Origin of the sequence: Nocardioides sp. JS614 (assembly GCF_000015265.1) — a bacterium.
Classification (GTDB): domain Bacteria; phylum Actinomycetota; class Actinomycetes; order Propionibacteriales; family Nocardioidaceae; genus Nocardioides.
Window position 1 is genome coordinate 1,982,419 of the sequence record NC_008699.1, and the last position, 56,108, is coordinate 2,038,526.

A 56,108-nucleotide genomic window follows, 5' to 3' on the forward strand; every position below is an offset into this window, starting at 1 on the left:
GGCAACCTCGGCCAGGCCAACTACGCGGCCGCCAAGGCCGGGATCATCGGCTTCACCAAGACCGCGGCCAAGGAGCTCGCCGGCTTCGGTGTCACGGTGAACGCGATCTCGCCGAATGCGGAGACCCGGATGATCGCCTCGATCCCGGACGAGCGGAAGGCGGAGATCGCCGCCACGATCCCGCTCGGCCGGTTCGCCGACCCGAGCGAGATGTCGGCCGCGGTCTGCTTCCTCGCGTCGCAGGACGCCGGGTACATCACCGGCACGGTGCTGCCGGTCGACGGCGGCATCGCGATGTGAGCAAGCGAACCTCGCGCTGGGCGCTGGCGGCTTTCGCGGTCGTCGGCTTCATCTGGGGCAGCAACTTCTTGTTCATGAAGTGGGCGGCCGAGGAGATCTCGCCGCGTCAGATAGCGCTCCTGCGGGTCGCCTTCGGACTTCTCCCGGTGCTCGCGCTCGGCCTGGCGAGACGGGAGTTCCGCCGCTGGCACCTGCGGCACACGGTCCACTTCGCGGTGATGGGCGTGCTCGCCACGAGCCTGTACTACGTGCTCTACGCGGCCGGTACCGAGCGGCTCCCCTCAGGGCTGGCGGGCGCTCTGAGCGGCGCCATCCCGCTGTTCGCGTTCATGGTCGGCGCGGTCGCCCTGCCGACCGAGCCGATGACGCCGCGCCGGGTCCTCGGGGCCTTCCTGGGACTCGCCGGCGTGGTGATGATGGCCCGCCCGTGGAACGTGCACGGGAGCGTCGATCCCGTGGGGGTCCTGCTGATGGTCACCGGCTCCGCCTGCGTCGGCGCCTCCTTCGTCTACACCCGGCGCTTCATCACCGGCCTCGACATCCCGCCGACCGCCCTCACGACGTACCAGATGGCGCTCGGCCTGGTCGCGCTCCTGCCCCTCACCGACCTCCACGGGATCGGAGCGATCCGTGGCGACCACCGCGCGCTCGTGGGTCTCGTCCTCGGCCTCGGGCTGGTCGGCACAGGCCTGTCCTACGTAATCTTCTACTACCTCATCGCCGAGCTCGGTGCAGCAACTGCGTCCGCGGCCTCGTACCTGCCCCCGGTGGTCGCGCTAGCGATCGGGTGGATCGGCCTCGGCGAGCCGCTGCGCCACGCCGACCTTGCCGCGGTGGCGCTGATCCTGCTAGGCGTGGCGATCATCCGGGCCGGCGCCCGCACGTACCGGGCCGAGCGCGGAACCCAGTGATGATCGTCCGCCGAATCTGGCCACACCCCGACGACCCGCGAAGGAGCTGGACCTGCGTATCGGAGTCCTGAAGGAAGCTCGACTGGGTGAGACCAGGGTGGCGGCCACGCCTGCGTCGGTTGCCCAGCTCTGCCAGCTCGGCTACGACGTGGTCGAGCCGGGGGCCGGGGCGCGCTCGGAGGTCCCCGATGCGGCGTACGTCGGGGCGGGAGCAATCGTGGGCGATCCGCTGGTGGCCGAGATCGTGCTCGGGGTGAATCCGCCGTCGACCGAGCAGCTCGACAGGCTGGCCCAGGGTGCCACCCTGATCAGCCTCCTCGCCAGCGCTCGACGCGGCGCTGGTCGGTGACCTCGCCACGAGGCCGATCACGGCGTTGGCGATGGACGCGGTGCCCGGAACTCGCGCGCCCAGTCGCTCGACGTGCTCCCCTCGATGGCCAACATTGCCGGCTACCGGGTGGTGGAGGCGGCCCGCGTGTTCGGTCGATTCTTCACCGGCCAGGTGACCGCAGCCGGCAAGGTGTCGCCCGCCAAGGTGTTGGTGGCTGGCGCGGGCGTCGCCGGGCTGGCTGCGATCGGCGCGGCCGGCAGCCTCGGCGCGGTGGTGCCGGCCACGGACCCGCGACCGGAGGTCGCAGACCAGGTGCGCAGTCTGGGCGGGGATTACCTCTCGGTGCGGGCCGAGGACGAGGTCGCTGAGGCTTCGGCGACGGGCTACGGCAAGGAGATGGGCGCGGACTACCAGGCCCGCGAGGCGGCGTTGTACGCCGAGCAGGCCGCCGACGTCGACATCATCATCACCACCGCACTGATCCCCGGACGCCCGGCGCCGCGGCTGATCACCGCGGAGATGGTCGCCTCCATGCGGCCGGGCAGCGTGATCGTGGACATGGCCGCGGCCGACGGCGGCAACGTCGTTGGCACGGTCAAGGACCAGGCGATCGTCACCGACAACCGCGTCACGATCATCGGCTACACCGATCTGGCCGGCCGGCTGGCGACACAAGCCAGTCAACTCTACGTCACCAACCTGGTCAACTTGATGAAGCTGATGACCCCGGGCAAGGACGGCGTCATCGTGCCCGACTTTGATGACGTGGTGCAGCGGTCAATGACCGTGGTGCGCGACGGCGAGCTTCCGAGCCGACCTCGCCCTGCTCAATGCAGGCGGCGACCTTCTGGAACCAGAACACGCGGTCAACATCGCTCGATGGACAACCTCCGGAAGGCCCGCTCCTTGGCACGCTCGACGGGGGGGTCCGACCCGACTTCTTCCTGTTCGGTTCCGGGAGCCGCTCCGCCTTGCCCGCCGACCACAACCGGACCCGCCGGTACGGCCCGGACGCGCGGATGCGAGGGTGTGCCCGCCGAGAACCCGATCCCGAGGAGGCCCCCATGAGCGAGCACACCGTGCGCCAGGTCCTGCTGTCGACCGACGACTTGGACGAGTCGATCAAGTTCTACGAGGGCCTCGGCTTCGCGCTGAAGTTCCGTGACGGCACGCACTACGCGGCGCTCGACGGCGGCTCGGTCACCATCGCCCTGGCCACCGCCCTCGACCACCCGTTGCCCGGCAAGGTCGTCGTCGGCATCAGGACCGACGACGTCGACGGTGCGGCGGCGGCGATCGAGGCGAGTGGTGGCGCGATCGTCAAGGCGCCGTACGACGACGCCCACGAGCGGCGCGCCGTGGTCTACGACAACCAGGGCAACGGCCTGGTGTTCTACAAGGCCCACTGACCAGCCAGGCGCCGGTTCACGAGCCCGGGTGCGCGGTCGGGCGCGCCCCCGAGCTGAGCCAGCTGTGGAAGCCCGCGGTGTCGCGGGTCTCCAGCTCGTCCAGGTAGGCCTGCCGGACGTTGACGATCTCGAGCTGCTCGGCCGGCGTGTGCGCCCGCCGCAGCACGAGGCAGCTCTCGGACCAGGCGGCCCAGAGCCGCGCGTCGTCGAAGGTGCGCAGGTCGGCCTCCGCAGCGCGGTCGCGTCGGTAGGCACGGAGGAGCGCCGCGACGACTGCCGGCGACGTCGCGCCCACGAGCGCGGCGACCCCGAGCGCGGCGGGGCCGAGCCAGCCCAGCATCGCGGCCCCGGCGACCGCCGCGAGCCCGGTCCCGACGCACTGCGCTGCGGTCGACCCGGCGATCACCGCCCGGCACGCGGCGATCAGGACCGCCGCGCAGACGAGGGCGACCGGCGGCGCCACGAGCAGTCCGAAGAAGACCGGCACAGCCCCGACCGCCAGCCAGCCCACCGCCCAGCCCCATCGGTAGATCTCCACGGCAACCGGTACCCACCAGCGGCTCCGAGCACGCCCGGCCCCGCAGGCGAGGCCCGGCTCGACCAGACGGTGGTCGCTGTGCCGACCGCGCGGGTCGGGTCCCGAGGGAACTGGTCAGCCGGCGTGGATGTGCGGCCGGCGCGCCCGCTGCGGCTCCGCCCGGCGGAGCACCTCGCGCGTGATCGGGGCAACCTCACCGGCGCCGAAGAGCAGGAAGCGGAGCAGGTGGGCGACCGGGTTCCCCTCCGTCCACTCGAAGTAGATGTGCGGGCGCACCCCGGTGCGGTCGCGGATGTCGAGCAGGAGCGCCGCCAGGGTGTTGGGCACCGTGGCGCCCGTGACCGTGAGCACGCGGTAGTGGTCATGGCGGATCTCCCCGCGGACGTCGATGCGGCTCTCGAAGTCCGAGTAGTCGCCGACGGTGACCTCGATGAAGATGATGTCGCCGGCGTTCGGCAGATCGTGGTCGTCGATGATCTGCTGGATCTTCGCGCGATATTCCTCGGGACCGTGCGCGCCCGGCTCGTTGGCGACCAGCCGGATCGAGCGGCGTGCACAGTCGCGCAGGAAGGCGTCCGCGCGGGTGTCGTAGGAGATCTCGGTCGTCCGGAGCTCGAAGGCCCGCGCCACCCGGGAGAGCAGCGAGACCAGGATGATGGCGGCGATGAAGCAGGCGCCGATCTTGATGCCGTCGGGCCGCTCACGCACGTTGTCCGCCGTCGTGTAGGCCAGGACCAGGCCGATCAGCGCGAACGCGACCGTGAGCTTGCGTTGACCTGCTCGTCGCGCAGCCAGGGTGACCGCGACCGCTGCGGACGTCATCAGCACGAGAACACCGGTGGCGTAGGCCCCGCCCTGGGCGTCCACGTCGGCATCGAAGATCCAGGTGATGAGGAACGCCGTGCCCGTGAGCACCAGCACGAGGGGGCGCACGGCGCCGGCCCACTCGGGAGACATGCCGTAGCGCGGCAGGTACCTCGGGATCAGGTTCAGCATGCCGGCCATGGCGGATGCACCCGCGAACCACAGGATGAGGATCGTCGAGACGTCGTACGCCGTCCCGAACGCCCCTCCGAGGTAGAGGTGTGCCAGGTAGGCCAGCGCCCTGCCGTTGGCGCTGCCGCCCTGCTCGAACTCGGACGGCGGGATGAGCAGGGTCGTGACCAGGCTGGAGCTGATCAGGTACACGCTCATGATGCAGGCGGCCGTGGTCAGGAGCCGCTTGGTGTGGCGGATCCGGCCGGCCGGGCGTTCGGTGTCGTCGTCCGGCTCGCCCTTGACGTGGCTCATCACGGCGACGCCGGTCTCGAAGCCCGACATCCCCAGTGCCAGCTTGGGGAAGAGCGTGAGTGAGACCGCGACCATGAGGGCGACGTTGCCGTGCTCGGCGGTGAGCGCGGCGGTCCAGTCGGTGACGCGGCTGGCGTCTCGGAGGACGTGCACGGCGGACACTGCGATCACCACCGCGTTGAGCGTCAGGTACGTCGTCACGAGGGCGACCGCGACACCGATCGCCTCGGTGAACCCCTTCAGGAAGACGGCGCCGAGGAGCGCGACCAGGCCCAGCGTGACCCAGAGCTCCTGGCCGTGCAGGAACTCGACGTGCGGGTTCTCGACGAGGTGGGCGGTGGCGTCGGCCGCGGAGAGCGTGATCGTGATGATGAAGTCCGTCAGGGCGAACCCGAGGAGGGCGAGCACGAAGAGCTTGCCGCGCCAGAACGGCAGAAGGCGCTCCAGCATGGCGATCGACCCTTGGCCGTGCGGGCTCTCCGCGGCGACCCGCCGATAGACCGGGAGCGCACCGAAGAGCGTGAGCAGCACGAGGATGATCGTGGCGAGCGGGCTCAGCAGCCCGGCGGCCAGGAACGCGATGCCCGGCTGGTACCCGAGCGTCGAGAAGTAGTCCACGCCGGTCAGACACATCACCTTCCACCAGGGCTGTGGTGCGCCGTCGGCGTGTTGGGTGGCGTGCGGGCCGACGTGCTGTGCGGCGTCGGGGCGGTGGAACAGCCACTCCCGGAGCCGCCCGGCAGGCGCCTCCTGGGGCTCGAGGTCGAGTCTCACTTCGCCCATCCAACCCGCGTCTGCGCCGATCCAGGCCCTGCCTAACGAGTCCCTAACAGTTCGACTTCCGGGCGTGTCAGCGTCGCGCAAGGACCGGTGGTCGGAGTGTCAGGATCCTGTGAGGGTCGAGACCGCGTCGCTCCGCCGGGTCTTGACTCGGGCCATGGCACAGCGCGTGATGACCGACCAGGTAGGGGTTCGTTTCGGGATCGGAGGCGGCGTGCTGCTCGTCCTGACGGGTGTGGCCGTGGGCTGCGGCCTGTCGGGGGCGTACGGCGTCTCGCTCCTCCTCGTGGCCACCACGGTGCTCGCCGCAACGGTGGACGCACCACATGCGCTGCTCCTCGGCCTCGCCGGGTGGGCCTTCGCCACCGGCTTCACGGTCAACACGCTCGGTGTGCTGACGTTCGCGCCGTTCGACCTGCTGCGCCTGGTCGTCTTTGTGACGGCAGCGGCGCTCACCGGCGGCATCGGTGAGCCGACATGACCCCAGGGGGCCCTGGCCAGCGGAGCACAATGGTTCGACGCGCGTCCACCGGTGTCGAGATGGCGGGAGGAACGATGGTCCGCGGCAGCCTGAGCCTCGAGCGCCGGGTCGTCGGCTATGTGCTGGCGGCGGTGGGGTCTGCCGGCCTCCTCGCCCTGCTGGTCCCGCTGCGCGTTCACCTCGACCTAGCCAGTGAGGCGCTGCTCTTCCTCCTGCTGGTCGTCACCACCGCGATCGTCGGCGGTCTTGGCCCGGCGCTCCTCGCGTGCGTGCTGTGCTCGGCGATCCTGAACTTCTTCTTCACCGCTCCGTTCCACACCTTCCGCATCCACGAGGCCAGCGACATCGTGGCGGTGCTCGTGTTCGCGATGGTTGCTGTGATGGTCAGCTGGGTCGTCGATCTCGCTGCCCGGCGAGCGTCCGCGGTACGAGAAGCGGCCGAGCTCGAGGCCGGCAACCGGCTCCGCACCGCGCTCCTCGCCGCGGTCGGCCACGACCTGCGCACTCCGCTGGCGACTGCGAAGGCCGTCGTCTCCGGACTCCGTAGCCGCGAGGTGACGCTCGCTGAGGACGACCGCCACGAGCTCCTCGAGACCGCTGACGACGCACTCGACCGGTTGGCCGACCTGATCGACGACCTCCTCGACCTCAGCCGGCTGCAGGCCGGGGCGCTGCCGGTCCGCACCCGGGCGGTGCCGGTCGAGGACATTGTCGCCCGGGCGCTCGACGACCTGGGCGTGGTGCCTCGCGCCGTCGTCCTGGACCTGCCGGAGCAGGTGCCGGAGGTCCTGGTCGACCCCGCCCTGCTGGAGCGGGTGATCGTCAACGTCGTGGCCAACGCCCAACGCTACGCACCTGGTCCGCCGCTGATCACTGCGGCCGCCGTCGGGGATCGACTGGAGCTGCGCGTCATCGATCGCGGCCCGGGGATCCCGACTGCCGATCGGGACCGGGTGTTCGTCCCCTTCCAGCGGCTGGGTGACACCGGCCCGGCGGGCCTGGGACTGGGCCTGGCCCTCTCCCGGGGCCTGGTCGAGGCCATGGGGGGCCGCCTGGTGCTCGAGGAGACGGCCGGTGGCGGGCTGACGCTGGTCATCTCGTTGCCGACGGCATCGACCGCACCCCCCGTGCAGGTGACCCCATGAGCCGCGTCCTCGTGGTCGACGACGAGCCCCAGATCGTCCGGGCCCTTGCGATCAACCTGCGCGCGAGGGGGTACGAGGTGGTCGCCGCCGGGGACGGTGGCGAGGCGCTTGAGCTTGCGGCCGCGCACCCGCCCGATGTGGTCATCCTCGATCTCGGCCTGCCCGACCTCGATGGCGTCGACGTGATCGCCGGGCTCCGGGGCTGGACCGCCGTGCCGATCCTCGTGCTGTCGGGGCGCAGCGACAGCACCGACAAGGTCGATGCCCTCGACGCGGGTGCCGACGACTACGTCACGAAGCCGTTCGGGATGGATGAGCTGATGGCGCGGCTGCGAGCCATGCTGCGCCGCAACCAAGCGGTCGACCCGACACCCGCGGTGGCCTTTGGCGACGTCGTCGTCGACCTCACCGCCACCCGGGTGACGGTGCGGGGGCAGGAGATCCGGCTCACTCCGACCGAGTGGCACCTGCTCGAGGTCCTGGTCCGGCACCCCGGCAAGCTGATCAGCCAGCGGCAGCTTCTGCTCGACGTGTGGGGGCCGGGGTACGAGACCGCGCAGGGGAACCTGCGGCTCTATGTCGCCCAGCTGCGCCGCAAGCTCGAGCCGGATCCGTCCCGTCCCAGGTACTTCAGGACCGAGCCCGGCATGGGCTACCGGTTCGAACCCTGATGCGCAGGTAGGCCCACTCACGACCCGGGAGGTCGCTCCAGCCCAGCGCGGTCCCATCCACCGGTGGTCGCGGCCGCCTCGTAGGTGCGCTGCAGGAAGTCGAGCAGCACGGCATCGGGGTCGGCCGCGATGCGCACCGCGGTGTAGGGCAGCACGAACTCCCCGAGCTCGTCGTCGAACCGGGTGCCCTCCGGACCGCCCGCCAGGCTGCGGTAGCCGGGCGCCTCGGGGTAGGCGTAGGAGTAGAACATCCCCTCGCCCTCGCCGCCGGGCCAGTAACCGGCGCTGCTCACCTCGTGGGAGTAGGCCTCCTGCATGACGTGGGGGCCGCAGTTGGGCATGCCGCCGGGGTGGGGCGGGGCGGTGCGACCGGAGAAGCGGGTAGTCGCCAGGTCGAGCGCACCCCAGAACAGGTGCACCGGGCTGGACTTGCCCAGGTACCGCGACCGGAACACCGTCAGCACCCGCTCGACCTCCACGAGCGTGCGCCAGAACGCCGTCACCGCCTCGGCGTCGTACGCGCTGTGCCTCTCATCCTCGGGGAACGGGATCGCGTCGGGCAGCTCGACCGGCACCGGCCAGATCTCCGTCGTGAGGCCGAGGTCGTCCAGCAGCCCGACGAGCTCGGCGTGGAAGTCCCGCACCGACCGCGGCTCGAGCGCCATGGTCCGGGTCTCCCCGCGCGTAGTCGTGACGTCGAGCCGGTGCCGGAGGAGATCGAGGTCGATCGCGAAGCCGCGCCCGGGCTCGGCGGGCACGAGCGACGTGGTGAGCCCGCGGGCCGTCACGTACAACGGTGCGTTCCACCAGTGGTTGAGCAACGGCGTGCGGGCGATGCGGATCTTCCCGATCACCTGCAGCCAGAGGGTGAAGGTGTCCCGGGTGGGCTGCCAGTCGGCGACCCGCAGCTCAGGCCAGGCGGCGTTCGCGGGCATCGCTCTCCCTCCGGTACGACGGCGCCGTGGCGGCGCGGGCCGTCGACGACGACTGTAGCCAGGCCGGTCCTCGCGACCGGGTCACGTGCGCGACTCCTCGAGCGCCCGGGCCAGGGTCTCGGCGTCGTGCGGTCCGGTGTGCCGCACCCCGCCGACGAAGAAGGTCGGCGTCCCGCGGGCGCCGCTTGCCTCCGCACTCGCCACGTCCCTCCGGACCCGGTCGGCCGTGTCGTCCTCCTCCAGGTCGCGCAGGAACGCCTCGACGTCGAGGCCGAGGTCGGCGGCGTACCCCGCGAGGTCCTCGACCTCCAGCTCGCCCTGGTGCTCGAACAGCAGGTCGTGCAGCTCCCAGAAGCGACCCTGGTGGTCCGCGGCCACGGCGGCTCGGGCGGCCAGCTCGGCGTGCGGGTGCACGTCGACCAGCGGGAGGTGGCGGAACACGTAGCGCAGGTCGTCACCGAAGCGCTCCCGGAGCTCCGTGGTCACGCCCGTGGCCCGAGCGCAGAACGGGCACTCGAAGTCGCCGTACTCGACCAGCGTCAGCGGCGCGTCCTCCCGGCCGCGGACGTGGTCGTGCCGGGCGTCGACGGGCGGATCGAGGAACCTCGGCAGGTCGGCGTCGGTCTGGCCCCGGAGCACGGCGGCGGCGTGGAAGACCGCCCAGCCGAGACCGGTCGCCAGCACCGCCGCGATCAGGATCCCGACGGTCGCCCGGTCGCGCTGGTCGGACTCGAAGGCGAGCCCGGCGATCAGCAGCGCGACAGTGAAGCCGATCCCCGACAGCGCGCCGCCGCCGAAGACGTGGCCGAGCCGGACGCCGCGCGGGAGCCGACCGAGACCGGCACGGACGCCCGCCACCGAGGCCAGTCCGATGCCGGCCAGCTTGCCCAGGACCAGCGCCACCACCACGGCCCACGTGAGGCGGGAGGCCAGGGCGTCGCCCAGGACGCCGTCACGCAGGTCGACGCCGGCGTTCGCGAGGGCGAAGAGCGGTACGACGAGGTAGCTGGTCCACGGGTGCAGTGCGGCCTGCAGCCGTTCGTTGACCGACACCGCCTGGGCCAGCCCAAGGCGGGCGGACCTGCCGACCTGGACGTCGGGGGACTGCCGGAACGCCCGGAACCGCCTCGCGGCGCCCTCGACGGCCTCGCGGGTGGGGGAGTGGGCGGCGACGAGCAGCCCGCCGAGCATCCCCGCGATCGAGGCGTGCAGGCCCGACTGGACCGTCGCGATCCACAGCCCGAGGACGGCGAGCACATAGGGGGCCGCGCGCCACACGCCGAGCCGGCTCAGCGCGGCCATCAGCACGAGGAACACCGCCATCACGCCGATCGCGGCGGGGTCGAGGGAGTCGCTGTAGAACAGGCCGATCACACTGACCGCGACGATGTCGTCGATCACGGTGACGGTGAGCAGGAAGATCCGCAGCTGGGTCGCGAAGGTCGGGCCGACCACGGCCAGGGCACCCAGCAGGAACGCCGTGTCGGTGCCGATGACCACACCCCAACCGTGCGCGGCCGACCCAGGGGCGATCGCGACGTAGAGCAGCGCCGGGACGGCCAGGCCGCCCAGCGCCGCGAGCACGGGGATCGCCGCGCGGCGCGGATCGGTGAGCTCGCCGACGGAGAACTCGCGGCGGACCTCCAGGCCGATCACGAAGAAGAACAGCGCCATCAGGCCGTCGTTGACCCAGTGCCCGAGGTCCATCGACAGGTCCCAGCGGGACACGGAGACGGCCGCCTGCGCGCTCCACAGCGACTCGTAGCTGCCGGACCACCGCGAGTTCGCCCAGAGGAGGGCCAGGGCCGTGGCGCCGAGCAGGAGGCCCGCGCTGCCGGCCTCGGTGTTCAGGTAGCGACGTACGGGGACCGAGAGCTGTGCGGCCAGGGACCGGCGCCGGGCCCGCGTCTGCCCGCGGCCTTCGGCGCGCATGCGCGCCGCCACGTCAGCGGGCCGCGCCTGGCTCGGTGCCGGCCGGGAGGTCGAAGCGCTCGCGGTCGCGGACCGGTACCAGGTCGAGGTACTTGTCGGGGTTCTCGGCGATCACGTTGCGAACGTACGGGCAGAACGGCAGTACGGCGAGCCCGCGTCGGCGCGCGTCGGCGAGCTCGTCCGCGACGAGCTTGCGGGCCAGGCCCCGCCCGGTGAACCCAGGCCCGAGCTCGGTGTGGGTGAACGAGATCCGGCCGTTCCGCAGCCGGTAGTCGGTGAAACCCGCCAGCTCGTCGTCCACGTGGATCTCGTAGCGCTGCTTCTCGGGGTTGTCGAGCACGACGGTTGCCATCGGGCGTCCGGCCTCCTGGGGTCGTCAGGGAAACGGAGAAGGGGGGTCGGTCGGCTACGCCGACCGACCCCCCTTCTCGGTGGTTCGTGCCTCGGTCAGGCGCTCTTGATCGCGGAGACCTCGAACTCGAGGACGATCTTCTCGCCCACGAGGACGCCGCCGGTCTCGAGCGCGGCGTTCCAGGTGATCCCGTAGTCCTTGCGGTTGATCGTGACCGAGCCCTCGAAGCCGGCGCGCAGGTTGCCGAAGGGGTCGGTGGCCGCGCCCTCGAACTGGAACGGGATCGTCACCGACTGCGTGACGCCCTTGATCGTCAGGTCGCCGACCAGGTCGAAGGAGGTCGCGCCGGTGCTGCGGACGTCGGTGGAGACGAAGGTGATGGTCGGGTACTCGTCCATCGCGAGGAAGTCGTTGCTGCGCAGGTGGCCGTCGCGCTGCTCGTTGCGGGTGTCGATGCTGGCGGCCTGGATGGTGACGGTGACCTTCGAGGCGCCGAGGTTGCTGCCGTCGACGATGGCGGTGCCCTCGAACTCGTTGAACGCGCCGCGGACCTTGGTGACCATCGCGTGCCGGGCGACGAAGCCGACCCGGGTGTGCGAGGCGTCGAGGGTCCAGGTGCCGGTCAGGTCGGAGACGGTGGCGGGGGTGACGGGGGCGGTGGTCATGCGAGGCTCCTAGTGGTGTGCTGATGGTGGCTAGTGGTTGATGTATCAACTACTCTGCCATCAACCTAGGTGACGTGTCAACTATTCCCGGGTACGCTCTTCCCATGAGTACCGACGTCGAATGGCTGAGCGCCGAGCAGGAGCAGGTCTGGCGCCGCTGGCTGAGCCTGAACGCGATGCTGCCGGCCGCCCTGCACCGCGAGCTGCAGGCGGACGCCGGCCTCTCGCTGCCGGACTTCGACGTGCTCGTCCACCTCACCGACAGCCCCGCGGGTCGGGTCCGCGTGAGCGACCTCGCCCACGCCCTGCAGTGGGAGAAGAGCCGGGTCTCCCATCACGTCACCCGGATGGAGCGCCGGGGACTGGTCCGCCGCGAGGACTGCCCGGACGACGCGCGCGGGTCGTTCGTCGTCGTCGCGCCCGCCGGCCGGGCGGCGATCGAGCAGGCGGCCCCCGGGCACGTGCGCGCGGTGCGCGACCTGATCTTCGACCACCTGACCGGCGACGATCTCGCCAGCCTCGACGTGATCACCCGCAAGGTGCTCGCCCGCCTGACGACCTCCGCCCCGGCTGCGAGCTGAGCGTCCCGACCCCGCGGGTAGCGTGGGACGCCGGTCGACGGAAGGAACGGGTGTGGGCGAGCCGGTCGAGATCGACACCGGACAGGCGGACCAGCGCGCCGTCTACGACGCGCTGCGAGCCCGCTGCCCGGTGGCCCACGAGGACGGGGCCTGGGTGGTGCTGCGGCACGCGGAGGTGGTCGCTGCGGCCACGGACCCGGCGCGCTTCTCCAGTGACGTCACCGGCCGACGGGCGATCCCCAACAGCCTGGACGGCGCCGAGCACGCGGCGTACCGCGCCGTCGTCGACCGCTACCTCACGTCCGAGCGCGTGGCCCGGCAGGAGCCCGGCTGCCGCAGGCATGCAGTCGCCATCGTCGACGCGCTGCCGCGCGACGTCACCGTGAAGACCATTGGCGGGATCGGCGTGCCGTACGCCGTGCGCTCCCAGTCCTCCTGGCTGGGCTGGCCGGCCGAGCTGGAGGCAGAGCTGGTCGCCTGGTTGCAGGACAACCACGCCGCCACCCGGTCCGGGGACCGCGCCCGGACCATGGAGGTGGCCGAGCGCTTCGACCACCTCATCCGCACCCTGCTCGACGAGCGGCGGGACGGTCCGGTGGTCGACGTCACCGGCGAGCTGCTGCGGGAGACCGTGGACGGTCGGCCGCTGACCGACGAGGAGGTCGTCTCGATCCTGCGCAACTGGACGGCCGGAGACCTCGGCTCGCTGGCCACCTCGGTCGGTGTGATCGTGCACTTCCTCGCGGCCAATCCGGCCCCGCAACGCGACGTCCGCGCACTCGTCGAGGCTGGGGACCGCGCCGGCGTGGAGGCGGCGGTCGAGGAGATCTTGCGCATCGACGACCCGTTCATCGCCAACCGTCGGCGAGCGACCAGGACGGTCGAGCTCGGCGGCGAGACGATCCCCGAGGACGACCGGCTGCTGCTCAACTGGACCGCCGCCAACCGCGACCCGCTGGTCTTCGGAGACCCCGACGAGTACGACCCGGTCGGGCACGCCGCAGCCAACCTGGTCTTCGGCATCGGCCCGCACGTCTGCCCGGGTCGCGAGCTCACGCTGATGGAGCTGCGGGTGGTCGTCGAGGAACTGCTGGCGCGCACCACCTGGCTCGAGCCCGCGCTCGACCGGCCGGCCGTGCGCGAGACGCCTCCGGTCGGCGGCTGGGCCCGGGTGCCCGTGGTCCTGCGCTGATTCCCGCCCGGGGACGGTGCGGGTCAGGCGCGGGTGCGGTCCGTCCCGGCGACCGACTCCGCTGCACCGATCAGCAGCACCGCAGCGATCACCGCGAGCACGAAGCCGAGCACGTTGAGCTCCCAGATGCTGCCGGTGCCGAACAGCTGCGCGATCAGACCGCCGATCAGTGACCCGACCAGGCCCAGGCCCAGGGTCGCGAGGATGCCGAGGTTCTGGCGGCCCGGCTTGATGAGGCGGGCGAGGGCTCCGATGATGAGCCCGGCCACGAGGAAACCGATCATGCTTCCAACGTAACCGCTGCCCGGGCGGTCGAAACCGCCGCAGCCGTTCCGTCCGGGTTGGGGCCCTTCGGCCCTTTTTTCCCCGGGACCTCGGTCCGCATGCTGGAGGCATGGAGCTGCCCGAGCTGCGCCGTCAGGCGCGCGAGACCGTCGACGACCCCACCCTGACCTTCCGCCAACGGATGCACCGTCTCGCAACGCTCGCCGAGAACTCCCTGGAGCCGCCCGAGGTTTCCGCGGCGTGTGCCGAGGCCCTCGACAAGCGGATCATCTGCGACATGTACGAGGGCAACGCGCCGCACCGGCCGCGCTATTTGCTGCCCGACTTCGCGCTGCTGCTGCGCAACGGCTCGGCGTTCCTCGAGCTCGGGCCGGCGACCGACCTGGACGAGGCGCTCGCCACGCTGCTCATCGGCTACAGCCAGGTGCCGTCCATCACCGGCTACCCCGTGTGGCTCGGGGACCTGGACGCGCTCCTGGAGCCGTACGTCGAGGGTGTCTCCGAGGAGGAGCTGCACCGCAAGCTGCGGCTGTTCTGGATCTCCCTGGACCGGATGTTCCCCGACGCGTTCACCCACGCGAACCTCGGCCCGGACGACAGCCGGGTCGGTCGGATGGCCCTGCGCCTGGAGCGCGAGCTGCTCCAGGTGGTGCCGAACCTCTCGCTCAAGGTCGACCCCGAGCGCACCCCGGACGACTACGTCCGCGACGCGGTCGAGACCGTCTTCGCCTGCGGCAAGCCGCACTTCGTCAACCACCCGATGATGGTCGGCGACCTGGGGGCGGCGTACGGCGTCGTGTCCTGCTACAACTCGCTGGTCGCCGGCGGCGGCTCGCACACCCTGACCCGGCTGAACCTGCGCGAGGTCGCGCTGCGCCACGAGGGCGAGCGCACCTCGTTCCTCGACGAGCTGCTGCCGCGCTACGTCGAGCTGACCGCCGAGCTGATGGAGGCGCGGATCCGGCACCTGGTCGAGGAGGCCCGCTTCTTCGAGCACTCCTGGCTGGTCACCGACGGTCTGCTGCACCTGGACCGCTACGCCGCGATGTTCGGCGTCTACGGCCTCGCGGAGGCGGTGTCGATCGTTCTCGAGCACGAGGGTGTCGAGGCCCGCTACGGGCACGACGACGTCGCGGACGAGCTCGCGCTCCAGATCCTCACCCGCGTGCACGAGCTGGTCGCGGCCCGGCCGATGCCCTACTGCGAGGGGAACGGCGGGCGGGCGTTCCTGCACAGCCAGTCGGGCATCGACTCCGACCTCGGCGTGACCGCCGGCTGCCGGATCCCGGTCGGCGACGAGCCGGACCTGCTGCGGCACCTGCGCACGATCACCCCGAACCACGCGCTGTTCCCGGCGGGCATCAGCGACGTCCTCGCCTTCGACGACACCGCGCGGCGCAACCCGGACGCCGTGGTCGACGTGATCCGGGGCGCGTTCCGGACCGGGATGCGGGACGTGACGTTCAACCTGGACAGCAACGACTTCATCCGGATCACCGGCTACCTGGTGCGCAAGTCCGACCTGGCGAAGATCGAGCACGGCGCGCGGCACGACAGCACGTTCCTCGCTGCCGGCTCGGTCGCGCAGTCGCACGTCGACCGGAGAGTGCCGAAGCGGATCGTCGCCCATGAGATCGACGCCGGTCCGGCTCGCTGACGTCATCCCGTTCTCCTGGGTCGACGGACCGGGGAACCGGTTCGTCGTCTTCGTCCAGGGCTGCTCGTTCGACTGCCTGGCCTGCCACAACCCCGAGACCATCGCGCCCTGCGGGCCGGCCAGCCGGGTGAGCTCGGTCGGGGAGCTGCTCGAGCAGATCCGGGTCGCCGAGCCCTACCTGTCCGGAGTGACGGTCTCTGGCGGGGAGGCGACCGGCCAGTGGCGGTTCGTGCGCGACCTGTTCACCGAGGTGCGCGCGGACCCGCAGCTGGCTCGCCTGACGACGTACGTCGACTCGAACGGGCACGCGCTCCCGCGGGTCTGGGACGAGCTGTTGCCGGTGGCCGACGGGTTCATGATCGACCTCAAGGCCCTCGATCCCGAGGTGCACCGCCGGCTCACCGGACGCGGCAACGAGCTGGTGCTCGACTCGATCCGCTACCTGCACGGTCAGGGCCGGCTGCACGAGGTGCGGCTGCTGCTGGTGCCCGGGTACAACGACAGCCCGGACCAGCTCGCCCGGACGGCGGCGTGGCTCGCCGACCTCGACCCGCGCCTGCGGGTGGTGGTCATCGGCTTCCGCCGGCACGGCGTCCGCCCGGAGCACCAGCACCTCCCGGAGGCCACGCCGGAGCTGGTCGCCGACGCCCGGCGGGTGTTGGCCGAGGCCGGCCTCGGGGCGGTCGTCACCGTCTGACGCGGCGACGCGCGATCCGCACTCAGCCGAAGGCGTGGGCGGGGGCCTCGCTCGGCCGCTCGCGGAGCCGGATGGTCGACTCCGCCCAGGAGATCTCCGCCGCCTCGGCGCCGGCGATCACGGTGTGCCGGTGCAGGCGGCGTACGACGGTCCGGACGAGCCACGGGCCCTGGTCCCCGCGCCGGTCGTAGCCCAGCAGCGAGCCGGGGCGGCCGTGCCCGACGATCAGTGAGCAGAGGACCATCGAGCCGTCGGCTCCGGGTTCGAACCGAGCGTCGAGCACCCGCCCGATCCGCTCGCCCTCGGGGCCGAGGACCGCCATCCCGGTCAGCCGCGAGAGGCGGTGACCCTCGCGGTCGCGGCGCAGCACCCCGTCGCGTCGTACCGAGAGGTGCAGGGCGCTGTCGAGGCGGTCCACGTCCTCCATGCCGATGCGCCACGGGCGGGTGCGGTGCGGCTCGGCGGGCTTGAGCTCGGCCCACTTCCGCACGAGCGCACCGCCGGTCCGGCCACCCAGCCGGGCGAGGAGCGCAGCGGGTCCGGTCAGCACCGCGGTGATCGCCAGGCGCTCGCCGACCTGGGTGAGCTCGACGTCGTCGACCTTGCCGAGCAGTGCCCCGTCACAGTCGATGAGCTGTCGGTCGAGCAGGTGCAGGGCGCCGTCGATCCGCCCCTCGAGCCGGTTCTCCCGGCGCTCGTCGCTGTCGCCGCTCACTGGCCCATCCTCGTCCAGATCATCAGGGGGAGCGCTGCTACCGCGGCCACCCCGATCACGACCAGGTAGATGCTGCCCAGACCGTTGGCCAGTCGCCCGTTGACGTGCTCGCCCATGTAGTCCGGGTCGTTGGCCACCACGAGGATCGGGAAGTACGTCAACGGCAGCGCCACCGCCGAGAACACCACCGACACCTCCGTGACCAGGATCGGGTCGACCGCGGTCATCAGGAAGGCCGTGGCGGCGAGCGTGGCGAGCACCAGCACGGCGTGGAAGGAGACCGCCTGGCTCGGGCGGACGTACTTTCCCCACTGGGTGCCGAAGTACTGCCCGATGCTGTAGCCCACGCTGAGGCCCGTCTCGCAGGCGGCTCCGAACGTCGCCGCGACGAAGCCGAGGATGGCGATGGCGAGCCCGACCTTGCCCAGGGCGGCGGCGACCGGCAGGCCGACCTGGCCGAGGCTGTCCACGCTGATCTCGGACGGGCCGAGCACCATCCAGGCGCTCCCGGCGATCGCCAGCGACAGCAGGCCGCCGAGCGGGAAGCCGACGAAGACGTTGGCGCGCATCGTCGGGATGTCTTTCGGGGTCCACCCCTCCTCGACGCCGCCGGAGGAGAAGAAGAAGACCTCGTACGGCGTCATCGCCGCGCCGAACAGCGCGACGGAGTAGTACGCGAAGGTCCGCCAGTGCTCGTCGGACGGCTTCTCGGCGGCCGCGGCCTGCTGGGCGAGGGCGCCCCAGTCCGGTCCCAGCTGCCACAGGCCGACGGCGAACACGATCAACGCGAGCCCGAGCAGGCCCAGCACGTTCTCGATCGCGCTGAACTTCGCCCGCCACAGCAGCAGCCAGACGAGCAGGCCGACCAGCGGCACGATCAGCAGGAGGTGCACGGAGGCGACCAGCTGGAGCGAGAGGGCGACACCGCCGATCTCGGCCACGAACGTGAGGAACGTGATCAGCATCGAGGAGAGCAGGTTGAGCAGGCCGAGCCGAGGGCCGAGCCGCTCGCGCACGAGGTCGAAGGTCGCCCGCCCACTGACCGCCGCGACCCGGCCGGACATCTCGGCGAAGACGCAGATGCCGAGGACGCCGACGACGACCACCCACGCCATCGAGAGGCCGAAGCGCGCGCCGACCTGTGCGTTCGTGACGAGGTCGCCGATGTCGACGAAGCCGCCGATCGCGGTGAGGATGCCGAGCGCGACGGCGAAGTACTTCTTCACCGCAGGCCGTCCGCGGCCTGGGTGAGCTTGCGGTCCAGCTCCTCGAGCTGGTCGAGCAGCTTCGGGTACTCGTCGCTGTCACGGCGCACGATGGCGATCCGCACCTCGCTGACCAGGTCGGAGGCGTCGGACATCAGGCTGGTGACCCGCTTGTACGTCGCGTCGTCGCGCGGCTCGGGCTGCTCCCCGCCGAACTTGGCCATCGTCGCGCCCACCGCGGACTCGCTGTCCTGTGCGACGACCTGCTGGTACTTGCCCGGCACCTTGTTCTCGCGCTCCAGGCGGAGCAGCAGGGCGACGGTGGCTACCTGGCTGGCCGTGTCCTCCAGGGCCTGGCGGGCCTGGTCGGTCCACGAGTTGTGGTCGGGCGACTGGGGTGCGCAGCCGCCGCCCAGGAGCACCACCAGCGCGGTGCCCAGGGCCGCGAGCACACGCGCGGTCGATCTCACGCCGGCTCCGTACCCAGAGGGTCGGAGCGTCAATCGGTCGCCGATCGACGCACGAGGCTGCGCAGCAGCCCGCGGGTGCGCCGACCCTCGGGGATGGCCCGGGTCATCCAGACGTGGAACATCGACGGCACCTCGATCACGTCCAGGGCGGCGCCGGCACCCTCGGCGCGCGCGGCGAGCGTGTTGACGGCCGGCCGCAGGATGTCGCGGTCGCCGATGAGCACGTGCAGGGGTGGGAGGCCGGAGAGGTCGCCGTGGACCGGGCTCACGGACGGGTCGGCGGGGCCGCGCTCCGCGGCCCACCACCGTCCGGCCGCGCGCAGCCCGGACTCGGCGAGCATCGGGTCGCTGGCCTCGAGGCCGGCGACCTCGTCCTCGTCGAGGGTGGCATCGAGCCAGGGACACAGCGCCACCACCGCGGCCGGCTGCGGGCCGCCAGCGTCGCGGAGCTGCTGCGCGAGCACGATGACGAGCGCGCCGCCCGCGGAGTCACCCATGAGGACCGTCGGGAGGTCATCCGCGCCGGTGCTCGCCGCGGCGAGCCGGGTGAGCTGGGGGAGCACCTGCCCCACCGTGGCACCGGGCGCCAGGGGGTACGCCGGCACGGCTACCTCGGCCGGGGTGCGGACCAGCGCACGCACGAGCCGCCAGTAGTCAGGGGTCAACGGGTGCACGTAGCCACCGCCGTGGAGGTAGAGCACCCGCGCCACGGGTCGCCGCCATCGGGCGGTCGCCGTCCACACCTCCAGGTCGCCGATCGTGGTCGTCGTGACCCGGCAGGCCAGGCGGGTCAGCAGGGTGGGTGGCCGGTCGCCCTTGCGCTGCCGGTCCAGGGCGGTCCGGCGGGTGCGCTCGGCTCCCTCGAACGCCTGCTTGTCTCGCGCCAGACGCATCAACGCGACGTACCCGCGCGCCCGCAGGCTCGCCGGTCGGTCGTCGACGTGCCAGGTGACCATGCCGCCCATCCTGACGGACCGGCGGTGAGCCGGGCAGGCTCCTGGGGCGACGCACCGAGGGCCAAGGAGCCTCGTGCGGGAGGATCGCGCCGTGAGCTCGATCGACGACTTCCTGGGCCTGGTCGCACAGCTGCCGGGCGTGGCACGCACGGACCGGGCCCGGTGGTCGCAGTTCGACGTCCTCGGCCAGCGCTTCGGCTATCTGTGGGAACGGACCCTGACCGTGGGGCTGAAGCAGACGATCGCCGAGCAGCTGGGACTGGTGGCGGAGCGGCCGGACGTGTTCGAGGTGCAGTTCACGGCGCACGGCTTCGGCTGGGTCGTCGTGTACCTGGAGAGGGTCGAGCGGGACGAGCTCGCAGAGCTGGTCTTCGAGGCGTGGCGGCTCTCCGCGCCGGTCGAGATGGTGGCCGAGCGCGCCGACCGGCTCCCGGTGTGAGGGCGCGATAGCACCGCCCGGAACCAGAACCTGTTCCAGCCAGGTGCCCATGCCCGGACCCGGCCCGGACGGCTTCAACCTGTCGACGGCCTTCGCCGCTGTCGGCCGGGCGGTGCCCGACCAGGAGTTGCTGGTCTGGCGCGACCGCCGGCTCCCGTACGCCGAGGTGGATGCCCGGGTCGACGTCGTCGAGCGCTCGCCGTCGGGCAAGGCCGACTACCGCTGGGCCCGACCTCCGCGACCTCCGTGGGCGCCGCCCGAGCATGAAGGTCGGGTGACCGGGCACCGACGGCGCATGGCCTCCTTCGACACCGTCGTCCTCGACATCGACGGCACGCTGCTCGACTCCAACTACCACCACGCCCTGGCCTGGTCGCGCGCCTTCGACAAGGTCCTGGACCGGCACGTCCCGGCCGCTGTGATCCACCGCCACATCGGGATGGGCGGGGACCGGCTGGTCGCCGCCGTCGCCGGCGACGACGTCGAGGACCAGCACGGCGACGAGGTGCGCGAGCGCTGGGAGAAGGAGTACGACGAGGTCATCGACCAGACCCGGCTCTTCGAGTCGGCCCGCGAGCTGCTCGTCGCGATCGGTGCGGCCGGCCTGAAGGTGGTGCTGGCCAGCTCCAGCATCCCCAAGCACGCCGAGCGCCCCCTGGAGCTGCTGCGAGCCGGCGAGCACTCCGACGCCTGGACCACCAGCGAGGACGCCGAGGAGTCCAAGCCCGACCCGGAGCTGCTCGACGCGGCGCTGGAGAAGGTCGCCGGAGGCCGCGCGCTGATGGTCGGCGACGCCGTCTGGGACGTCGAGGCCGCCGACGCCCAGAGGATCCCGACGATCGGACTGCTCTGTGGCGGCACCGGACGCCAGGAGCTGCTCGACGCGGGCGCGGTCGCCGTGTACGACGACCCGGCCGACCTGATCGCGCACCTCGGCGAGGCGCTCGAGGCCGCCAACAGGAGCTGATGGTTGGTGACCGCTGGTGCCGGCGGGCCCCCGTCCCGCCGGCACCGGTCATGGGGTCGGTCGCCTAGTCGCTCACCGCGATCGTCCAGTAGCTGTCGACCGGGGCCCCGCGGCGTCGAAGCAGTACACGCTCACGCTGCTGTTCCCCCAGGAGCCGATCGTGCACCAGGTCGGGGTGCCGCCGTAGCCGGAGACGACGACGTTGCCGCCGTTGAGGTTCAGCCCGGCGAAGGTGATCGCGTAGCTGCCGGTGCTGTTGTGCACGACGTTCACGGTGCCGCCGGACCGGTTGCAGGTGTAGCCGTTGTTGGTCAGGTTCGCGCTGGCGCTCGGGGAGCTGTTCCACGCGTAGGCGCGCACGATCCCCAGGTCGCCGGTGCCGAACATGCTCGACCTGTCGACTGCGCCGTCGGCGAGGTCGGTCCCGGTGACGCCGCCGTTCTTGAGGTCTGGAGGGGATGGTCAGCCCCAGCAAAGGCCAGATCCCGGGGACCCACATGACCCGAACGGGCTACCAGAACGGCGCGTCTGGCTATTTCGCCCGCTGCAGGTCGACCTCCTGCAGCTCGCTCCAGTCGACGGTCGCGGTGCGCTGCTTGTACTCGGTGACCAGGCCCGGCCAGTTGGTGGTGATCCGGTCGCCGTCGACGTACCAGCTGTCGCATCCTGCCCACACGCTCTCGCCGAGCCGCCCCTGCATCTCCCGGTCGTAGACCTCCCAGACGTCGCGGCGCACGGCGACCCGGTGCGCGCGGCCGTCGGCGATCCGGCGGGCGACCTGGGCGATCCAGCCGGCCTGGGCCTCCATCATCGCGATGATCGAGCTGCCGCCGAGGTTGGTGTTGGGTCCGTAGACGCAGAACAGGTTGGGGAAGCCCGGCACGGTCAGCCCCAGGTGGGCGCGGGCGCCGTCCGCCCACAACTCCTTGAGCGAGACCCCGCCCGCGCCGCGCACGTCGATGCCGGCCAGGAACTCGGTCGCGGCGAAGCCGGTGCCCCAGATCAGCACGTCCGCCTCGTGCAGGGCACCGTCGGCGGTGCGCACGCCGGCCGGCTCGATGCCGGTGATCCGGTCGGTCACGACCTCGACGTGATCACGGTCCAGCGCGGGGTACCAGTCGTTGGAGAACAGCAGGCGCTTGCAGCCGATCGGGTAGTCGGGCACCAGCCTGTGACGCAGCTCGGGGTCCCGGACCTGGCGCCGGAGCTGGAGCCGCCACGCGGCCCGCAGCGCGGCGATCATCGGCCGTGAGATCGGCGACTCACCGGCCAGCGCGCCGTTGAGTCGCTCGGTGAGCCAGTACACCGCGCGGCGCTCGGCAGCCGGGATCCCCGGCCACCGGCGGAACAGCCGGTGGTGGCGCGGTCGGTAGGCCTGGTCCGGCTTGGGGACGACGTACGGCGCGGACCGCTGGAAGATCGTGATCGCGCCGACCCGGTCCACGATCCCGGGCACGAACTGGATCGCGCTGGCGCCGGTGCCGACCACGGCGACCCGCTTCCCGGTCAGGTCCACGTCGTGGCGCCAGTGTGCCGAGTGGAAGGCCGGGCCGGCGAACGTCGACGCCCCCGGGATCGCCGGCACCACCGGGTTCGACAGCTGTCCCACTGCCGAGACCACCAGGTCGGCCGTCACCGTCCCGGTGCTGGTGGTGACCCGCCAGGTCGACGTGGCGTCGTCGTACTCGACCGCGGAGACCTCGACGCCCGTGCGCACCAGCTCCAGCAGGCCGTCCGCGGCGGCGGTGCGCCGGATGTAGTCGAGGATCTCCGGCTGCGGTGAGTACCGCCGTCCCCACTCCGGGTTGGTCGCCCAGGACCAGGAGTAGAGCGGCGAGGGGACGTCGCACGCGGCGCCGGGATAGGTGTTGTCCCGCCACACGCCGCCGATCTCGTCGGCCCGCTCCAGGACCGTCACGTCCGTGACTCCTGCCTGCCTGAGGGCATGAGCCATTCCCAGCCCACCGAACCCGGCGCCGATCACGACCACGTGCATGGTGCAGACCGTAGCGGTCCGGGTCGTCGGCCGTCGTTCACGTGCGGGTCACGTTCCTCCCGCCGAGACGGCACCTGCGGTCCCTAGGTTCCGGTCCATGACGACTGCCCCCGCACCCCACGACCGCCCGCTGCTGCCCGTGCACCCGGTCGGCTCCGGCAACCGGCACGGCTCCCGGAGCCACCTGACCTGCTACTTCCGCTGCGGCAACGCCTGCGACCAGCCCGAGCCCAACCGCAGCGACAACGGGCACATCCAGGACGAGATCGCGAAGGCCGTCCAGCGCCGCTCCGTGCTCAAGGGCGCCGCCGTCGGATCGGGCGCGCTCGTCGTGAGCGGCCTGGTCGGCGCCGCGGAGGGTGCGGCGGCGGCCCCGGCGACCGCCGCGAGCGGGAGCGGTATGGCGGGCCGTGGGGCCCGCGACAGCCTGGCGAAGGCAACCTTCACTCCCGTGGCGCCGAACAAGCGCGATGCCGTGACCACGGCCGACGGATTCGACCACCACGTGGTGATCCGGTGGGGAGACCCGGTCGAGGCCGGCGCGCCCGCGTTCGACCCCCACCGCCAGACCATGAGCGCGGCGATGAAGCAGTTCGGCTACAACTGCGACTACGTCGGCGTGCTGCCGGTCCCCGGCGACGACAAGCGGGCCCTGCTCGTCGTCAACCACGAGTACACCGACGAGAACATCATGTTCCCGTCCACCGGTTACACGTCGGTCGACATCAAGCAGGTCGCGATGGCCAACCACGGGATGTCGGTCGTGGCCATCAAGCGCGGCCTGGTGCCCGGCTCCTGGTACCGGGAGACCAACCTGCGCGCCACGCCGTACAACCGCCGGATCCACATCCACACCCCGTTCGTCGTCGACGGCCCGGCCGCGGGCGACGAACGGCTGCGCACCTCGGCCGACCCGACCGGCACCCGGGTGCTCGGCACGCTGAACAACTGCGCGGGCGGCACCACGCCGTGGGGCACGGTGCTCTCGGGCGAGGAGAACTTCAACCAGTACTTCGACAAGTCCGGCAGCCTCGACTCCCGCTACACCGCGCAGTACGCCCGTTACGGCATCACCGGCAGCGGCACCAAGGGGTGGAAGGACGTCGACAGCCGGTTCGACCTCACCACCGAGCCGCACGAGCCGCACCGGTTCGGCTGGATCGTCGAGATCGACCCGTTCGCGCCGGACGAGGCGCCGCGCAAGCACACGATGCTCGGGCGGTTCAAGCACGAGGGCGCGAACATCGTCATCGCGAAGAACGGCCGGGCGGTCGCCTATCTCGGCGACGACGAGCGGGGCGACTACATCTACAAGTTCGTCTCCGCCGACCGGTTCGACGCGCGCCGGGGCGCGGCCGCCCGCCGCCGCAACAAGACGCTGCTCACCAAAGGCACCCTCTACGTCGGCAAGTTTGTCGGCGACGGCTCCGAGGACGGCGTGTACGACGGCACCGGCCAGTGGCTCCCGCTGTGCACCGACACCGAGTCCTTCGTCGAGGGCATGTCCGTGGCGGACGTGTTGATCTTCACCCGCCTGGCCGCCGACAAGGTCGGCGCGACGAAGATGGACCGGCCCGAGGACGTCGAGCCCAACCTCGTCAACGGCAAGGTGTACGCCGCGCTCACCAACAACTCGAACCGTGGCAAGGCCGGCATGGAGGCCGACGAGGCGAATCCGATCACCTCCTCGATGGTCCGCTCGGCGATCGGGGCGCCGCTGACCTCCGCCTCCGGCAACCGCAACGGCTACATCCTCGAGCTGACCCCCAGCTCCGCCGACCACGCCGGCACGTCGTTCACCTGGGACCTGATGCTGGTCTGTGGTGACCCGGCCGCGGCGGAGACCTACTTCGGCGGCTACGACAAGTCCGGCGTGAGCCCGATCAGCTGCCCGGACAACGTCAGCTTCGACGACGACGGCAACCTCTGGATCGCCACCGACGGCAACGTGCTCGGCTCCAACGACGGCATCTTCCGGGTGCCGACCAAGGGCCCCGAGCGCGGCCGGGTCCAGCAGTTCGTCACGATGCCGCGCGGTGCCGAGGCCTGCGGCCCGTTGATCGCCGACCAGGACCGGTCGCTGTTCTTCGCGGTCCAGCACCCCGGGGAGATCGACGGCGCGACCTTCGAGGACCAGGCCAGCACCTGGCCGCACAGCGACGACTTCCCCCGCCCCTCGGTCTGCGTGGCGTTCCGCCAGGCCTGACCGCGTCGGCTGCGGGCCTCGGGACGTCATACGACCCGTGCGTTCTCTGAGCGTGGCGGTGTATGACGTCCCGGGGTTAGCACGCACACTCAACAAGAGAGCCCGACTCGGCCCGGTCGGGCGACTGTGGCCCTCCGGCGCGGGAGGGGTACCCTGGCTCCATGTGGAGGACCCTGCTCCTTACCTAGCCGCGTCGATCGCACTACCTCGACGCGGCTGCCCCTCGTGCCCGAGGGGCTTTTTTGTGCCCGGAGCAGCCCCACGACACCAGAGCTGAGAGAGACGAGATGAGCGAGCAGACCCAGCAGGCCGCGCAGCCGGCCGAGACCGCGGCGTACGACGTGCGCGCGATCCAGGACAAGTGGCTGCCCGTGTGGGAGCGGCTGGACCCGTTCCGCGCGGACGACTCGTCGCCGCGGGAGAAGAAGTACGCGCTCACGATGTTCCCCTACCCAAGCGGCGACCTGCACATGGGCCACGCGGAGGTCACCGCCCTGCACGACGTGGTCGCGCGCTACTGGTGGCAGCGCGGCTACGAGGTGCTGAACCCGATGGGCTGGGACTCCTTCGGCCTGCCCGCCGAGAACGCCGCGATCCGCAACGACGAGCACCCGGCGACTTACACCTACGCCAACATCGAGACGCAGTACGAGTCCTTCAAGCGGTACGCCGTCTCCTTCGACTGGTCGCGCCGGCTGCACACCTCCGACCCCGAGTACTACCGCTGGACCCAGTGGCTGTTCCTGAAGTTCCGCGAGCGCGGCCTGGCCTACCGCAAGTCCTCGCCGGTCAACTGGTGCCCCAACGACCAGACCGTGCTGGCCAACGAGCAGGTCGTCGACGGCCGCTGCGAGCGCTGCGGCGCGGAGGTCACCAAGCGCGAGCTGACCCAGTGGTACTTCAAGATCACCGACTACGCCCAGGAGCTGCTGGACCGCCTGGACGACCTGGAGCCGACCTGGCCGGCGCGGGTCGTGACCGCGCAGCGCAACTGGATCGGCCGCTCGGAGGGCGCGCACGTCGACTTCGTCGTCGACGGGCGCGACGAGCCGATCACCGTCTACACGACCCGCCCGGACACGATCTTCGGCACGACGTTCATGGTGGTCGCGGTGGACTCGCCGCTGGCCGCCGAGCTGGTCACCGACGCGCAGCGGCCGGCCTTCGAGGCCTATCGCGAGGAGATCCGCAAGGAGACCGAGATCGAGCGGCTGTCGACGGACCGCCCGAAGACCGGCGTCGACCTGGGGGTCACCGCGACCAACCCGGTCACCGGCACGCAGATCCCGGTCTGGGCGACCGACTACGTGCTGGCCGACTACGGCACCGGCGCGGTGATGGGCGTCCCGGGCGGCGACCAGCGCGACTGGGAGTTCGCGACCGAGATGGGTCTGGACATCGTCCGGACCACCCAGACGCCGGAGGGCTTCGACGGCGAGGCGTACCACGGTGAGGGACCAGCCATCAACTCGCCGGCCCCCGGCGCCGACGCGCCGCTGGACATCAACGGGCTGCCGGTCGACGAGGCCAAGCGGGCGACCATCGAGTTCCTGGAGCAGCAGGGCACCGGCGCCGGCGCAGTGAACTTCCGGCTGCGGGACTGGCTGCTGAGCCGCCAGCGCTACTGGGGCGTCCCGATCCCGATCATCCACTGCGACGCGTGCGGCGAGGTCGCCGTGCCCTACGACCAGCTGCCGCTGGAGCTGCCCGAGCTGCGCGGCGCCGACCTGAAGCCGAAGGGCGTCTCGCCGCTGGCGGCCGCCGAGGAGTGGGTCAACGTGGCCTGCCCGGAGTGCGGCGGAGCCGCCACGCGGGACAGCGACACCATGGACACCTTCGTCGACTCGTCGTGGTACTTCCTGCGCTACTGCTCGCCGGATTACACCGAGGGCCCGTTCGACGTCGAGAAGGCGAAGGCGTGGATGCCGGCCGACATCTACGTCGGCGGTGTCGAGCACGCCGTGCTGCACCTGCTGTACGCGCGCTTCTTCACCAAGGTGCTGCGCGACATGGGGATGCTGGAGGTGGACGAGCCGTTCGCCGCCCAGCTGAACCAGGGCATCGTCATCAACCAGGGCAAGAAGATGAGCAAGTCGCTGGGCAACGGCGTCAGTCTGGGGGACCAACTAGCGGAGTTCGGGGTGGACGCGGTACGCGTGACGCTGGTCTTCGCCGGCCCGCCGGAGGACGACATCGACTGGGCGGACGTGTCCCCGGCCGGCGCCCTGCGGTTCCTGCAGCGCGCCTGGCGGCTGTCGGGTGACGTCACCTCCGAGGCCGGTACGCCGGCCGCCGGTGGCGACGTCGCGCTGCGTCGCGTCACGGCCCGGACCGTGCACGATGCTGCTGAGCTGATCGAGTCCTACCGGTTCAACGTGATGGTCGCCCGGGTGATGGAGCTGGTGAACGCCACCCGCAAGGCGATCGACGGGGCCCCCGGACCGGCCGACCCCGCGGTGCGCGAGGCGACCGAGACGGTGGCGATCCTGCTGTCGCTGGTCGCGCCGTACGTCGCCGAGGAGATGTGGGAGCGGCTGGGCCACGAGCCCACCGTCGCCCGTGTCGGCTGGCCCGAGGTGGACCCCGCGCTGCTGGTCGAGGAGCAGGTGACCGCCGTGGTCCAGATCCAGGGCAAGGTGCGCGCCCGGCTCGAGGTCGCTCCCGACATCTCCGAGGCCGACCTGGAGCAGCTGGCGATGGCCGACCCCGCCGTGGTCCGGGCGATCGACGGGCGCCCGGTGCGCAAGGTGATCGTCCGGGCGCCGAAGCTGGTCAACGTCGTCGTCTAGGACCGTGCCCTAGCCTTCGGGCATGCCGGTCGTCATCGTCACCGACTCGACCGCCAGCCTTCCTCCGGAGGTGGCGGCCGAGCGCGGCGTGCGGGTGGTGCCGTTGCAGGTGGTGATCGGAGCCACCGTGTACGACGAGGGCGCCGACGGCGCGACCCCGGAGCTGGTGGCGGCCGCACTCAAGGACTGGCTGCCGGTCAGCACGTCCCGGCCCGGGCCGGCGGCGCTCCTGGAGGTCTACGAGCAGGCGGCCCGGGACGGCGCCACCGAGGTCGTCTCGATCCACCTGTCCGGCCAGATGAGCGGCACCTTCGAGTCCGCCCAACTGGCCGCGCGCGACGCCTCGATCCCGGTGCTCCCGGTCGACACCCGCCAGGTCGGGGTGGCGACCGGGTACGCCGTGCTCGCGGCCGCCGACGTCCTCGACGCCGGGGGAGACGCGGAGGCTGCCGCGGAGGCGGCCCGGGCCCGGGCCGAGCTCTCGGCCTCGTTGTTCTACGTCGACACCTTGGAGTACCTGCGCCGTGGCGGCCGGATCGGCAAGGCGGCGGCCCTGCTCGGCGGCGCCCTGTCCGTGAAACCGCTGCTCCAGATCGAGGACGGCGTGGTCGCCTCGCTGGAGCGGGTCCGCACCTCGGCGCGTGCGCTCGCGCGCCTGGAGGAGCTCGCCGTGCTGGCGGCCGGCGAGGTGCCGGTGGACGTCTCCGTGGCACACCTGGCCAATCCCGAGCGCGCGGGCCAGCTCGCCGAGCGGCTCGCGCACCGCCTCGAGGCCAACCTCGAGGGCCGGGAGGTCTGGTGTGGCGAGCTCGGCGCGGTGCTGGGCGCCCACGTCGGCCCCGGCATGATCGCGGTCTGCGTGGCGCCTCGGCTCTGACCCGAGGGCGGGCGTCGGCTACGGGGCCCGCGCGGCGTCCACAGGGCGGTGCTGCGGCACGACCGTCCACATCCGCCCGCGCCGACGCGGGCCGCGGTCCGCGCCCCTGCCTAGCGTCGCGGCATGCCCACCACCCGACCCGTCCGTCCTCGCCCCGAGCGTCAGGAGGTCGTCGCCCGCCGGCTCGCGTTGCTGCACGCCGAGCTGGCGGGTGCCCGCCCGCCGGCCCCGCCGCCCGACCCGCCCCCTGCGCCACTGGCCGAACCACTGGCCGAACCCCTGGCCGAACCCCTGGCCGAACTCCTGGCCGAGCCGCCCGCGGTGCCCGTCCCCGGACGGCACGCCTCCCGGCGACCCGGACGTTCGGTCGCCGTGCTGCCTGCGACCCTGCGCGGTCGGGTGGCCCTGGGGCCGGCGCAGCTGGCGGTCGTCGCGCTGGTCGTCGCCCTCGGGCTCGGCGTGACGAGCTGGTGGGTGGTCCGCGGGGACGCCGATCGGCTCGAGGCGCCCGCGCTCGAGCCGACCGGCGCGGCCCTGGTCAGCGAGGGGCCGCTCTCTGACGCCTCCCCGGTCGCCGCTGAGGCCACGGCTTCCCCTGCGACGGTCACCGTGGACGTGACCGGGAAGGTGCGCCGGCCCGGGATCGTCGTGCTCGACACCGGCGCCCGGGTCGTGGACGCCCTCGAGGCGGCCGGAGGCGCCCGTCGGGGCGTCGACCTCTCCGGGCTGAACCTCGCCCGGGTCCTCGTCGACGGCGAGCAGGTCGTGGTGGGGGAGCCGGCGCCCACGCCGCTCGGGGCGGCCGCGGTGCCGACCCCCGGGGCGCCAGGCGGGCCACTGGTCGACCTCAACACCGCCACCCAGGCCGAGCTCGAGGCGCTGCCGGAGGTCGGCCCCGTCACGGCACAGGCGATCCTCGCGTGGCGCGACGAGCACGGTGGCTTCACCTCGGTCGACGAGCTCCTGGAGGTCGACGGCATCGGCGACGCGACGCTCGGGCAGCTCGCCCCGTTCGTGACGGTCTGAGCACGTGGCCGAGGTCCAGCGCCGCCGACCGCCGGACCTGCGGATGCTGCTGCTCGGCGGCGTGGCGTGGGGCGGGGCTCTGGCAGCCCGTGCGCTCGGATGGTGGTTGCTCCCGGCGGCGTTGGGGATCGGCCTGGTGGCCTGGCCGCTCGCCCACGGCCGCGGACGGGCGGCGGTGCGCACAACCGCGGCGGTCGTCGTCGTCGCCGCCGCGGTGGGTGCGGTCGCCGTGCTGCGACTCGATCAGGTCGCCCACAGCCCGGTCGCGCGCCTCGCCCAGGAGGGCGCGGCAGTGCGCCTGGTCGGCACCGTGACCTCGGATCCGCGGCGCACCGAGGGCCGGTTCGGCGAGGTCGTGACGGTGCGCCTCGACGTCCGCGAAGTGACCGGACGCGGAGCGACGTACGCGCTCGTTGCCCCGGTGCTGGTGCTGGCCGACGACGACTGGGCGGACCTGCCGCTGGGCGCCACGGTCACGGGCAGCGGCCGGCTCTCGGTCGCTGAGGGCGGCGACCTCGCGGCGGTGCTCGGTGCCCGGGGCCCGCCGGAGGTGGTCGACGACCCGGACGTGTGGTGGGATGCCGCCGCCGCGGTCCGCGGCTCGATCCGCGGGGCCGTCGCCCACCGGCCCGACACCCAGCGGGCGCTGGTCCCCGCGCTGGTCGACGGCGACGACGCCGCCGTCGACGAGGCGCTCGCCGAGGACTTCCGGACCACCGGGCTGACCCACCTGCTCGCCGTCTCGGGCACCAACCTCACCCTGGTGGTCGGGTTCGTGCTCGTCCTCGCCCGCTGGTGCGGGGTCCGTGGCCGCCTGCTGTATGCCGTGGGCGCGCTGGGGATCGTCGGCTTCGTGCTCCTGGCCCGCACCGAGCCGAGCGTGCTGCGGGCCGCGGTGATGGGAGCGGTCGCGCTGTTCGCGATGGGTCCCGAGGGTCGGGAGCGCGGTTCCCGGGCGCTCGGCGTCGCGGTGCTCGCGCTCCTGCTGGTCCGCCCGGATCTCGCCGCGTCGGCGGGCTTCACGCTCTCGGTGCTCGCCACGGCCGGCATCCTGCTGCTCGCACCGGGCTGGCGCGACGCCCTCGCGCGCTGGCTGCCCCGCTGGGTGGCCGAGGCGATCGCGGTGCCGGCCGCGGCCCAGCTGGCCTGCACCCCGGTCGTCGCAGCGATCTCCGGCCAGGTCAGCCTGGTCGCCGTCGCTGCCAACCTGGCCGCTGCCCCTGTCGTGGGCCCGGCGACCGTGCTCGGGCTCGGCGGCGGCCTGGCGGGCCTGGTGTGGGAGCCGGCCGGCCGGCTGCTCGGGACGCTCGCCGGCTGGTGCGTCGGCTGGCTCGTCGTGGTCGCGACCCGGGGTGCCCGCCTGCCGTCCGCGGCGCTCGGATGGGGGACCGGGGCGGTCGCGCTGGCCCTACTGACCCTGGTGGTGGTGGCGATCGCGCTCGCCGGCCCACTGCTCCTGCGCCGCAGGTCCACCGGGCTGGGGTGCTGCGCGCTGCTCGTCGCGACCGTGCTGGTGCGGCTGCCGACGCCGGGCTGGCCGCCCGACGGCTGGGTCCTGGTCGCGTGCGACGTCGGCCAGGGTGACGCGCTGGTGCTCAACGCCGGGCCGCACGCCGCGGTCGTCGTCGACGCCGGACCGGACCCGACCCTGGTGGACGCCTGCCTCGACCGGCTCGACATCGACAGCGTGCCGTTGGTGGTGCTCACCCACTTCCACGCCGACCACGTCGACGGCCTGCCCGGGGTGCTCGACGGTCGCACGGTCGGCGCCATCGAGACGACCCGGCTGCTCGACCCGCCGGTGGGGGTCACCGAGGTCGCCGACGCGCTGGCCGGGACCGGGCTGGCGACCGGGCCCGCGCCGTACGGTGCCACCCGGCACGTGGGTGCGGTGTCCTTCCAGGTGCTGTGGCCACCGGCGGACTCCCCGACCGTCGGCCCCGGCGACGGGAGCACCGCCAACGAGGCCAGCGTGGTGCTGCTGGTGGAGGTGCGCGGCGTGCGGATCCTGCTGGGCGGCGACATCGAGCCCGAGGGCCAGGCCGCGCTCGCACGGGCGCTGCCGGGGCTACGGGTGGACGTGCTCAAGGTGCCCCACCACGGCAGCCGCTACCAGGACGAGGACTGGCTGCTGAGCCTCGGCGCGCGGGTGGCGCTCGTCTCGGTCGGGGCCGACAACGACTACGGCCACCCCGCCGCGGAGACCCTCGCGCCCCTCGAGGCGGCCGGCGTACGGGTGCTGCGCACCGACCGCGACGGCGACCTCGCGGTGCTCGCCGACCGCGACGGCTCGGGCGCCGGGCTGTCGGTGGCCACGCGTTAGGGTATGCCCACCATGGCAGGCCCCTCTCACCCGCGCGCGGCGGACGTTCTCGGCCGGGTCACGCTGGTGACCGGCAAGGAGGAGTTCCTCAACGAGCGCACGGTCTCCGCCGTGCGGGCCGCCGTGCGCAACCACGACGCCGAGGCCGAGCTGTCCGAGACCGTCGCCGGCGACCTCTCGCTCGCCACGCTGGGCGAGCTGGCCGCCCCCTCGCTGTTCTCCAGCATCCGGTGCGTCGTCGTCCGGGCCCTGGAGAACCTGCCCGAGGAGTCGGTCGACGGACTGCTCGCGTACGCCGCGGCACCCGCGGAGGACGTGGCCCTGGTGCTCGTGCACGGAGGCGGCGCCAAGGGCAGCGGCACGCTCACCAAGCTGCGCAAGCTCGAGACCGTCACCGAGTCCAAGTCCGGGGAGCTGCGGCCCTCGGAGTTCCCGTCGTTCGTGGCCGCCGAGGTGCGCAGCCACGGCTCGACGATCGACCAGGAGGCGGCCGACTTCCTCGTGCAGGCGGTCGGCCAGGACCTGCGGTCGCTCTCGGCGGCCGCCGACCAGCTGACCAACGACTTCCCCGGCCAGCCGCTGAGCGTCGAGAAGGTCAAGCAGTACTTCGGCGGCCGGGCCGAGGCGAAGTCCTTCGCCGTCGCCGACGCCGCGTTCTGGGGCCGGCGCACCGCCGCCCTCGAGGAGCTGCGGTGGGCCTTGGACGGCGGCACCGCCCCGGTGCTGGTCACCTCGGCGTTCGCCGGCGGCGCCCGGGGGGTGGCGCGCTACAAGGCCGCACCGCGGGGGATGAGAGACGCCGACCTGGCCCGCGAGGTGGGCGTTCCGCCGTGGAAGCTGCGCACCATCCGCGACCAGTCCCGCGGCTGGTCCGACGGCGGCATCGCCCGCGCGATCCGCGCGATCGCCCAGGCCGACGCCGACATCAAGGGCGCAGCCAGCGACCCGTCGTACACCCTCGAGCGCCTGGTCCTCACCATCACCGCCCTCCGCGACCCCCGCTGACTCCGGGCGACGCTGGTCGGTTTCCCCGGTGAACCGGGGAAACCGGAACTGTTGGGCCGAAACTTCGGGCCAGAAGTTCCAATTTCCCCGGTGAACCGGGGAAACCGACCCGAGGAGCCGCGCACTTCAAGCTCGATACGTCGGTCGCGAGCTCGTTCTTCGCCCGGCTGCTCGACCTGGCGGCCGACTCCCGGCCTTCGCCGGCTCAGGCCGGGGCAGCTCGAAATGCAGATCGACCCGCCAGAACGGGGCTGGCGGGTCGATGGTGCGGCGGCTCAGAGAGAGGCGGCCTTCTTGGCGATCGCGGACTTGCGGTTCGCGGCCTGGTTCTTGTGGATGACACCCTTCGAGGCGGCCTTGTCGAGCTTGCGGGCGGCGTCTTGGCCCAGCGCCACGGCGGTGTCCTTGTCGCCGGCCTCGGCGGCCTCGCGGAACTTGCGCACGGCGGTCTTCAGGCCGGTCTTCACGGCCTTGTTGCGCTCGTGGCGCTTCTCGTTCTGCTTGTTCCGCTTGATCTGGGACTTGATGTTCGCCACTGGTGCAGCCTTCTGGTCGGTGTGGGCACGGTCTTGATGTCGGGGTGCGTATCGGCGTGCGGACAGCCGGACACGCGACGGACAACGTTAGCAGCGGGCCCGGCGCTGCCCCAAATCAGGTGGGCCGGCGCCACCCGCGCCGCTCGCAGAGCCACTCCCAGCACACCTCGCCCTGCCAGCGTTGGGCGTCGCGCATGTGCGGGGAGTTCGGCGGCACCGGCTGGCCCGCGGACGAGAGGAAGTAGCCGGTGACCAGGGCCAGCACGATGTCGACGGCCTCGGGGTCGAGGTCGCGGGTCAGCGGTGAGCTCGCGAGCACGGCGTCCACGTCCAGACCGTCGCCGCGCGGGCCGATCAGCAGGATCAGGGTGTCCAGCCAGGCCGCGCCCACGACCGGCCAGTTCCAGTCGCACAGCAGCACCCGGCCGTCGTCGGCCAGCATCAGGTTGTCGTCGCGGATGTCGGTGTGCACGAGCGTGCCGCCGGGGGCGACCTCGCCGAACCGCGCGGCCAGCTCGGCGGCCCGGCCGGCGTGCTCACGGCGTACGTCGGCCCAGAGGGCCGGCCAGCCGGCGAACTCGGTGGAGAAGTCGTCGAGGACCAGCCCCGCGGGCGGCGGGGTCAGGGTGGCCGCCAGCCGCTCGGTCATCGCGAGGCAGGCGGCCAGGTCCTCCGCGCGCCAGGGCCGGCGCGGCTGGCGGGACGGGACGTGCTCGATGCCCAGCACGACCCAGTCGTCGGGGTCTGCGGTGTCGTGGACCCAGAGCAGCCGCGGCGCGGGCGCCTCGACGGGCAGCCCGGCCAGCTTCCGCGCCTCCTCGCGGTAGGCCTCGGCGAACATCCGCTGCGCCCGGGCCGAGGCCGCCTTCACGAAGTGCCGCGAGCCGTCCGCGCAGGTCAGCACGGAGGCGAACCCGGGCGTGAACCCGGCCCCCTGGGAGATCGCCTCGACCACCGGTGATCCGCACCGCTGCTCGATCAGGGAGCGGATGTGCGGCGGTAGGTGCGGCCACTCCAGCCGCCGGGCGGTGCGGCCGTGCGGGATGGTCGTCGGACGGCGTACGGCGCTCACCGGGTCATCCTCGCGGATGGGGCCGCGCCGATCGTGCGGGGTCCGTGCGGAGTGCGGGTTTCGCGGCGCCGAATGGAACAATGGCGCCGTCCCCGTCCGCTCGACGAGAGTCACCTGTGCCCACGAACACCGCGCCGCTCCCCGGCCACACCGATCCCGCGATCATCAGGAACTTCTGCATCATCGCGCACATCGACCACGGCAAGTCGACGCTGGCCGACCGGATGCTGCAGCTGACCGGTGTCGTCGACGAGCGCAGCGCCCGGGCGCAGTACCTCGACCGGATGGACATCGAGCGCGAGCGCGGCATCACGATCAAGAGCCAGGCCGTGCGGATGCCGTGGACCGTGCCGGCCGGCAACGCCGCGGGCGCCGAGCCCGGCACCTACGTGCTCAACATGATCGACACCCCCGGGCACGTCGACTTCACCTACGAGGTCTCCCGCTCGCTGGAGGCCTGCGAGGCCGCGATCCTGCTGGTCGACGCCGCCCAGGGCATCGAGGCCCAGACGCTCGCGAACCTCTACCTCGCGATGGGCGCGGACCTGCACATCATCCCGGTGCTCAACAAGATCGACCTGCCGGGCGCGAACCCCGAGAAGTACGCCGCCGAGCTGGCCGGTCTGGTCGGCTGTGAGCCCGAGGACGTGCTGCGGGTCAGCGCGAAGACCGGCGACGGCGTGGCGGACCTCCTCAACGAGATCGTCCACCAGACGCCGCCGCCGGTGGGGGAGGCGGACCGCCCGGCACGGGCGCTGATCTTCGACTCCGTCTACGACACCTACCGCGGCGTGGTCACGTACGTGCGGGTGGTCGACGGCAGGCTCACCCACCGCGACCGGATCAAGATGATGTCGACGGGCGCGACCCACGAGCTGCTCGAGCTCGGTGTGATCAGCCCCGAGCAGGTCAAGGCCACCGAGATCGGGGTCGGCGAGGTCGGCTACCTGATCACCGGCGTGAAGGACGTCCGCCAGTCGCGGGTCGGCGACACCGTCACCACCCAGAACCACGGGGCCACCGAGGCGCTCGGCGGCTACAAGCACCCGAACCCGATGGTGTACGCCGGGCTCTACCCGATCGACGGCGACCAGTTCGGCGACCTGCGCGAGGCGCTGGAGAAGCTCCAGCTCAACGACGCGGCGCTCACCTACGAGCCGGAGACGTCGGGCGCGCTGGGCTTCGGCTTCCGCTGTGGCTTCCTCGGGCTGCTGCACATGGAGATCACCCGGGACCGGCTGGAGCGGGAGTTCGACCTCGACCTGATCTCCACGGCGCCCAACGTGGTCTACCACGTCCAGATGGAGGACGGCTCCGAGGTCGAGGTGACCAACCCCAGCGAGTTCCCCGACGGCAAGATCGCCGAGATCCGCGAGCCCGTCGTACGCGCCACGATCCTGAGCCCGAGCGACTACATCGGCACGATCATGGAGCTGTGCCAGACCAAGCGCGGCAGCCTCCAGGGCATGGACTACCTCTCCGAGGACCGCGTGGAGATGCGCTACACGCTGCCGATGGGCGAGATCGTCTTCGACTTCTTCGACCAGCTGAAGTCGCGCACCAAGGGCTACGCCTCGCTCGACTACGAGCGCTCCGGCGAGCAGGCGGCCGATCTCGTCAAGGTCGACGTCCTGCTCCAGGGTGAGCCGGTCGACGCGTTCTCGGCGATCGTGCACCGCGAGGCGGCGTACTCCTACGGCGTGATGATGGCCGGCAAGCTCAAGGAGCTGATCCCGCGCCAGCAGTTCGAGGTGCCGATCCAGGCCGCCATCGGCGCCCGCGTGATCGCGCGGGAGAACATCCGCGCGATCCGCAAGGACGTGCTCGCCAAGTGCTACGGCGGCGACATCAGCCGCAAGCGCAAGCTGCTGGAGAAGCAGAAGGCCGGCAAGAAGCGGATGAAGAACATCGGCACCGTCGAGGTGCCGCCGGAGGCGTTCATCGCCGCGCTCTCCAACGCGCCCACCTCGGAGAAGACCAAGAAGTAGTGATCCCGCCAGGGTTCTCGGCGTACGCCGCGCGCGGCGCGGACTGGGCCGCGTTCCTCGATCGTCTTCCCGGGCTGGTCCGCGACCTGCTGGAGGAGTGGCAGCTCACGGAGGACGGGCCCGCGACACACGGCTTCTGCGCTCTGGTGCTGCCGGTGCGGACGGCCGGCGGGCGCCCGGCGGTGCTCAAGATGAGCTGGCCGCACTGGGAGGCCGAGCACGAGCACCTGGCGCTCCAGCGCTGGCACGGCGCCGGCGCGGTCGAGCTGCTCCGGGCCGACCCGTACCGGTACGCGCTGCTGCTGGAGCGGCTGCACCCGGAGGACCTGCGCGACCTGTGGGACGTCGAGGCGTGCGCCGTCGTCGGTGCGCTGTACGAGCGGCTGCACGTGCCGGCCCCGCCCCAGCTGGTGACCCTGTCCTCGTGCGTGGCTCGGTGGGGCGTCGAGCTCGCCGCGCTCCCGCGGGACGCGCCGCTGCCGCGCCGGCTGGTGGAGCAGGCGGCGTCGCTGTGCCGGAGCCTGGCGGCCGACGAGGCGACCGACGGGCGGCTGGTGCACACCGACCTGCACTACGAGAACGTGTTGGCGGCCGATCGGGAGCCGTGGCTGGCGATCGACCCGAAGCCGCTCAGCGGAGACCCCCACTACGAGGTCGCGCCGATGCTGTGGAACCGGTGGGACGACCTGCTCTCGGCGTCCCGGAGCGTGCGGGACGGGATCCGGCTGCGGTTCCACACCCTCGTCGACGTGGCCGGGCTCGACGAGCGCCGGGCCCGCGACTGGGTCGTGGTCCGGATGCTGTGCAATGCGCTGTGGCGGCTGCAGGACCCGCCCGGGGTGCACCGGAGCACCCCGACCGGGGAGTACCTGACCCGGTGCGTGACCGTGGCGAAATCGGTGCAGGATTGACTGCGGGTGCTGGGAGGATGGCCGTCGTGGGCATCCTGCACTCCGTCAACGTGGGCCGCGACCGGGACGCGCCGTACGCGAACCTGGGGCACTCCGGCATGAACAAGCAGCCGGTCGCGGGCCGGGTGGCCGTGCGCGCCCTCGGACTCGACGGGGACCAGGTGGGCGACACCGTCCACCACGGTGGCGTCGACCAGGCGGTGTACGTCTTCGCCCGCGAGGACCTGGACCGGTGGGCGGTCGAGCTCGGGCAGGACATCCGGGACGGGATGTTCGCGGAGAACCTCACCACCCGGGGCATCGACGTCAACGAGGCCGAGGTCGGGGAGCGGTGGCGGATCGGCACCGCGGAGCTCGAGGTCGCCAGCGTGCGGATCCCGTGCAACGACTTCAAGAGCTGGATGGGCGTGGGCGGCTACGACAACCGGGCCTGGGTGAAGCGGTTCGCCGCCACCGGGCGGCCCGGGCCCTACCTGCGGGTGCTCGTGGAGGGCGAGGTCGGTGCCGGCGACGAGATCGCGGTGGTCCACCGGCCCGGGCACGGGGTCACGGTGTCGACGATGTTCCGGGCGCTGACGACCGAGACCGACCTGCTGCCGGACCTCCTGCGCGTCGAGGGACTGGTCGAGCAGGCCCGGGTGACGGCCGAGAAGTACGTCGCGGCGCGCGGCTGAGGGGGTTTTGCTACCCGCGAGTTGCGTTGGTGATCTAGGTTACTGCGCAACCCCGTCCTTCTCGGCAGCACTGCAGGAGAGTCCATGACCGCCCAAGCCAGCAGCGCCCCCAACTACGACGCCGGCTTCGTCGACAACCTCACCCAGAACTTCGCCCTCCAGTTCCTCGACCGGGTCGCCGCGTCCGCGGAGCGGGAGGCGTTCCGGTACCCGCGAGGGGAGGCGTGGGAGTCGGTCACCTGGAAGCAGGCCGGCGACCTCGTCGAGAAGCTCGCCGCCGGCCTGCTCGCCCTGGGGCTGGAGTCCGAGCAGCGGGTCGGCATCGCGGCCGGCACCCGCTACGAGTGGATCCTCGCCGACCTGGCGATCATGTGCGCGGCCGGCGCGACGACCACCGTGTACCCGTCGACCAACGCCGAGGACACGGCGTACATCCTGAGCGACTCCGAGTGCCGGGTCGTCTTCGCCGAGGACGACGAGCAGATCGCGAAGCTCAAGGAGCACCGCAACGAGCTGCCGCACCTGGGCAAGATCGTCACGTTCGACGGGACCACCGACGGCGACTGGGTGATCGGGCTCGACGACCTCGCGAAGCTGGGCGAGGCCTACCTCGCCGAGCACCCGGGCGTCGTCGAGGAGACCGTGCGCTCGATCGCGCCGGACCAGCTCGCGACCCTCATCTACACCTCCGGCACCACCGGCCGGCCCAAGGGCGTGCGGCTGCTGCACCGGTCCTGGGTCTACGAGGGCACCGCCATCCAGGTGCAGGACATCCTGCACGAGGACGACCTGCAGTTCCTGTGGCTGCCGATGGCGCACTCCTTCGGCAAGGTGCTGCTCTCGGCGCAGCTGGCCTGCGGCTTCGCCACCGCCATCGACGGACGCGTCGACAAGATCGTCGACAACCTGGGGGTCGTCAAGCCGACGTTCATGGGTGCCGCGCCGCGCATCTTCGAGAAGGCGCACGGCCGCATCGTCACCATGCAGGCCGCCGAGGGCGGCGCCAAGGAGAAGATCTTCAAGAAGGCCTTCGAGGTCGGCGTCAAGGTCGACCAGCTCAAGCGCGAGGGCCGCTCGGTGCCGCTGCTGCTGGGCGTCCAGCACGGGCTGTTCGACAAGCTGGTCTTCAGCAAGGTCCGCGAGCGGTTCGGCGGCCGGGTGCGGTTCTTCATCTCCGGCTCCGCCGCGCTGAACGCCGAGATCGCCGAGTGGTTCCACGCCGCCGGCATCTTGATCCTCGAGGGCTACGGCATGACCGAGAACGCCGCGGGCGCCACGGTCAACCACCCGGCCGACTACAAGATCGGCTCCGTCGGGCCGGCGCTCCCCGGGAGCGAGGTGAAGATCGGCGAGAACGACGAGGTGCTGCTGCGCGGCCCGCACGTGATGGCCGGCTACCACAACCTGCCCGAGGAGACCGCGGCGACGCTCACCGCCGACGGGTGGCTGCACACCGGCGACAAGGGCAGCCTCGACGCCGACGGCTTCTTGACCATCACCGGACGGATCAAGGACCTCTTCAAGACCTCCGGCGGCAAGTACGTCGCGCCGTCGGCGATCGAGTCGAAGTTCAAGGCCGTCTGCCCCTACGCCAGCCAGTTCCTGGTCTTCGGCAACGAGCGCAACTACGTGGTCGCGCTGATCACCCTCGACCCCGACGCGATGGCCGGCTGGGCGGAGGAGAACGGGATGGGCGGGGCGTCGTACACCGACATCGTCAACTCCGACCAGGTCCAGAAGATGGTGGGGGAGTACGTCGACGAGCTGAACTCCCGGCTGAACCGCTGGGAGACCATCAAGAAGTGGCGGCTGCTCGACCACGACCTGACCATCGAGTCCGGTGAGCTGACCCCCTCGATGAAGGTCAAGCGCAACATCGTGGAGAAGAACAACCAGGAGCTCATCGACTCGCTGTACCAGGGCTGACACGCCCCGCGGGCTCAGTTCAGTTGGTTGCAGCCGAAACCTCGCCCCCCGATTGACTCGATCGAACACATGTTCGATGATGGGGTGTGGGCACCTCGACCGGCACCGCGAGCACCGCGGACACCATCGCGCAGCTGCGCAACCGGATGGCGCGCATGCACGACGGGGTCCCGCGGCTGCCGCTGGAGACCCACCCGGTGCTCGCCGGGCTGGTCCAGCTGCGGGCCGGGGGCAGCTACGCCGTCGACAGCGCGAGCCTGGCGCTTGCGCTGATGGCCGGCCCGTCGCGGGCCGGTGGCTGGTGCGCGGTCGTGGGCGTGGGCGACTTCGGCGCGGAGGCGGCGTACGCGCTCGGTGTCGACCTGGGCCGCACCGTGCTGGTCCCCGACCCCGGAGACCAGTGGCTGGAGGTCACCGCCGCGCTCGTGGACGTCGCCACGGTCGTGGTGATCAGCCCGCCAGGCCGGGTCACCGAGCCGGTCGCCGACCGGCTGGCGGCCCGGCTCCGCAAGCGTTCGGCCGCCCTGGTCGCCCGGGAGCGGACACCGGGGGACTGGCCGCGCTGCGAGGTGCGGCTGACCACCCGCGAGCCCGCCTGGTCCGGCGCCGGCGCCGGGCACGGGCACCTGCGGTCTCGGAGGCTGGTCGTCGAGGCGCAGCGCGGCACGGCGCCGCCGCGCCGCGGTGCGCTGTGGTTCCCCGCCGAGGACCAGACCTACCGCCGCGCCGAGCCGCTCGTCGCCGCCACGCAGTTGGTGGAGGAGGCCAGCTAGTGCCGCGGGTGATGGCGATCTGGTGCCCGGACTGGCCGGTGGTCGCCGCGCTGGCCGACGAGGGCCTGCCGACCCACCTGCCGGCGGCGGTCTTCAGCGCGAACATCGTGCAGGCGTGCAACGCCGGCGCCCGGGCCTTCGGCGTACGCCGCGGCATGCGCCGGCGCGACGCGCAGGGCCGGTGCCCGGAGCTGAAGGTGTACGCCGCGATCCCCGACCGCGACGCCCGGGCCTTCGAGCCGGTGCTGGCCGCGGTCGAGGAGCTGCGGCCCGGGGTGGCGCCGCTGCGGCCGGGCCTGGTGGCGCTGCGCGCGCCGGGCCGGTTCTACGGCGGCGAGCCGGCGGCCGCGGCGCTGGTCGCCGAGCGGCTGGTGGGGCTCGGGGTCTGGGACTGCCGGGTCGGGGTCGCTGACGAGCTGTTCACCGCCGAGCAGGCCGCCCGGCGAGCCGCCCCGCAGGACTGCTTCGTGGTCGAGCCGGGGGAGTCGGTGCCGTTCCTGCGGGGGCTGCCCGTCGAGGTGATCGAGGACCTTCCCGACGGCCGCGACGCCGTCAGCCTGCTCAAGCGGCTCGGGCTGCGCACCCTCGGCCAGCTCGGTGACCTGGCGGCGGCCGACGTGCGCGACCGGTTCGGCCGGCAGGTGGCGTGGGTGCACCGGGTGGTCGGCGGGGACGGCGCCGAGCTGCTCGCGACCCGCATCCCGCCGCCGGAGCTGGCCTGCCACGTCGACTTCGAGCCGCCACTGGACTCCGCCGAGACGATCGGCTTCAGCGTGCGGCAGACCGCGGACCGGTTCGTCGCCGGGCTGGCCCGCCAGCACCTGGTCTGCACCGAGGTGCGGATCGAGGCCCGCTGCGAGGGCGAGGCCGAGCCGTCCTGCTCGCGGGTCTGGCTGCACCCGCGGTGGTTCGGCGCCGCCGACCTGGTCGACCGGCTGCACTGGCAGCTCCAGGGGGCCCGGTCCGGGGTGCCCGGCCGGGGCGGACAGGTGCGGGCACCGGTCGACCGGGTGGTCTTCGAGCCGGTGACCGTGGTCCCGGACGCCGTGCACGCCGACGGACTGTGGGGCGGGACCGAGGAGCGGGTGGAGCGCGGCATCGCCCGGGTGCAGGGGCTGCTCGGCCACGAGGCCGTGGTGCGGCCGGTGCTCCAGGGCGGCCGGTGCCCGGGCGACCGGCAGGCGTTCGTGCCGTGGGGGGAGCGGCCCACCGGGCTGCGACCGACCGGTCCGCCGTGGCCGGGCAGCATCCCGCCGCCCGCGCCGTCACGTGTGCTGGCGACGCCGTGGTCCGCCGAGGTCGTCGGTGCCACCGGCCGTCCCGTCGCCGTCGACGAGCGCGGGTCGGTCACCTGTGCGCCGGAGCGGTTCCGGGTCGACCGCTCCGGCGGGTGGCAGCCGGTCGCCGCCTGGGCCGGCCCGTGGCCCATCGACGAGCTCTGGTGGGAGGCGCCCCCGCGGCGCCGCAAGGTCGCGCGCTTCCAGGTGGTCGGCGTCGACGGCAGGGCCTGGTTGCTCACCTGCGAGGAGGGCGTGTGGTGGACCGAGGCGGCCTATGACTGACGAGGGAGTCGACTGATGGGCTGGTCCAACCCCCCGATCTCCTGGGGTGAGCTGGAGAAGCGGCTCTCCGGGCGGCTCAGCACGCCCCAGGACCCCGAGGCGCCGATCTCGACCCGCAAGCGCAAGCGCACCCGGGTCGATGTGGCACGGCCGGCCGGCCCGGTCACGCCGTACGCCGAGCTGCACTGCCACTCCAGCTTCAGCTTCCTCGACGGCGCCAGCGGCCCCGACCACCTGGTGCTCGAGGCGCTCCGGCTCGGCCTGCACGGACTCGCGATCACCGACCACGACGGTTTCTACGGCGCCCCCCTGTTCGCCGAGACCGCGCAGCTGCACGCCACGAACGAGCAGAGCCTCAAGACGGCGTACGGCGCCGAGCTCTCCCTCGGCCTGACCCGGCCGCAGCACGGTGTCGCCGACCCCGAGGGCGGGCACCTGCTGGTGCTGGCCCGCGGTGTCGAGGGTTACCACCGGCTCGCCGGGGCGATCACCGACGCCCAGCTGCGCGGTGACGAGAAGGGCCGCCCCGTCTACGACCTGGCCGAGCTGGCCGAGCGGGGACGCGACCACTGGCTGGTGCTGACCGGCTGCCGCAAGGGCGCCGTACGCCGGGCCCTCCTCGAGCACGGACCCGTGGCCGCGGCGGCGGAGCTGGACCGGCTGACCGCGCTCTTCGGCCACGACAACGTCGTGGTGGAGCTGATCGACCACGGCTATCCCACCGACTCCGCCCACAACGACCTGCTCGCAGCCCTGGCGGCCGACCACGGGTTGCGGGTGGTCGCCACCAACAACGTCCACCACGCCCGTCCCGAGCAGCACCGGGTCGCCGACGCGATGGCGGCGGTCCGGGCCCGGCGCAGCCTGGCCGAGATGGACGGCTGGCTGCCCGCGTCCGGGATGGCCTGCCTGCGGTCGGGGGAGGAGATGGTGCGCCGGTTCGCCCGCTATCCCGGCGCGGTGGCGCGCAGCGTCGAGCTCGCTGACGAGATCGTCTTCGACCTGCAGAAGGCCACGCCACGGCTGCCCAAGGACGGCATCCCTGCTGGGCACACGCCGTCCACCTGGCTGCGCGAGCTGACCGAGCGGGGCTTCGCGCAGCGGTACGCCGGCGGGCCGCTCGAGACGCGGGCCCGCGCGAGCGTCGAGCACGAGCTGCGGATCATCGCCGAGAAGGACTTCGACGGCTACTTCGTGATCGTCCACGACATCGTGGCGTTCGCGCGTTCGCGGGGGATCCTGTGCCAGGGCCGGGGATCGGCGGCGAGCTCGGCGGTCTGCTACGCGCTCGGCATCACCGCGATCGATCCGGTCTTCTACCGGCTGCCGTTCGAGCGGTTCATCTCCCAGCATCGCGACGAGGAGCCCGACATCGACGTGGACTTCGACGCAGGCCGGCGCGAGGAGGTGATCCAGTGGGTCTACGAGCGCTACGGCCGCCACAACGCCGCGCAGGTCGCGAACGTCGTCGGCTACCGCCCCAAGATGGCGGTCCGCGACGCGGCCAAGGCGCTGGGGCACTCCCCAGGCCAGCAGGACGCCTGGTCCAAGCAGGTCACGTCGTGGACGACCGTGGCCACGCGGGACGGCGGCGAGCACCCCGCTGATCTCCACGTACCCGCTCCGGTCGTCGCGCTCGCCAACGGCTTCCTCGGGGCACCGCGCCACCTCGGCATCCACTCCGGCGGGATGGTGCTCACCGAGCGGCCGATCGGCGAGGTGGTGCCGATCGAGCGGGCCCGGATGGACAAGCGCACGGTGCTGCAGTGGGACAAGGACGGCTGCGAGTACATGGGGCTGGTGAAGTTCGACCTGCTCGGGCTGGGGATGCTCAGCGCGCTGGACCACATGATGCGGATCGTCGAGGAGCACCTCGGCGAGCGCTGGGAGCTGAGCACCATCCCCAAGGAGGAACCGGCGGTCTACGACCTGCTCTGCCGGGCCGACTCGGTCGGGGTGTTCCAGGTCGAGAGCCGGGCCCAGATCGGCACGCTGCCGCGGCTGCGGCCCCGGGAGTTCTACGACCTGGCGATCGAGATCGCGCTGATCCGGCCCGGCCCGATCCAGGGCGGCGCGGTGCACCCCTACATCCGGCGGGCCACCGGTCGGGAGGAGGTCGAGTACGCCCACCCGTCGCTGGTGCCGGTGCTCGAGCGCACCAAGGGGGTGCCGCTGTTCCAGGAGCAGCTGATGGACATGGCCCGGGTGCTCGGCGACTGCACCCGCGACGAGGCCGACCTGCTGCGCCGGGCGATGGGCTCCAAGCGCGGCATCGAGCGGATCGAGAGCATCAAGGACAAGCTCTACGAGGGGATGGCCCGCAAGGGCCTGGTCGGCGAGGAGGCCGACGCGATCTACCTGAAGATCCTCTCCTTCGCGAACTTCGGCTTCGCCGAGAGCCATGCGCTGTCCTTCGCCAAGCTCGTCTACGCCAGCTCGTGGTGCAAGCTGCACTACCCCGGCGCGTTCCTCGCCGCGCTGCTGCGGGCCCAGCCGATGGGGTTCTACTCGCCGCAGTCGCTGGTGCACGACGCCCGGCGGCACGGCGTCGAGGTGCTGCGCCCCGACCTGGTCCGCTCCGCGGCGAGCGCCGACCTCGAGCCGCTGGCCGTGGCGGACGGGCCGGTGGGGCTGCCCAGGTGCCTGGTCGACCATCCCGAGCGGACCGACTGGGTCCCCGGCACGCCGGATCCGACCCCGGCACACCGGCGGGACGCGGCGTACGCCGTACGTCTCGGGCTGGACGCGGTCCGCGGCATCAGCGCCGTCGTGGCCGAGCGGATCGTCGCCGCCCGGGCCGAGCGCCCGTTCGCCGACCAGGCCGACCTGTCGCGGCGGGCCGGCCTGGATGCTCGTCAGCTGGAGGCGCTGGCCACGGCCGGTGCCTTCGACGAGGCGTTCCCCGGCGGCGGCCTGTCGCGCCGCCAGGCGCTGTGGAACGCCGGCTGGACCGAGAGCGAGGAGCACCTCGAGGGCATCCGGGCCGCCGGGCCGGCGCCGATGCTCCCCGAGATGGACGAGGTCGAGGTCACCATGGCCGACCTGTGGGCCACGGGGATCACGCCTGCGCAGCACCCGTTCGGCCACCTGCGCGAGCGGCTGCGCGCCGCGGGCATCAAGTCGGTGGCCGACACGGCGAGCGCCGAACCGGGTCGGCGGGTGCACGTCGCCGGCCTGGTCACGCACCGCCAGCGGCCGGGCACCGCCGGCGGCGTCACGTTCCTCAACCTCGAGGACGAGACCGGGATGCTCAACGTGATCTGCACCGTCGGGGTGTGGCGGCGACACCGCGCCACCGCCGCCGGCGCGGCCGGGATGGTGGTCCGCGGCATTCTCGAGCGCCAGGACGGCGTCACCAACCTGGTCGCCGACCGGCTCGCCCCGATCGAGTCGGTCCACCCCGAGGCCGGCCAGGCCCTGCGCGCCCGGCACCGCTCCCGCGACTTCCAGTGATGGGGGGCTCGGTGAGGAGTGGGTGGGAGGATGGGGTGGTGTCCCCGTCCGCGCTGCCTCCCGGTGAGCCCGCGCCCGAGGACGGGTCCCTCCCCGCGAGCGCGCTGGCCCGGGTGGGGGAGCGCGGGTTCGGGTTCTACGTGCACGTGCCGTTCTGCACCGTGCGGTGCGGCTACTGCGACTTCAACACCTACACCGCCGAGGAGCTGGGGCCCGCCGGTGGGGCCCCCGGGGCGAGCCGGGCGACGTACGCCGAGGCCGCGATCGCCGAGGTACGCCGGGCGCGCCAGGTGCTCGGCGACACCGATCTGCCGGTGAACACCGTCTTCTTCGGCGGCGGCACCCCCACGCTGCTCGGCCCGGCCGACCTGGGGGCGGTGCTGGCCGCGATCGGCGCGGAGTTCGGGTTGGCCGACGACGTGGAGGTCACGACCGAGGCGAACCCCGACAGCGTCGCCCTCTGGGACCTCGAGGAGCTCCGCGCTGCCGGGTTCACCCGGCTCTCCTTCGGCATGCAGTCGGCGGTCGACCACGTGCTGCGGGTGCTGGATCGCACCCACGACCCGCTCCGGGTGCCGGCGGTCGTCGACTGGGCGCGGCAGGCGGGCTTCGAGCAGATCAGCCTGGACCTGATCTACGGCACCCCGGGCGAGTCCGTCGCCGACTGGGACGTCAGCGTCGAGGCCGCCCTCGCGTGCGGACCGGAGCACGTGTCGGCGTACTCCCTCATCGTCGAGGAGGGCACCGCGCTGGCCCGCCGGGTCAAGCGGGGCGAGCTGCCGATGCCGGACGAGGACGACCTCGCCGACAAGTACCTCCTGGTCGACGACCGGCTCGCCGCCGCTGGGCTGGAGTGGTACGAGGTGTCGAACTGGGCGCGCGGCCGCGACGACAACACGGCGAGCCGCTGTCGGCACAACCTCCTCTACTGGACCGGGGGCGACTGGTGGGGCGTCGGGCCGGGTGCGCACTCGCACGTCGGCGGGGTGCGGTGGTGGAACGTCAAGCACCCCGCGGCGTACGCCGAGCGGATCGCGGCCGGCCGGAGCCCGGCCCACGCGCGGGAGGTCCTGGACGAGGAGAGCCGGCGGGTCGAGCGGGTGCTGCTCGAGCTCCGGCTGCGCGACGGCCTGCCCGTCGAGGTCCTCGACGAGTCCGGCCGGGCGGCGGTCCCGGACCTCGTGGCCCGCGACCTGATCACCGAGCTGGCGACCGACGACGGGCACCGCCTGGTGCCCACCCGCCGCGGCCGGCTGCTCGCCGATGCGGTCGTGCGCGATCTCCTGCCGTGAGGGCCCTCGCGGTCCTAGGGTGAAACCATGACCACAGGCCCAGAGAACCCGGATCCCTCGCAGCAGCCACAGGGCCAGCCCGAAGGACAGTCGGCACCGCCGCCGTACGGTGCGCCGGCCCCGCCGCCGTACGGCGCGCCGGCCCCGCCGCCGTACGGCCAGCCCAGCGGCTACCCGCCCCCGCCGGCCGGCGGCTACCCGCCCACCGGCGCAGCGCCGTACGGCGCCAGCCCGGCCGCGCCGTACGGCGTGCACCCGGTCACCGGCATCCCGTACTCCGACAAGACCAAGCTGGTCGCCGGCCTGCTGCAGATCCTGATCCCGCTGGGCATCGGCCGGTTCTACCTCGGGGACACCAAGACGGGTGTCTGGCAGCTGGTCGTGACCGTGCTGACCTGCGGGATCGGCGCGCTCTGGCCGTTCATCGACGGCATCATCATCCTCGCCACCGACAACGTCACCGACGCGCAGGGACGGCCACTGCGGATGAGCTGAGCCGCGCTGTCACACGGCGGAGTTCCTTCGCCTGCTCACTCCGCGGAGGCGGTGACGAAGTCGATGAGCTCCTCGACCCGGCCCAGCAGGGCCGGGTCGAGGTCGTTGTAGGAGGAGACGCGGCCGAGGATGTGCTGCCAGGCCCGGGCGATGTCGGCCTGGTCGCGGTGCGGCCAGCCGAGGTGCTGGCACACGCCCTTCTTCCACTCGATGGTCCGCGGCACGTCGGGCCAGCGGGTCAGGCCGAGCCGGTCGGGCTTGACCGCGGCCCAGATGTCGATGAACGGGTGGCCGACGATCAGCACGTGGCCGCCCACCGGCGAGGCCGCGACCGACTGGGCGATCCGGCTCTCCTTCGAGCCGGGCACCAGGTGGTCGACGAGTACGCCGACCTTGCGGTCGGGGCCGGGCCGGAAGTCGCGCAGGTGGTCGCCGAGGTCGTCGACGCCGCCGAGGTACTCGACCACGACGCCCTCGATCCGCAGGTCGTCGCCCCACACCTTCTCGACCAGCTCGGCGTCGTGGCGGCCCTCGACGAAGATCCGGCTGGCGCGGGCGACCCGGGCCCTCGCGCCGTGGACGGCCACCGACCCGGAGGCGGTGCGGGTCGGCTTCGCCGGCGTGCCACCGCGCGTCGGCGGCACCAGGATCACCGGCCGGCCCTCGAGCAGGAAGCCCGGCCCCAGCGGGAAGGTCCGGCGCTTGCCGCGGCGATCCTCGAGGGTGAGCGTGTCGAGGTCGCGGTCGACCGCCACGATCTCGCCGCACCAGTCGGTGGTGACCTCCTCGACCACGACGCCCAGCTCGGCGGGCGCCTCGACGGCGCGGCCCCGCTTCGGCGCGCGCCAGTCGGTGGCCAAGACGTCGGATCCGTAGCGGTCGTGGGTCACCTGCGCCACGCTAGGCGGGACCACCGACGGGGCCGCGGAGGGCGCGCCGTCAGCCCGCGGAGTCGTCCTCCCCGTCGCCCGACCCGCCGGACTCCTCGGCGCCCTTGGCGTCGGTGGCGTCCTCGTGGCTCTCCTCCGGCGTCTTGCCGCCGAGCACGTCCAGCTCCTCGGCCGATTTCGGTTCGTCCTCGTCGGTGAGCGGCTTGGCGAGCGGGTTGTCCTCGGTCGGCCGCAGGTCCTCGGGCAGCTTGTCGTCGGAGATGCCGGCCGCGGGCTCGTCGTCGTGGGTGCTCATGACCACGACGTACCCCTCCTACACGAGCGGCAACCGCTTCTGGCTGCGGGGGAGCTGGTCGTAGCCGCGGCGCACGGCGGCGGCGAGCTCGGTGCGCGGGTAGGGCCACTCGCCCATCTCGAGCGCCTGGCCGACCGGGACCCCGCGGCCGGCCAGGTCGCGGATCGTCTCCGCGACCACGCCGATCGCGTTGCGCTGCTCCTCGACGAAGTCCCGGTCCACGGGGGCGCCGTGGCCGGGGACGACCACCGAGTCCGGCGTGGTCAGCGTCAGGACGACGTCGAGGCTGAGCGGCCAGTCGAAGGGATAGCAGTCCTCGCCGAATCCCGGCACCCCGGCGCGCAGTGCCGACTCCTCGACGAGGTCACCGGCCAGTAGCACGTCGGCGTCCGGGACCCGGACCACGAGGTCACCCGCGGTGTGTCCGCGTCCGGGATGCACCAGCTCGACCATCCGGTCGCCCAGGTCGAGCACCCGCGCCGAGGAGAACGTCCGGTCGGCCGGGACGATCGTGGTGGCCAGCACCTCCTCGCGGTGCGGGTCGTCGGGCTCCTCGTCGTACGCCGCCTGGATCCGCTCGCCGGCCGGGACCGTGCGCTCGGCCGCGGCCTCGTGCGCATGGATCGGCAGGTCGGCGCCGTACGCCGAGCGCAGCTCGCCGTTGCCGAAGGTGTGGTCGAAGTGCTCGTGGGTGTTGACGACCGCGATCACCGTCCCGGCGCCGAGCCGGCGGATGTCGTCGACCACGGCCCGCGCGGCCGTGGCGGAGGCGTGGGTGTCCACGACCAGGAGGCCCGAGTCACCGCCCACCAGGGTCACGTTGACGTCGAACCACTCGTAGCGCGCGACCCAGACCCGGTCGGCGACCTCCCTGAAAGCCACCGGGCCACCCTAGGACCTGCCTGCGCGACGGGATGCAGCGCGCCACGACGTGCCTCGGCGGGGCGCCTAGTAGTCTTGGCACTCAGGACTTTCGAGTGCCAGCGCGCCGGGCGACCGGGGCGCGGTCGGACGTGAGGAGGTGTGGCGAGTGCAGGAGGAGCGCAGGCTCGCCGTGCTCCGCGCGATCGTGGAGGACTACGTCGCCACCGAGGAGCCGGTGGGCTCCAAGGCGCTGGTCGAGCGGCACGGCCTCGGGGTGTCCCCGGCCACGGTCCGCAACGACATGGCGGCCCTGGAGGACGAGGGCTACATCACCCAGCCGCACACGAGCGCCGGCCGGGTCCCGACCGACAAGGGCTACCGGCTGTTCGTGGACCGGCTGACGACCATCAAGCCGATGAGCACGGCGGAGAAGCGGGCGATCGCCACCATCCTCGACGGCGCGATCGACCTCGACGACGTCGTCCAGCGCTCGGTGCGGCTGCTGGCCCAGCTGACCCGCCAGGTCGCGGTCGTGCAGTACCCCACCCTGTCCCGCTCCACGGTGCGCCACATCGAGCTGGTCGCCTTGACCCCGACCCGCCTGCTGGTGGTGCTGATCCTCAGCACGGGCCGGGTCGAGCAGCGCCTCGTGGACCTCGCCGCCGAGCTCGGCGAGGAGGACCTGGCGGACCTGCGCACCGTGGTCAACCGCGCCGCGCTCGGCGAGATCATCGCCGATGCCGCGACCGCGCTGCGGGCCCTGGTGCCCGCCGAGGATGCCACCCCCACCGGGGCGGTCGTCGACGTCCTGGTCGAGGCGATGTCCGACCACCGATCCGACGAGCGGATCGCGGTCGGTGGCGCCGCGAACCTGGCCCGCTTCGGCGACAGCTTCGACTCGGCCGTCCGGCCTCTGCTGGAGGCCCTCGAGGAGCACGTCGTGCTGCTCAAGCTGCTCGGCGAGGCCACGGCCGGCGAGATCCTGACCGTTCGGATCGGGCACGAGGGGCCCTACCAGGAGCTCTCCTCGACCAGCGTGGTCGCGACCGGCTACGGGCCCGGCGACGAGGCGCTCGCGCGCCTCGGCATCGTCGGGCCCACCCGGATGGACTACGCCGGCTCGATGGCGGCGGTCCGCGCCGTGGCGCGCTACGTGTCGCGGATCCTCGACGAGGGCTAGCCCCCGGCCCACACCCACAGTCAGGTCGAGATCGACCAAGCCAGATCACAGAAGGAACCACGTTGAGCCAGGACCTGTACGAGCTGCTCGGTGTCGGCCGCGACGCGGACGCCGACGCCATCAAGAAGGCCTACCGGCGCCTGGCCCGCCAGTACCACCCCGACGTCAACCCCGACCCCGAGGCGCAGGAGCGCTTCAAGGAGATCTCGCTCGCCTACGAGGTGCTCTCCGACCCGCAGAAGCGCGCCCACTACGACCGCGGCGGCGACCCGTTCGGCGGCGGCGCCGGCGGCTTCGGTCAGGGCGCGGGCTTCTCGTTCACCGACATCATGGACGCCTTCTTCGGGGGCGGTGGCGCCGCCGGCGCGGGCCGCGGGCCGCGGCCCCGCGAGCGCCGCGGCCAGGACGCGCTGATCCGCCTGGAGGTCGAGCTCGCCGAGGCGGCCTTCGGCGTGACCCGCGAGATCAAGGTCGACACCGCCGTGCGGTGCAGCACCTGCCACGGCGAGGGTACGGCGGCGGGCACCCACCCGATCCCGTGCGAGACCTGCCACGGTGCCGGCGAGGTGGCGCACGTGCAGCGCTCCTTCCTCGGCGAGATCCGCACCCTGCGGCCGTGCCCGGCGTGCCGCGGGTTCGGCACGATCATCCCCGAGCCCTGCCGCGAGTGCTCCGGCGACGGCCGGGTCCGCTCCCGCCGTACGCTCACCGTCAAGATCCCCGCCGGCGTCGACAACGGCACCCGGGTGCAGCTGTCCGGCGAGGGCGAGGTCGGCCCGGGCGGCGGTCCGGCCGGCGACCTGTACGTCGAGATCCACACCGCGCCGCACGAGACCTTCACCCGCCATGGCAACGACCTGCACTGCACCGTCACGCTGCCGATGACCGCGGCGGCGCTCGGCACCACGCTCACCCTGCCCACGCTGGAGGCCGACGTGGTCACGGGCGACCCCGACGAGTCCGAGGTGGAGACGTCGTTCGACCTCGACGTCCGGCCGGGCACCCAGTCCGGCACCGAGCAGGTGCTGCGCGGCCGCGGCGTCCCGGGCCTGCGCGGTGGGCGCGGCGACCTCGTCGTCACCGTGGTCGTCGAGACGCCGACTCGGCTCGACCCCCGCCAGGAGGAGCTGCTGATCGAGCTGGCCGCGATCCGCGGCGAGGAGGCGCCGACCGGCCAGGTGCGCCCCGGCGCCAAGTCGGTGTTCGGCCGGCTCCGCGACGCGTTCAACGCGCACTGAGCACCGCCATGTCGCTCCCGGTCCACGCGGTCCCGAGCCTCGAGGGCGTGCGCGCCGGCTCGGAGGTCACGGTCGAGGGCGACGAGGCCCACCACGCGGTCGCCGTCCGCCGCCTGCGCGTGGGGGAGCAGGTGGTGCTCACCGACGGCGCCGGTACGTCGGTGGTCGGGGCGGTCTCGGCCACCGGCAAGCGGGTGTTCACGGTCGCCGTCGAGTCGGTCCGGGTCGAGCCCGAGCCGGAGCCCGCGGTCGTCGTCGTGCAGGCGCTCCCGAAGGGTGAGCGCGGCGAGCTCGCGGTCGAGGTGCTGACCGAGATCGGCGTGTCCGAGATCGTGCCCTGGGAGGCGGCACGCAGCGTCACGGTCTGGAAAGGCGAGCGGGCGACAAAGTCCCTGGCCCGGTGGCGCGCCACCGCCCGGGAGGCCGCCAAGCAGTCGCGGCGCATGCGGTTCCCCTCGGTCGCCCCGCTCGCGTCGACCGGGGACGTGGTCGAGCTGCTCGGTGCCGCGGACCTGGCCGTGGTGCTCCACGAGGACGCGACCGGGCCGGTCGCCGGTCTCGACGTACCCGCTGCCGGGCGCATCGTGGTCGTCGTCGGGCCCGAGGGCGGCCTGACCGAGGACGAGGTCGCCATCTTCGTCGGCGCGGGCGCGGTGTGCGTCCGGCTGGGCGCCGAGGTGCTGCGGACCTCGACCGCCGGCGTCGCCGCCGTGGCGGCGCTGCTCTCCCGCACGCCGCGCTGGCGCTGAGCCGGCAAGCTGCCGATGAAACTCGGCGGCAGCCCGGCCACCTGCGCGGGCCCGAGCCCGCGGCGGACTCACTGCACGGTGATGGTCTTGGTGTCCTCGGTCGGGCCGTGGCCCTCGCCGCCGGAGGGGTCGTCGGTCATCGCCACGAACGTGTAGGTGCCGGGCTCGAGGTCGGAGACGTCGACCTCGGTCTCCCACGGGTAGAGCTTGTCCATCCAGCCCTCGGCCGTGGCGAAGCCCTTCGCGGCCACGGTGCCGTCCTCGGCACGGACCTCCCACGGCGTGGTGGCCTCGAACGAGCTGGACACCCCGCTCGCGGTGAACGTGCCGCTCACGGTCGCGCCCTCCTCGGGGCTGGTCACGTTGACCAGGGCCCGGACGTCCAGCTCCGGCTCGTCGGCCAGCTCGCCGCCCAGGCCGAACAGGTCGGCGGGCGCGCCGTCGAGCCGGATCGCGACCGGCTTGCGCGCCTGGGCGACGCCCTGGAGGGTGTAGACCAGCTGCTGCGCGGCGAGCCGGGCGTCGTCCTGCGACATCCCGTCCGGGGCGGTGGTCCAGCTCTCGTCGGGCAGCTCCACGACGATCGGGTCCGCGTCGACCTGCACGCCGGCGAACGAGCCGCCCGGGTAGAGCGTCCGGTAGTCGGGGTCGAGCGCGTCGCCGGAGGTCATCAGGGCCAGGGCGCCGGCCGCCGGGTCGTCGGCCGGGACCTGCCGGAACTCGCGGTAGAGCCGCGGCCCCTGCGGGGTGTCGCCGACGAAGTAGACCGGCACGGCGACGGTCTCGGCCGCGCTCTCGGAGGGCTCCGACGGCGCCGAGCTCTCGGCCCGGCCCTGGGTCGAGCCGCTCGCAGGCGACGGGTCCTCGGCGGTCTGGTCACTCCCGCACGCGGCCAGCGCGCCCAGGCAGACGGCGGCGGACAGCAGTACGGCGAAGCGGGTGCGGACGCTCATGGCTCCATCCTCTCGGTCGCGGGGCACTCAGCGGACGATGATCGTGCGCGTGTCGACCGCCGGGTGCGATCCCTCGGCGCCGCCCGACGGGTCGTCCTCGCGCACCACGAACGTGTAGAAGCCGTCGGGCAGGCCGGTCAGGTCGATCTCGGCCTGCCACGGGTAGAGCTTGTCCATCCAGCCGGCGGCGCTGGTGAACCCGTCGCGCACGACGGTCGCGGACTCGTCCTGGATCTCCCAGTGCACGGTGGTCTCGAAGGAGTTCGCGCGACCGCGGGCGGTGAACGAGCCGTGGTAGGCCTGGCCCTCGGCCGGGTCGCTGATGCTGACCAGGTTGAGCACGTCGTTCTGCGGCCGGGAGTCGATCGGCGCGCCGACGGCCTCGCCGTCGCGTACGAACTGGACCGGCGCCTGGGTGTGCAGCGTGCCCTGCAGGGTGTAGACGACCTGCTGGTCGACCAGGTCGCCCGCCGGGTGGTCGAGGTCGGGCGCCGCGTCGCCCAGCTCGACCTCGATCACGCCGCCGGCCAGGCGGGCGCTCTCGAAGGAGCCCTGCGGCCACGGCGACTCGTAGTCCGGGTCGAGTGGCGGGCTCTGCAACCGCTCCAGGGCGGCCGCCGCGGGATCGTCGCCGACGACCCGGTCGAACTCGCGGAACAGCCGCCAACCGTCGGCCGTCTCGCCGAGGTAGTACGCCGGGACCAGCACGGTCTCGCTCGCGTGGTCGGGGTGGGCCGGGCCCTCGTCGGAGGAGGGCCGGTCGCCACCGAGGACCGCGAAGGCCGCGACCGCGGCGGCGGTGGCGAGCGCGACCCCGCCCGCGGTGTAGAACCACGGCCGGGCCGCCCGGGCCGGGGTGTGCGCCGTCCGCGCCCGGATCGCGTCGATCCGGTCGACGGGCTCGATGTCGTCGACGGCGTCGTGCAGCAGCCGGACCAGGTCGGGCAGGTCGGGCAGGGGCGTGTTCACAGGTCCTCCTCGAGCAGGGCGCGCAGCGCGGCGGCACCACGTGAGGCGTGGCTCTTCACCGCGCCCCGGCTGATGCCGAGGGTGTCGGCGATCTCCGCCTCGGACAGGTCGAGGTAGTAGCGCAGCGCGAGCACCTCGCGCTGCCGGACGGGCAGGGCGCGCAGAGCCTCGAGCACCGCCTCGCGCCGGTCGGTGTCCGGGGTGGGGTCCGGGGTGTCGGTCGCGCGCACCGAGGCGGCGTGCCGGTTGACGACCGCGCGGTGCCGCAGGGCGGACCGCGACCGGTTGACGACCGCCTGGCGCAGGTAGGCGAGCGCGTTCTCGGGGTCGCGCAGTCGCGACCAGCGGCCGTGGACGGCGACGAAGGCGTCCTGCACGATCTCCTCCGCGAGGCCCTGGTCGCGCACCAGCAGCACGGAGAGCCGCACCAGCTGACGCCAGTGCGCCGCGTAGAGCTGCTCGAGCGCCTCGTCCGCGGTCCAGACGGGCCGATCCATCACCGCACTCACGCTAGTGGCACGCTCGGGGCCAGCATTCGGTTTACCCTCGCCCCGAGGAGGATTCGTGGAGGACTGCCTGTTCTGCAAGATCGTCGCGGGAGACATCCCCGGCGAGGTCGTGCACACCACCGAGCGGACCGTCGCGTTCCGCGACATCGACCCGAAGGCGCCGACGCACGTGCTGGTGGTGCCGCGGGACCACTACACGAACGCGGCGGAGCTGGCGGCGGCCGACCCGCAGGCCACGGCCGAGCTGGTGACGACGGCCGCGGCCGTCGCGGCCGCGGAGGGGTACGCCGACTACCGCATCGTGTTCAACACCGGCGCCGAGGCCGGCCAGAGCGTGTTCCACACCCACCTGCACCTGCTCGCGGGCCGGCCGCTGACCTGGCCGCCTGGATGAGCCCGACCCGGGGCCGCAGCCGGCCCGGGCTGCTCCTGGCCGTCCTCGCGCTGGTGCTGCCGCTGGCCGCGTGCGTCGCGACCGACGCCGACCGCCGGACCGGCTCGCCGCAGGACCTGCGCGCGCCTCCGGACCCGCCGCCGGTCGTGGGTGACCAGCTGGCCGGCGTTCCGCCCGGCCGGGAGCTGCCGCTGCGCCCCGGTGAGCGCCGGATGAGGCTCGCCATGCCCGCGGCGTACACCCCGTCGGCGCCGAGCGG

General features: G+C 72.7%; 54 protein-coding genes and 1 pseudogene (2 of these 55 only partly in view). 34 read left to right on the forward strand and 21 right to left on the reverse strand.

All coding sequences use genetic code 11. The features are described from left to right. The 5 genes and pseudogenes from NOCA_RS10820 to NOCA_RS10835 form a co-directional block, all read left to right on the forward strand. Positions 1-300, forward strand: the end of a protein-coding gene (locus NOCA_RS10820) for a 3-oxoacyl-ACP reductase family protein (protein ID WP_011755315.1). The gene continues 438 nt to the left of window position 1, outside the view; 300 of the gene's 738 nt are visible here — the last part of the coding sequence; its start codon lies beyond the left edge, outside the window; its stop codon occupies positions 298-300. Next, positions 297-1,211: a DMT family transporter gene (locus tag NOCA_RS10825; protein ID WP_011755316.1), complete on the forward strand. Its 915-nt coding sequence runs from the start codon at positions 297-299 to the stop codon at positions 1,209-1,211. Before NOCA_RS10820 ends, NOCA_RS10825 begins: the two co-directional genes overlap by 4 nt. Positions 1,212-1,278: 67 nt before the next feature. Then, positions 1,279-1,560, forward strand: coding sequence for a hypothetical protein (locus NOCA_RS28255; protein ID WP_274378283.1), 282 nt, complete (start codon positions 1,279-1,281; stop codon positions 1,558-1,560). Positions 1,561-1,617: 57 nt separating this feature from the next. Then, positions 1,618-2,610 (forward strand): annotated as a pseudogene (locus tag NOCA_RS10830) (Re/Si-specific NAD(P)(+) transhydrogenase subunit alpha); the annotation flags it as partial. Next, positions 2,607-2,951, forward strand: a complete 345-nt coding sequence (locus tag NOCA_RS10835; protein ID WP_011755317.1) for a VOC family protein — start codon at positions 2,607-2,609, stop codon at positions 2,949-2,951. The pseudogene NOCA_RS10830 and the gene NOCA_RS10835, both read left to right, overlap by 4 nt. A 16-nt stretch (positions 2,952-2,967) precedes the next feature. Here NOCA_RS10835 and NOCA_RS10840 read toward each other — a convergent pair whose 3' ends face one another. Both NOCA_RS10840 and NOCA_RS10845 read right to left on the reverse strand, forming a co-directional pair. Then, a complete protein-coding gene (locus tag NOCA_RS10840; protein ID WP_011755318.1) occupies positions 2,968-3,489 on the reverse strand; it encodes a hypothetical protein in 522 nt (173 codons plus the stop codon). Positions 3,490-3,603: 114 nt separating this feature from the next. Beyond that, complete coding sequence (locus tag NOCA_RS10845) at positions 3,604-5,562, reverse strand: amino acid transporter (protein WP_049774307.1); 1,959 nt, start codon at positions 5,560-5,562, stop codon at positions 3,604-3,606. A 154-nt stretch (positions 5,563-5,716) separates the two neighbouring features. Here NOCA_RS10845 and NOCA_RS10850 point away from each other — a divergent pair, with 154 nt between their 5' ends. The 3 genes from NOCA_RS10850 to NOCA_RS10860 all read left to right on the forward strand — a co-directional run bounded on the left by NOCA_RS10850 (position 5,717) and on the right by NOCA_RS10860 (position 7,856). Further along, entirely contained in the window at positions 5,717-6,040 is a 324-nt protein-coding gene (locus NOCA_RS10850) for a hypothetical protein (RefSeq protein ID WP_140403871.1), read from the forward strand. A gap of 74 nt (positions 6,041-6,114) precedes the next feature. Then, on the forward strand, positions 6,115-7,185 hold the full coding sequence (locus NOCA_RS10855) for a sensor histidine kinase (protein ID WP_049774308.1): 1,071 nt from the start codon (positions 6,115-6,117) through the stop codon (positions 7,183-7,185). Next, complete coding sequence (locus NOCA_RS10860) at positions 7,182-7,856, forward strand: response regulator (protein WP_011755322.1); 675 nt, start codon at positions 7,182-7,184, stop codon at positions 7,854-7,856. Before NOCA_RS10855 ends, NOCA_RS10860 begins: the two co-directional genes overlap by 4 nt. 17 nt (positions 7,857-7,873) lie before the next feature. Here the strand turns inward: NOCA_RS10860 and NOCA_RS10865 are convergent, their stop codons facing one another. The 4 genes from NOCA_RS10865 to NOCA_RS10880 all read right to left on the reverse strand — a co-directional run bounded on the left by NOCA_RS10865 (position 7,874) and on the right by NOCA_RS10880 (position 11,740). Beyond that, a complete protein-coding gene (locus tag NOCA_RS10865; RefSeq protein WP_011755323.1) occupies positions 7,874-8,791 on the reverse strand; it encodes a DUF5996 family protein in 918 nt (305 codons plus the stop codon). Between the two features lie 81 nt (positions 8,792-8,872). Beyond that, positions 8,873-10,723, reverse strand: a complete 1,851-nt coding sequence (nhaA, locus tag NOCA_RS10870) for a Na+/H+ antiporter NhaA (RefSeq protein WP_011755324.1) — start codon at positions 10,721-10,723, stop codon at positions 8,873-8,875. Positions 10,724-10,736: 13 nt separating this feature from the next. Further along, positions 10,737-11,075, reverse strand: coding sequence for a GNAT family N-acetyltransferase (locus tag NOCA_RS10875; RefSeq protein ID WP_011755325.1), 339 nt, complete (start codon positions 11,073-11,075; stop codon positions 10,737-10,739). A 95-nt stretch (positions 11,076-11,170) separates the two neighbouring features. Then, positions 11,171-11,740: a YceI family protein gene (locus NOCA_RS10880; protein WP_011755326.1), complete on the reverse strand. Its 570-nt coding sequence runs from the start codon at positions 11,738-11,740 to the stop codon at positions 11,171-11,173. Positions 11,741-11,844: 104 nt separating this feature from the next. Here NOCA_RS10880 and NOCA_RS10885 point away from each other — a divergent pair, with 104 nt between their 5' ends. Together NOCA_RS10885 and NOCA_RS10890 are read left to right on the forward strand one after the other, a co-directional pair. Next, positions 11,845-12,321 (forward strand): MarR family winged helix-turn-helix transcriptional regulator, encoded by a 477-nt coding sequence (locus NOCA_RS10885; protein WP_011755327.1) that lies wholly within the window; start codon positions 11,845-11,847, stop codon positions 12,319-12,321. 52 nt (positions 12,322-12,373) lie between these two features. Then, complete coding sequence (locus NOCA_RS10890) at positions 12,374-13,513, forward strand: cytochrome P450 (protein WP_011755328.1); 1,140 nt, start codon at positions 12,374-12,376, stop codon at positions 13,511-13,513. 23 nt (positions 13,514-13,536) lie between these two features. On the opposite strand, the gene NOCA_RS10895 is transcribed toward NOCA_RS10890, so the two are convergent. Next, positions 13,537-13,797 carry a GlsB/YeaQ/YmgE family stress response membrane protein gene (locus NOCA_RS10895; RefSeq protein ID WP_011755329.1) on the reverse strand — a complete coding sequence of 87 codons (261 nt, stop codon included), beginning with the start codon at positions 13,795-13,797 and terminating at the stop codon, positions 13,537-13,539. 110 nt (positions 13,798-13,907) lie between these two features. Between NOCA_RS10895 and NOCA_RS10900 the strand changes: the two genes are divergently transcribed. Both NOCA_RS10900 and NOCA_RS10905 read left to right on the forward strand, forming a co-directional pair. Then, positions 13,908-15,455, forward strand: coding sequence for a YjjI family glycine radical enzyme (locus NOCA_RS10900; protein ID WP_011755330.1), 1,548 nt, complete (start codon positions 13,908-13,910; stop codon positions 15,453-15,455). Further along, the gene (locus NOCA_RS10905; protein ID WP_011755331.1) at positions 15,427-16,152 is read left to right on the forward strand and encodes a radical SAM protein; all 726 of its coding nucleotides are present in this window, start codon (positions 15,427-15,429) and stop codon (positions 16,150-16,152) included. Before NOCA_RS10900 ends, NOCA_RS10905 begins: the two co-directional genes overlap by 29 nt. A gap of 22 nt (positions 16,153-16,174) precedes the next feature. On the opposite strand, the gene NOCA_RS25745 is transcribed toward NOCA_RS10905, so the two are convergent. Genes NOCA_RS25745 through NOCA_RS10925 form a run of 4 tightly spaced genes read right to left on the reverse strand, consistent with a single transcriptional unit; the run spans position 16,175 to position 19,498 of the window. Continuing rightward, a complete protein-coding gene (locus NOCA_RS25745; protein WP_011755332.1) occupies positions 16,175-16,867 on the reverse strand; it encodes a hypothetical protein in 693 nt (230 codons plus the stop codon). After that, on the reverse strand, positions 16,864-18,093 hold the full coding sequence (locus NOCA_RS10915) for an NRAMP family divalent metal transporter (protein WP_011755333.1): 1,230 nt from the start codon (positions 18,091-18,093) through the stop codon (positions 16,864-16,866). Before NOCA_RS10915 ends, NOCA_RS25745 begins: the two co-directional genes overlap by 4 nt. After that, entirely contained in the window at positions 18,090-18,542 is a 453-nt protein-coding gene (locus NOCA_RS10920; protein ID WP_011755334.1) for a hypothetical protein, read from the reverse strand. Before NOCA_RS10920 ends, NOCA_RS10915 begins: the two co-directional genes overlap by 4 nt. Before the next feature lie 29 nt (positions 18,543-18,571). Next, the gene (locus tag NOCA_RS10925; RefSeq protein ID WP_011755335.1) at positions 18,572-19,498 is read right to left on the reverse strand and encodes an alpha/beta hydrolase fold domain-containing protein; all 927 of its coding nucleotides are present in this window, start codon (positions 19,496-19,498) and stop codon (positions 18,572-18,574) included. Positions 19,499-19,589: 91 nt separating this feature from the next. On the opposite strand from NOCA_RS10925, the gene NOCA_RS10930 reads away from it, so the two are divergent. After that, positions 19,590-19,937, forward strand: coding sequence for an MmcQ/YjbR family DNA-binding protein (locus NOCA_RS10930; protein WP_238383457.1), 348 nt, complete (start codon positions 19,590-19,592; stop codon positions 19,935-19,937). A 49-nt stretch (positions 19,938-19,986) separates the two neighbouring features. Then, on the forward strand, positions 19,987-20,904 hold the full coding sequence (locus NOCA_RS10935) for an HAD family hydrolase (RefSeq protein ID WP_238383458.1): 918 nt from the start codon (positions 19,987-19,989) through the stop codon (positions 20,902-20,904). 72 nt (positions 20,905-20,976) lie between these two features. Here NOCA_RS10935 and NOCA_RS10940 read toward each other — a convergent pair whose 3' ends face one another. Continuing rightward, the gene (locus NOCA_RS10940) at positions 20,977-21,291 is read right to left on the reverse strand and encodes a hypothetical protein (protein ID WP_011755338.1); all 315 of its coding nucleotides are present in this window, start codon (positions 21,289-21,291) and stop codon (positions 20,977-20,979) included. 145 nt (positions 21,292-21,436) lie between these two features. After that, positions 21,437-22,900, reverse strand: coding sequence for a flavin-containing monooxygenase (locus tag NOCA_RS10945; protein ID WP_011755339.1), 1,464 nt, complete (start codon positions 22,898-22,900; stop codon positions 21,437-21,439). A gap of 97 nt (positions 22,901-22,997) precedes the next feature. Between NOCA_RS10945 and NOCA_RS10950 the strand changes: the two genes are divergently transcribed. The 6 genes from NOCA_RS10950 (at position 22,998) to holA (ending at position 33,126) form a co-directional block, all read left to right on the forward strand. Next, positions 22,998-25,106: a PhoX family protein gene (locus NOCA_RS10950; protein WP_011755340.1), complete on the forward strand. Its 2,109-nt coding sequence runs from the start codon at positions 22,998-23,000 to the stop codon at positions 25,104-25,106. 287 nt (positions 25,107-25,393) lie between these two features. Beyond that, positions 25,394-27,895, forward strand: coding sequence for a leucine--tRNA ligase (gene leuS / locus NOCA_RS10955; RefSeq protein WP_041546471.1), 2,502 nt, complete (start codon positions 25,394-25,396; stop codon positions 27,893-27,895). Between the two features lie 22 nt (positions 27,896-27,917). Beyond that, entirely contained in the window at positions 27,918-28,772 is an 855-nt protein-coding gene (locus NOCA_RS10960) for a DegV family protein (RefSeq protein ID WP_011755342.1), read from the forward strand. Between the two features lie 123 nt (positions 28,773-28,895). Then, positions 28,896-29,798 (forward strand): ComEA family DNA-binding protein, encoded by a 903-nt coding sequence (locus NOCA_RS10970; protein ID WP_011755343.1) that lies wholly within the window; start codon positions 28,896-28,898, stop codon positions 29,796-29,798. Between the two features lie 4 nt (positions 29,799-29,802). Then, positions 29,803-32,121: a ComEC/Rec2 family competence protein gene (locus NOCA_RS10975; protein WP_011755344.1), complete on the forward strand. Its 2,319-nt coding sequence runs from the start codon at positions 29,803-29,805 to the stop codon at positions 32,119-32,121. Between the two features lie 12 nt (positions 32,122-32,133). Then, entirely contained in the window at positions 32,134-33,126 is a 993-nt protein-coding gene (holA, locus tag NOCA_RS10980) for a DNA polymerase III subunit delta (RefSeq protein WP_011755345.1), read from the forward strand. Between the two features lie 275 nt (positions 33,127-33,401). Here holA and rpsT read toward each other — a convergent pair whose 3' ends face one another. Next, complete coding sequence (gene rpsT, locus NOCA_RS10985) at positions 33,402-33,662, reverse strand: 30S ribosomal protein S20 (protein WP_011755346.1); 261 nt, start codon at positions 33,660-33,662, stop codon at positions 33,402-33,404. 115 nt (positions 33,663-33,777) lie between these two features. Then, positions 33,778-34,734 (reverse strand): phosphotransferase family protein, encoded by a 957-nt coding sequence (locus NOCA_RS10990; protein ID WP_011755347.1) that lies wholly within the window; start codon positions 34,732-34,734, stop codon positions 33,778-33,780. A gap of 80 nt (positions 34,735-34,814) precedes the next feature. Between NOCA_RS10990 and lepA the strand changes: the two genes are divergently transcribed. The 9 genes from lepA to NOCA_RS11035 all read left to right on the forward strand — a co-directional run bounded on the left by lepA (position 34,815) and on the right by NOCA_RS11035 (position 47,808). Continuing rightward, on the forward strand, positions 34,815-36,722 hold the full coding sequence (lepA, locus tag NOCA_RS10995; RefSeq protein WP_011755348.1) for a translation elongation factor 4: 1,908 nt from the start codon (positions 34,815-34,817) through the stop codon (positions 36,720-36,722). Next, positions 36,722-37,633, forward strand: coding sequence for an aminoglycoside phosphotransferase family protein (locus tag NOCA_RS11000; protein WP_011755349.1), 912 nt, complete (start codon positions 36,722-36,724; stop codon positions 37,631-37,633). Before lepA ends, NOCA_RS11000 begins: the two co-directional genes overlap by 1 nt. A gap of 17 nt (positions 37,634-37,650) precedes the next feature. Next, positions 37,651-38,307, forward strand: a complete 657-nt coding sequence (locus NOCA_RS11005; protein WP_011755350.1) for an MOSC domain-containing protein — start codon at positions 37,651-37,653, stop codon at positions 38,305-38,307. A gap of 84 nt (positions 38,308-38,391) precedes the next feature. Further along, positions 38,392-40,233: an AMP-dependent synthetase/ligase gene (locus NOCA_RS11010; RefSeq protein WP_011755351.1), complete on the forward strand. Its 1,842-nt coding sequence runs from the start codon at positions 38,392-38,394 to the stop codon at positions 40,231-40,233. An 86-nt stretch (positions 40,234-40,319) separates the two neighbouring features. After that, positions 40,320-41,006, forward strand: a complete 687-nt coding sequence (locus tag NOCA_RS11015) for a hypothetical protein (protein ID WP_011755352.1) — start codon at positions 40,320-40,322, stop codon at positions 41,004-41,006. Next, positions 41,006-42,568, forward strand: coding sequence for a DNA polymerase Y family protein (locus NOCA_RS11020; RefSeq protein WP_011755353.1), 1,563 nt, complete (start codon positions 41,006-41,008; stop codon positions 42,566-42,568). The genes NOCA_RS11015 and NOCA_RS11020 overlap by 1 nt, the downstream gene beginning before the upstream one ends. Before the next feature lie 15 nt (positions 42,569-42,583). Beyond that, positions 42,584-46,021: an error-prone DNA polymerase gene (locus NOCA_RS11025; protein ID WP_011755354.1), complete on the forward strand. Its 3,438-nt coding sequence runs from the start codon at positions 42,584-42,586 to the stop codon at positions 46,019-46,021. Next, on the forward strand, positions 46,021-47,313 hold the full coding sequence (hemW, locus tag NOCA_RS11030) for a radical SAM family heme chaperone HemW (RefSeq protein WP_049774312.1): 1,293 nt from the start codon (positions 46,021-46,023) through the stop codon (positions 47,311-47,313). Before NOCA_RS11025 ends, hemW begins: the two co-directional genes overlap by 1 nt. 27 nt (positions 47,314-47,340) lie before the next feature. Then, positions 47,341-47,808 (forward strand): TM2 domain-containing protein, encoded by a 468-nt coding sequence (locus tag NOCA_RS11035; RefSeq protein WP_011755356.1) that lies wholly within the window; start codon positions 47,341-47,343, stop codon positions 47,806-47,808. A 35-nt stretch (positions 47,809-47,843) separates the two neighbouring features. Here NOCA_RS11035 and NOCA_RS11040 read toward each other — a convergent pair whose 3' ends face one another. From NOCA_RS11040 to NOCA_RS11050, 3 genes are read right to left on the reverse strand one after another with little or no spacing between them, the layout of a single operon-like run. Further along, complete coding sequence (locus NOCA_RS11040) at positions 47,844-48,707, reverse strand: DUF3097 domain-containing protein (RefSeq protein ID WP_011755357.1); 864 nt, start codon at positions 48,705-48,707, stop codon at positions 47,844-47,846. A gap of 40 nt (positions 48,708-48,747) precedes the next feature. Then, positions 48,748-48,993, reverse strand: coding sequence for a hypothetical protein (locus NOCA_RS11045; RefSeq protein ID WP_011755358.1), 246 nt, complete (start codon positions 48,991-48,993; stop codon positions 48,748-48,750). Positions 48,994-49,011: 18 nt separating this feature from the next. After that, positions 49,012-49,875, reverse strand: coding sequence for an MBL fold metallo-hydrolase (locus NOCA_RS11050; protein ID WP_011755359.1), 864 nt, complete (start codon positions 49,873-49,875; stop codon positions 49,012-49,014). Positions 49,876-50,023: 148 nt separating this feature from the next. On the opposite strand from NOCA_RS11050, the gene hrcA reads away from it, so the two are divergent. From hrcA to NOCA_RS11065, 3 genes are all read left to right on the forward strand, one after another. After that, positions 50,024-51,037, forward strand: a complete 1,014-nt coding sequence (gene hrcA, locus NOCA_RS11055) for a heat-inducible transcriptional repressor HrcA (RefSeq protein WP_011755360.1) — start codon at positions 50,024-50,026, stop codon at positions 51,035-51,037. Positions 51,038-51,099: 62 nt separating this feature from the next. Continuing rightward, the gene (gene dnaJ, locus NOCA_RS11060) at positions 51,100-52,275 is read left to right on the forward strand and encodes a molecular chaperone DnaJ (RefSeq protein WP_011755361.1); all 1,176 of its coding nucleotides are present in this window, start codon (positions 51,100-51,102) and stop codon (positions 52,273-52,275) included. Between the two features lie 8 nt (positions 52,276-52,283). Next, complete coding sequence (locus tag NOCA_RS11065; RefSeq protein ID WP_011755362.1) at positions 52,284-53,024, forward strand: 16S rRNA (uracil(1498)-N(3))-methyltransferase; 741 nt, start codon at positions 52,284-52,286, stop codon at positions 53,022-53,024. Positions 53,025-53,092: 68 nt separating this feature from the next. On the opposite strand, the gene NOCA_RS11070 is transcribed toward NOCA_RS11065, so the two are convergent. The 3 genes from NOCA_RS11070 to NOCA_RS11080 are packed head-to-tail and all read right to left on the reverse strand — an operon-like array spanning position 53,093 to position 55,443. Then, positions 53,093-53,977, reverse strand: coding sequence for a Gmad2 immunoglobulin-like domain-containing protein (locus NOCA_RS11070; RefSeq protein ID WP_011755363.1), 885 nt, complete (start codon positions 53,975-53,977; stop codon positions 53,093-53,095). 27 nt (positions 53,978-54,004) lie between these two features. Beyond that, positions 54,005-54,946, reverse strand: a complete 942-nt coding sequence (locus NOCA_RS11075) for a Gmad2 immunoglobulin-like domain-containing protein (RefSeq protein ID WP_011755364.1) — start codon at positions 54,944-54,946, stop codon at positions 54,005-54,007. Next, the gene (locus NOCA_RS11080) at positions 54,943-55,443 is read right to left on the reverse strand and encodes a SigE family RNA polymerase sigma factor (RefSeq protein ID WP_011755365.1); all 501 of its coding nucleotides are present in this window, start codon (positions 55,441-55,443) and stop codon (positions 54,943-54,945) included. The genes NOCA_RS11075 and NOCA_RS11080 overlap by 4 nt, the downstream gene beginning before the upstream one ends. Positions 55,444-55,510: 67 nt before the next feature. Here NOCA_RS11080 and NOCA_RS11085 point away from each other — a divergent pair, with 67 nt between their 5' ends. Both NOCA_RS11085 and NOCA_RS11090 read left to right on the forward strand, forming a co-directional pair. Continuing rightward, positions 55,511-55,849: an HIT domain-containing protein gene (locus NOCA_RS11085; protein ID WP_011755366.1), complete on the forward strand. Its 339-nt coding sequence runs from the start codon at positions 55,511-55,513 to the stop codon at positions 55,847-55,849. Continuing rightward, a protein-coding gene (locus NOCA_RS11090) for a hypothetical protein (RefSeq protein WP_011755367.1) crosses the window boundary here: on the forward strand, positions 55,846-56,108 show its beginning. The gene runs 979 nt beyond the window's last position; 263 of the gene's 1,242 nt are visible here — the first part of the coding sequence; it begins with the start codon at positions 55,846-55,848; the stop codon falls past the right edge of the window. Before NOCA_RS11085 ends, NOCA_RS11090 begins: the two co-directional genes overlap by 4 nt.

Bases quoted from the DNA above. Each gene is read 5' to 3' on its own strand.
- NOCA_RS10860 (WP_011755322.1), top strand. From the start codon at position 7,182: ATGAGCCGCGTCCTCGTGGTCGACGACGAGCCCCAGATCGTCCGGGCC.
- NOCA_RS11035 (WP_011755356.1), top strand. From the start codon at position 47,341: ATGACCACAGGCCCAGAGAACCCGGATCCCTCGCAGCAGCCACAGGGC.
- nhaA (WP_011755324.1), bottom strand. From the start codon at position 10,723: ATGCGCGCCGAAGGCCGCGGGCAGACGCGGGCCCGGCGCCGGTCCCTG.
- NOCA_RS11010 (WP_011755351.1), top strand. From the start codon at position 38,392: ATGACCGCCCAAGCCAGCAGCGCCCCCAACTACGACGCCGGCTTCGTC.
- NOCA_RS11080 (WP_011755365.1), bottom strand. From the start codon at position 55,443: ATGGATCGGCCCGTCTGGACCGCGGACGAGGCGCTCGAGCAGCTCTAC.
- NOCA_RS10880 (WP_011755326.1), bottom strand. From the start codon at position 11,740: ATGACCACCGCCCCCGTCACCCCCGCCACCGTCTCCGACCTGACCGGC.
- NOCA_RS10855 (WP_049774308.1), top strand. From the start codon at position 6,115: ATGGTCCGCGGCAGCCTGAGCCTCGAGCGCCGGGTCGTCGGCTATGTG.
- NOCA_RS10865 (WP_011755323.1), bottom strand. From the start codon at position 8,791: ATGCCCGCGAACGCCGCCTGGCCTGAGCTGCGGGTCGCCGACTGGCAG.
- NOCA_RS10845 (WP_049774307.1), bottom strand. From the start codon at position 5,562: ATGGGCGAAGTGAGACTCGACCTCGAGCCCCAGGAGGCGCCTGCCGGG.
- NOCA_RS10835 (WP_011755317.1), top strand. From the start codon at position 2,607: ATGAGCGAGCACACCGTGCGCCAGGTCCTGCTGTCGACCGACGACTTG.
- NOCA_RS10960 (WP_011755342.1), top strand. From the start codon at position 27,918: ATGCCGGTCGTCATCGTCACCGACTCGACCGCCAGCCTTCCTCCGGAG.
- NOCA_RS10945 (WP_011755339.1), bottom strand. From the start codon at position 22,900: ATGCACGTGGTCGTGATCGGCGCCGGGTTCGGTGGGCTGGGAATGGCT.
- NOCA_RS10950 (WP_011755340.1), top strand. From the start codon at position 22,998: ATGACGACTGCCCCCGCACCCCACGACCGCCCGCTGCTGCCCGTGCAC.
- NOCA_RS11070 (WP_011755363.1), bottom strand. From the start codon at position 53,977: ATGAGCGTCCGCACCCGCTTCGCCGTACTGCTGTCCGCCGCCGTCTGC.
- NOCA_RS10875 (WP_011755325.1), bottom strand. From the start codon at position 11,075: ATGGCAACCGTCGTGCTCGACAACCCCGAGAAGCAGCGCTACGAGATC.
- NOCA_RS11005 (WP_011755350.1), top strand. From the start codon at position 37,651: ATGGCCGTCGTGGGCATCCTGCACTCCGTCAACGTGGGCCGCGACCGG.
- NOCA_RS10885 (WP_011755327.1), top strand. From the start codon at position 11,845: ATGAGTACCGACGTCGAATGGCTGAGCGCCGAGCAGGAGCAGGTCTGG.
- NOCA_RS10940 (WP_011755338.1), bottom strand. From the start codon at position 21,291: ATGTTCGGCACCGGCGACCTGGGGATCGTGCGCGCCTACGCGTGGAAC.
- NOCA_RS10905 (WP_011755331.1), top strand. From the start codon at position 15,427: ATGAGATCGACGCCGGTCCGGCTCGCTGACGTCATCCCGTTCTCCTGG.
- NOCA_RS11065 (WP_011755362.1), top strand. From the start codon at position 52,284: ATGTCGCTCCCGGTCCACGCGGTCCCGAGCCTCGAGGGCGTGCGCGCC.
- NOCA_RS11045 (WP_011755358.1), bottom strand. From the start codon at position 48,993: ATGAGCACCCACGACGACGAGCCCGCGGCCGGCATCTCCGACGACAAG.
- NOCA_RS10935 (WP_238383458.1), top strand. From the start codon at position 19,987: ATGCCCGGACCCGGCCCGGACGGCTTCAACCTGTCGACGGCCTTCGCC.
- NOCA_RS10850 (WP_140403871.1), top strand. From the start codon at position 5,717: ATGGCACAGCGCGTGATGACCGACCAGGTAGGGGTTCGTTTCGGGATC.
- hemW (WP_049774312.1), top strand. From the start codon at position 46,021: ATGGGGGGCTCGGTGAGGAGTGGGTGGGAGGATGGGGTGGTGTCCCCG.
- NOCA_RS10895 (WP_011755329.1), bottom strand. From the start codon at position 13,797: ATGATCGGTTTCCTCGTGGCCGGGCTCATCATCGGAGCCCTCGCCCGC.
- holA (WP_011755345.1), top strand. From the start codon at position 32,134: ATGGCAGGCCCCTCTCACCCGCGCGCGGCGGACGTTCTCGGCCGGGTC.
- NOCA_RS10970 (WP_011755343.1), top strand. From the start codon at position 28,896: ATGCCCACCACCCGACCCGTCCGTCCTCGCCCCGAGCGTCAGGAGGTC.
- lepA (WP_011755348.1), top strand. From the start codon at position 34,815: ATGGCGCCGTCCCCGTCCGCTCGACGAGAGTCACCTGTGCCCACGAAC.
- NOCA_RS11025 (WP_011755354.1), top strand. From the start codon at position 42,584: ATGGGCTGGTCCAACCCCCCGATCTCCTGGGGTGAGCTGGAGAAGCGG.
- leuS (WP_041546471.1), top strand. From the start codon at position 25,394: ATGAGCGAGCAGACCCAGCAGGCCGCGCAGCCGGCCGAGACCGCGGCG.
- NOCA_RS10925 (WP_011755335.1), bottom strand. From the start codon at position 19,498: ATGGTCACCTGGCACGTCGACGACCGACCGGCGAGCCTGCGGGCGCGC.
- NOCA_RS10900 (WP_011755330.1), top strand. From the start codon at position 13,908: ATGGAGCTGCCCGAGCTGCGCCGTCAGGCGCGCGAGACCGTCGACGAC.